Genomic DNA, 46,679 nt, shown 5'->3' on the forward strand with positions numbered 1-46,679 from the left:
TAGAAGCAACACAAACAGTCCGAAGTACCCGTAGTGGTCCAGGAACTGCATCCAATGTTCGATCTAAATCACCCCACCGATCTTGACACTCCTCATTCCGGCAACAGCGAATTGAACCATTCCCCTGCGAGGTAAATCACCAGCACCGACGTCACGGACCACATCATCATCCAGACAAACTTCCGCATCTATGTACCCCTCCTGAACATCGTATGACTAGTACGTAAGAAAAAGCATGCATCCCTGCATGCTTTTACTATGTCCAGAAGTAGGAAAATCCCTTACTCCGCCGCTACAGCAACGAAAGCCGGGCCGCTGATCAACTTGGACTCAACGCCATTTTCCTTCCACTCTTCGATCAGGACATCAACCGTCTCCTGAGCAAGCGGGAAGATCTGAATCACGATGAGCATATCGAGCATGGCTTTTTGCTCGTTTTTACGCGCACGTTGAAGAACGTCCGCGACGGTGTCCATCTCATCCGGTACCAGACCGCCCTCAGCGGCATGGATGTTGATGATGTTTTGACCGAACGCCACTTCGTAGACGTTGTCAGTCTCAGCCGGTGCTGGGAACTGGCGATCCTTGAAACGGGAGGTCAAGCCCATTTTCTGTACCGGGTTCAGTTTGGTGCGCTTCAGCAGGGCTTTGATATCGAAAGTTTCATTCATTTTAGGTTAGCTCCTTCCAATAAAACTACAGATCCTAGTATAACGGAAACCGCGCCAATCGTCACGAAGTCATCTGCGTCACAGGCAGCCAGATCGTGAAGGTCGTCCCCCGATCGACTTCGCTGGCGATCTCCATGTCACCGCCGTGCGCCTCAATGATCGACTTGGCATTGTGCAGGCCGAGTCCCGTGCCTTTGCTTTTGGTCGTGTAAAACGGCTCGAAGATATCCTGCAAGGAATCCTCAGGAATCCCTTGCCCGGTGTCGCGCACCTCGATGCGCACAAACTCCGGCTCCTCTGCGTCGCGTTGCACCGTCAATTCCACCCGTCCTCCCGCTGGCGTCGCGTCGATCGCGTTGCCCAACAGGTTCAGGATCACTTGGTGAACTTGGTCGCAATCCGCACGGATCGAGCCGACTTCCTGGTAGTGCTCGACCAGTCGCAAGTTCGCTTCCCGGAACACCCCTTGCATCAGGTTGCAGGTGCCTTGCAACAGCTCGACGATCTCGCAATTCTCGAAGTTCGGCGTCTGCGGGCGGGAGATGTTGAGGAAGTGGTTCACGAGGTCTTCGATGCGACGGATCTCGTTGAGGATCATTTTTCCTTTTTTCTCGGACTTTTCCGAGAACTCTTCCTGTCCGAGCATCAACTGCATCGCCAATTTGATCACCGCAACCGGGTTGCGTATCTCATGGGCGATCTGTGCAGAGAACATGCCCATCGTGGACAGGCGCTCCGAGTGGCGCATGTTGCGCTCCAATTGCACATAGCGCGTCATGTCCCGCCCGACGAGCAACAGCCGAGACTGGTGGTCCAGCGGATCGATTACCCAACGAGCATCCCAGAAGAGATGACACTCCACACCCGTGCGCGGGTTGGGGAGTTTTTCATGGAAGTCGGTCAGGTCACGCTGTTCGAGCAGCGCGACGAGAGGGGCGCTTTTTTCAGAAAAAATGTCTTGGAGCGTGCTGGCACCTCGTGCAGGAACGAGGTCTTCAGCGGAGCGATTGCGGTGCAGTATATGACCATCCCGATCCGTGATCAGGATCAGGTGGTTCGAAGTTTCCGTGAGTTTCTGCTGCAACAGCAGGGTGCGGTAGTGCTCAGACTTCAACACCATCGCCGTTTCGATGGCGTGGCCGATCGAGAGGACAGTGCCCAGCATGTAGGGACTGTGTTCCGTCTTGTACGCGGCGATGGCGAGCGCGCCGACGATCTGGCCGTTCTCGTCATGCAATGGCGCCGCCGCACAGGACATGCCATGCAGACCCTGCAGGAAGTGATCCTCCCCGACCATCTGCAACGGGCGATTCTCCTCCAACGCAGTGCCGATCGCATTGGCGCCAAAAACGCGTTCGCTCCAACACATGCCGAGCGTGGTATGTTGCTTCAACAATTCGTCTGGCAAGCGTTCCCCGCGCGTGGCGAGCAGGATGCCATCGGCGTCACAGATCGCGACGATGCACTCGCTCTCCACCGTGCGGTAGAGGTGATCGACATAGTGGAGCGCTGATTCTAGCAGGCGAGAGTTCGCCATGATGCGCGCTTGCAGTTCAGTGCCTGTGACAGGTGTGACCGACGGCAACACATGCGGGTCGATCCCATAGGAACGGGAGCGCGCCCACGCGTGATCAAACGAAGACGACTGGTGCGGATAGAGTTCATTCATCGCTTCTGGGTTCCCTTTCAGGTCGATTGATTATCATTTATTATAGCAGATTCGAAAAGGGTTGTTGGGACGAACGTCGAAATAAACAGGGACTTGAACAATCTGGAGGACTTTCATGAAAGTAACAAGACACCGCCCTGACTTCGTACTGTTCCTCGTCGTGATACTCCTTGCGCTGATCGGTTTGGTCGCAGTTTACAGCGCCAGTGCGATCTACGCATACAAAATGAAGGACACCCCGGACTACTACTTCCTTCGCCAATTGCTGTTTTTCGCCGTCGGGATGTTCGGGATGCTGTTCGCGATGAACACCAACTACCGCTTGTGGTACCGGTTGTCGCGTCCGATGCTGCTGGTCACCTACCTCCTGCTCGGCATGGTGTTGATCCCAGGCATTGGGGATACGGTCAACGGCGCGAACCGTTGGATCGGCCTCGGGCCGTTCTCGTTCCAACCGACAGAGATCGCCATGATCACGATCAATCTCTACCTCGCCTACCTGCTCACGAAAAAAGGCGATCGGGTCGACGACCCGAAAGCCTCCTTTTGGCCGTCCGTCATCCTCGTGGTCATCGGGTTCGTCCTGATCATCTGCGAGCCGGACATGGATACCGCGATCACATTCGCCGCGGGTCCGTTCCTGATCATGTTCGTCGCAGGCGTGCCGATGAAGCACTTGCGCAACACGTTCTTGCTGGCGGTGCTCGCCGCCGTACCGCTCGCCTTGATGGGCTATCGCGGCGACCGGATCAAAACCTACTTCAATCCGTTCGAGCACATGGACAAGGACGGGTATCAGATCGTGCAGTCGCTGTTTGCGATCTCGACAGGGGGTTGGACCGGTCGGGGCTTGGGACACTCGATTGAGAAGTTCTCGTACCTGCCGGAAGCGCACACCGACTTTATCTTTGCGATCTTCTCCGAGGAGTGGGGCTTGCTCGGCGGTCTGTTCCTGATCGCGCTCTACGGAGTCGTGATCTGGCGCGGGATCTACATCGCGCTGAACGTGCAGGACAAGTTCGCCCAACTGACGGCGATCGGCATCACGTCGGTCATCGCGATGGCGGTGTTTTTCAACATCGGTTCGGTGTCCGGTCTGCTGCCGGTCATCGGGGTTCCGCTACCGTTTATCTCCTACGGCGGCACGTCGCTGCTGCTCAAAATGTTCATGATGGGCATCCTGTTGAACATCTCCCGCTACACGGGCAAGCCGGGCGAAGTGAGCACGACTCAGCCGCCCGCAACCGCACCGCGCCTCAAGCACGGTGCGACGATCGACATGACGCGTTCGCGTTTTGACACATAATGAGGTGATGATCCAGATGACGAACATTCCACAAGACTTGCAACATGGTGTCTACATGATCGACCTGCTCGAATCGGGAGAGCGTGGCCGCACCGCCTCGTACATCGTGCGCGGGGATCAACAGACCGCGCTGATCGAGACCGGCTCCTCGCACTCCAGCCAGCGCATCCTCGACAGCATCACCGCACTTGGTCTGTCGCCAGCTGACATCGACTATGTGATTGTCACACACATCCATCTCGACCATTCGGGCGGCGTCGGCTACATCCTGCCACAGTTTCCGAATGCCAAAGTCGTTTGCCACCCGCGTGCGTCGCGTCATCTGATCGACCCGACGCGTCTGATCGCGGGGGCGAGCGCTGTCTACGGCGATGAGTTGGAGCGGATTTTCGGCACGATCCTGCCGGTGCCGGAGGATCGCGTGTTGGTGCGCGAGGATGGCGAGACGATCGACCTCGGCGGTCGTGTGCTGACGTTCTACGACACACCGGGCCATGCTCGTCACCACTTCTCGATTCAGGACAGCGGTTCGAACGGGATCTTCACAGGCGACACGGTGAGCATCCGCTATGTGCCAGAATTGACCGGTTGGGACTTCACCTGCCTGTTCCCGTCGACCTCGCCATCTGAGTTTGATCGCGACGCCGTGTTCCGCACGATCGAGCGTCTGGAGCAATTGCAGCCGGAGCGCATCTACCACACGCACTTCGGTGTGACGGAGCCCGCATCTACTGCATTTGAGCGCACGCGGCAAACGATTGCCGACTATGATGATTTCGCACGCGAGATGTTCCGTCCCGGTCTGCCGTGGGAGGATCTCGCTGAACGCATCCGTGCGTACATCCGTGCCGATCTAGCCGCGCACGGGCACCATGTGGTCGACTTGAGCGGCATCGAGCTGGACATCGAGTTGAACGCCAAGGGCTTGTTGTTTGTGCTCGAGAAGGAACATGCGCAGAAGCAGTAACATCGAAAAAGCACCGAGTGCCAAGGCACTCGGTGCTTTTTTCCATTCCCTTAGAACTTGAACTTCCCAACCAACATCGAGAGTTCCTCCGCCAGCATGGAAAGCGAGGACGCCGACATGGCGATCTCGTTCATGGAGGAGAGTTGCTCCTGAGCGACAGCGGAAACGTTCTGCGTACCGACCGCAGTCCCGGTCGCAACTTGGGAGATCGTCTCGAACTGATGCACCACTTGCGAAGTGCCAACCGACATCTGATCGGAGGCGCTCGATACCACCCGGATGCGCTCTGCTACTTGGTTCACCGCTTCGAGAATTTGCTCGAACGATTCCCCGGCTTTGTTCACCACGCTGATCCCTACGGTGACTTCCTCGTTCCCGCGATCCATCGACTGCATCGCTTGTAGCGTCTCGTCTTGGATGGCACGAATCAATTCACCGATCTCCAACGCCGACATGCTGGATTGCTCCGCCAACTTGCGAACTTCGTCAGCGACGACAGCAAAGCCACGGCCTTGCTCGCCCGCCCGTGCGGCTTCAATCGCCGCGTTGAGCGCCAACAGGTTGGTCTGCGCGGAGATCTTCGTGATCGCCCCCAGGATGTTGCCGATCTGCTCGGAACGCTCTCCGAGCTTCTGCACGACACCTGACAGACCGCCGATCGTCGTATGGATCGACGTCATCTGGTTGATCGCAGAGCGAATTGCTTCGTTCCCCTCGCGTGCGATCTGGGAAGTCTGCTGTGCCATATCCGACACGCTGCCCGCATTGCGAGCGATCTCTTGCGCACCGGAGGACATGCGCTCCATCTCGCCTGCACAAGAACCGACGCTCTCGACTTGGTGATCTGCCCCCGCGGAGATTTCACGGATCGTGCTGGAGATCTGCTCGGTCGCAAGCTTGGTCGACTCGGCACTCGTGTTCAATTCCTCCGAGGAGACGGAGACCATGTCCGCACTGACACTGATCTGTGAGATCAGATCGCGCAGTTTTTCCGTCATCTTGTTGTACCCGATGGCGAGGTCCCCGATCTCATCGTTGTTTTTCACGTTCAATCGGCGCGTCAGGTCGGCATCGCCCTCGGCGATCTCACGCAACTGCAGGTTGATCTCGCGAATCGGGGCGAGGATCGTTCGGATGAACACGTAGATCGCAAATACCGCCACGACCACCGCGCTGGCACCTCCGTAGAAGATCCAACCCTTCGCATCTGCGATCGCTTGCTGGCCATCTGTCCAGACGATTTTCCCGATCTTCATAAACTCTGCCATCAGCTTCTCGTCTGAGGTGCGCAGGACGGCCATGTCCGCATCCACCTTGGCGACCGCAGCCCGAGCTTCTGCCAACTTGCCGCTTTTGCCCAGTTGAATCTGTGTGTCCAATTGTACCTGTAGATCTTTGACTTTCGGTAGGACGTCTTTCTCGACGAGGTCTTTGATCACGTCGTGGTTCAGTTCGCCGCTCCGAACCGTTTCAATGTCCTTTTGCAATTTGGCTTGGGTCGCTTGATAGGACGAGAGCGAACTCTCTTGCCCATTCAACAGATAGCCGCGCACGCTGTTCTGCATCGAGACGAGATCGGTAACCAGCGCATCTGCCGCTTTGTTTTTCGGCTGTACCTGTTCAACGACTGTACCCTCCAACTGCTCCAAGGAGATAAAATGTTGGTAACATCTCCAACCGATCAAAAGCAGTAGGAACACGACGATTCCGTTCCAGATCACCATCCGTACACGCAAAGAATAGCGCATCTTCTTCATTTTCATAAGTCCGGGTACCCTCCCATTGCTCAGGCAAAATACATGTACCTACTTCGACAACGTAATGCGCAAACCTTTTTAGTTAAATAGAACATAATCAATCATATATTACTGATATTTCAAACTAATAAGATATAAAAAAGAACCATGTACCCTCAGGTACATGGTTCTTTCACACATGTTCTTAATAGCGGAATTTCCCGACCAACATCTGCAACTCGTCCGCCAGATCGGCCAAGGTCGACGCCGACGTGGCAATTTCTTCCATCGAGGCGAGTTGTTCCTGTGCAACAGCGGAAGCATTTTGCGTACCGGAAGCTGCACCTTCTGCCACATGGGAGATCGCTTCGAACTGGTTGACAACTTGCGACGTGCCTGCAGACATCTGCTGCGAGGCAGCCGACACTTCGCGAATCTGTGTCGCCACATCGGTGACCGCTACGAGGATCTGTTCGAACGAAGCACCGGCGGTGTTGACGACACTGATGCCGACAGTCACTTCCTTGGTGCCCTTTTCCATTGAGGCGATCGCTTGGCTGGTCTCGTCCTGGATGGCGCGGATCAGTTCCCCGATCTCCTGTGCGGACGAACTGGACTGCTCGGCGAGCTTGCGCACCTCATCTGCGACCACGGCAAAGCCACGGCCTTGCTCCCCTGCACGCGCCGCCTCGATCGCTGCGTTGAGCGCGAGCAAGTTGGTTTGGCCGGAGATCGCGGTGATCGCTTCGATGATCTCCCCGATTTGTACAGAGCGTTGGCCAAGTTTCTGCACCACGCTGGAGAGGTCTTCGATCGTAGCATGGATCGAGGTCATCTGGTTGATCGCCGAACGGATCGCTTGGTTCCCCGTCGTCGCGATCTCCGACGTGTGGTTCGCCATCTGCGAAACGTGGTTCGCGCTGGCTGCAATCTGTTGTGCCCCCGAGGACATCTGATCCATCTCCGCCGCACAATCGCCCACACTGCGCACTTGGTGGTCCGCCCCTTCGGCGATCTCCAAGATCGTGCTGGAGATCTGCTCCGTCGCTTGCTTGGTCATATCGGCGCTGGCGTTCAACTCGACAGCAGACGAAGCGACCTGCTCCGCGCTGACACTGATCTGACCGACCAGCGAGCGGAGGTTGTCGACCATGCGATTAAACGATCTCGCGAGGTCGCCGATCTCGTCGTTGTTTTTGACTTTGATATGCTTGGTCAAGTCGCCATCGCCCGCCGCGATCTCTTCCAATTGACGGTTGACGTTGCGAATCGGGTAGAGAATGGTACGGATGAACACGATGATGAAGATGACGGCCGTCAGAACCGCCAACGGGCCGACGCCCAAGATCCAGACGCGAGCTTGCTGGGTCTTGCTCTTGCTCTCATCCCAGGAATCGTTGGTCAGCTTGGCGATGTCCACGCTGATCTTGTCATAGATGGCGCGGAATTGATCCATCGCGGCCTTGCCATCGTTGATCTTGGCTCGAGCTTCCTCCAATTTGCCGCCTTTGACAAGTTGAATCTGCCCCTCAAAGTAGCTCTGCACGCTCGTGATCTGCGGCAGGGCTTGGTTTTCAACGAGGTCCTTCATGATCGGGTGTTCGTCCTCATGGAGGCGGATCGTCGCCAAGTCTTTGTCCAGTTGGGCTTGACCAGCTTTGTACGGGTCGAGGAATTCCTCACGACCTGTGATCACATACCCACGCACGCCGGTCTCCATGTTGACGAGGTCGGTCAACAGGTTATGTGCGGCGCTCCCGGTCGGGATCGCATCAGTCACAATCAGGTTCGTCTGATCTTCCAACTCCCCGAAGATCTGATAACAAGCCACACAGATGAAGATGAGGAAGAAAACAACAACACTGTTCGTGACACTGACACGAAGACGCAAGGGAATACGCATTTTCTTTTTCATGACGGTTAGAGATCCTCCCCATTGCTATTCAATCAAACCTTTTTCTTATAGTTAAGAAGTTCGACATGGAGGTTAATAACCCTTCTTACATTGAACGTAAAAAAAGTAGGCGGGGTCACACCCCTGCCTACTTTTTTCACATGCCGAGCGCAAATCTGTGTCGGATCGGATACTGCGGTCCGTTTTTGCCAGCGGAGACCGATTCGTAGAGGTGCAAGCCCCCCACGCGCCACGTCATTCCAGACGGTGGTGACGCGACAGACTCCGGTCGAAAGGCAACATCCGCGCTGTGCAAACGCCCGAGCGTGATGTGCGGTCGAAAGGCACCGTGGTTGTAGGAATCGACTTGGAAGGCGGTCGAGAGTGCCTGTACGACGTTGCGTTGCAGCTCTTGCAAGGCATTCATCGCACCTTGCACACCACACCAGACCACTTTCGCCCGCGGGAACCAGCCCACTTCACCCAGTTCCAACTCAAAAGCAGGCAATCCGCGCGTCGCCGCCTCCACCAACTCGATCAGTTGTGTCACCTGCGCCGCTTCGAGGTTGCCCATAAACTGCACGGTGAGGTGCAACTGATCAGGATTGTACCAACGCTTGACGTCGAGGTGCGGTTCGAGACGCTTTTGCAACGCGATCAATTCGGGACCGCACACGTCCGCTGGAACATCCACGCCGAGAAAATACCGTCCCGCCATGCCTGCATCCTCCCTTGTAGAACCCAGATTCTTACGCGAAAAACTGCTCCGCACGCTGCAGGTCGTTGTGGTCGTCTACTTCTACCCAACGCAGGTCGCCGACGTCGACGACGCCGAGCTTCCAGTTCTCGCGGATCAACTCTTGGAAGGCGCGCTCGTAGTACTCGTTCAACTCGCCTTGTTCCACCAACTGCGCGAGGTGGCGCACGATGGCCGGCACATCTGCGGAGTTCATCTTGCACAGGCCGATCGATTCGCCCAGACCGCGCTCGACGGTGATCTCTTTGCTGAGTTCGGTGACATGGCCTTGCTCATCGAGGATGAACTTCATCGCTTCCTCATCGAGTTTGGACTGCATGTCCACCGCCAAGTGGCTGGCTGGATGATTCGCCACGCGGCGCAAGATCTCGCTGTCCAGCAACAAGTCGCCGTCGGTCAGCACGAACCCGTCCTGTAGGAACTCCTGTGCACAGAGCAGCGTGTAGCCGTTGTTGGTCTCGTCGTAGCGTTCGTTGTGTACGAGACGCACGGGCGTCTGGTGCGTTTTTTGCCACTCCTCGACGAACGCGGCGATCTGCTCCTGCAAGTAGCCGGTGATCAGCACGACTTCGGTGAACGCGCCGACTTCCTCCGCCCCTTCCAAGAAGCGTTGCAGAATCGATTTGCCACCGATCTCAACCAGACACTTGGGTCGGTTGTCGGTCAGCGGGCGCAGGCGCGAACCCACGCCTGCTACTAGGATAACCAGTTTCATATTCTCACCACTCCTATTCGACAGTTGCGGCTGCTTCGACAACTGCATCCGCACTTTGCTTGAGCTGGAAACCGCGCTCCATCAAATCGAGGAACGCGCGGACATGCTCCTCACGCACATGACCGATGTTGGCGATCTGGAACGCACGGCCTAGCAACGGCCCTTTGCCGCGATAGATCACGTAGTTATGTTGCTTGACCCAATCGTGGAAGCCTTCGACGTCCACGTCTGCCGGGTAGAACACCGTCGTCAACACGCGCGACATCTGCTGCTCCTCGACCGGGAACGACATGCCGAGTTTTTTCAAGCGGTTGCGGATCAGGCTGGACAGGTGACCATAGTGTTGCATGCGCTTCTCCAGCGTGTCTTCCAACAGTTCGTCCAGCGCCGTCTCCAGCGCGTAGAACAGCGAAACTGCCGGGGTGTTCGGCGTCTGGTAGTGCAGGTCTTCGAATTCGTAATGTCTGTACAAATCGAGGTAGCGGGTGTGGGCAGGAACGTCCCGAAGCGCTTGAAAAGCGCTGCGCTTGCCACAGACGAACGCGAGGCCCGGCAGCGACGCCAGCGCTTTGTTCGCAGACGCGGTGCAGAACGTGATGTTCGCTTTTTCCACACTCAACGCTTCAGCCCCGATCGAGGACACGGCATCGACGAGGAAGTCCACGTGATACGGTTTGAGCAGTGCCCCGATCTCGTTGATCGGGTTGAGCATGCCGGTCGAAGTCTCGTGGTGTACCATCATCAGCGCGTCATAGTCGCCTGTGGCGATGGTTTGCTCGATTTTGGCGAGGTCCATCGGGTGCGTCCAACCGAATTCCAGCGCGGTGTGGTTCAGGTTGTGACAACGGGCGAGGTCGAGCAAGCGGTTGCCGAACTCGCCATTGGAGAGGATCAGCAACTTTTTGCCCGGCCCATAAGAGGAGAGCAGAGCTTCGTTGGCGGCAGTGCCGGAGCCGGTGATGATCACATTGGTGTATTCATGGTTCGCGCCATAGACGTTGTTCAGCTTGGCACGGCAACGGGTCAGGATCTCGATGAATTCCGTCTCGCGATGGCCGATGTCGGCGTGCAGGAGTGCGGATTTGACTTTTTTGGAGACCATGACCGGGCCTGGGCAGAGCAGGACTTGTTCGGAGACTTGTGGTGCAGCGACTTCCTCGCGCGTTTCCGTAAACAGGCGTACCGCTTGCAAGTAGTCGGTCACGAAGTCGATCTCAATCCACGAGTTCTCCGTCACGGCTTGCAACTCGAACGGATGCCCGACTGCGATCTCGTTGAACGCTTCCTCGTAGTAGCCGTCCTTGTGCGAGGCGAGGGCGGCAAAAAACGCCTCATTCGCCTCTGCAGAGATCACGGCGACACCGACGAATTCGCCCAGCGAGCGATCGGTGGCGATTTTTTTGCTGAGGTAGACGTGGCCATCGGCTGGATCTTGGGCGACTTTCATCTCCTCTGGTGAGGAGATCGATTTCGCTTCATAGAGCAGGGTGTTACCCGTCAGTGCGATGAACGATTCGAACACCGCGTCTACCGCCACAACGTCGCCGTCCAGCAGGAAAAACGAATCCCCGCGCACATGATCTGCTGCGAGCCATGCGGAGTAGGCGGTGCTGGTGGTTTTGTAGTGGTTGTTTTCTACGAAGTGTACGTTGCACGGCGGGTTGGACGCGGCGAGATGTTCGCGGATCGCGTGTCCTTCGTAGCCGATGACGACCGTGACGTCGGTGACGCCGAGGCTTGCCAATTGACGAATCTGGCGGGAGAGAATCGATTCTGAACCGATCGGCAGGAGCGCCTTCGGGAGCGTTTGTGTAATCGGGGCTAAACGTTCGCCGTCGCCGGCTGCCAGGATGACTGCTTTCATGCCCGACACCTCATTTCATCGAGTAATAAGATTTCCATGCTTTGAACGGTTTGTAGACAGCAAACAGAGCGGAGATCGCGACGATGCCAACCAGCGTCCAATAAGCGCCGACGATGGCCGCAGCGAGCACGACAAATGCGTACTGCTCGTCAATCGAGAAGTCGATCACGAACTTGCGACGACCTGCGGTCGGTCGACCGAGTGTCGGACCTGCCGATGCAGCCGCTTCTTGTTGGGCTTGATCCTGTTGCGGGATCGCACGGTTCATCTGGCCGTAATACTCCAACAGGAACAGGAAAAACAGAGCGCCGAGCGCCCAGAGATAGACGGTGGTGTCGTCATGCGTGCGAGCATAGCCCCATGCGAGGGTGGAGACGAATGCAAATTCCTTGATCCGGTCGCACATCTGATCCAACCACCCGCCAAACGGGCTCATCTTGCCGGTATAGCGTGCAAGTTGCCCATCGCACCAGTCGAGGACGTAGGAGACATAGAGGATCACAGCGCCGAGGATCAGCGAAAGGGTCGAGCCTTCATAGAAGAACCCGCAGGCAGTCAGGCCCAGCACCAACGAGATCAGTGTCATATGATTGGGGTGCAGCCCCATTTTTGCCGCCGCATCCGTGATCGGAATTGACAGCCACGTGTAACACTTTCCTAAGTAGTAGTTGCTGTACTTCGTCACCGACTCAATCTGTCGGTATCTCTCCCGTAAACTCATCGTGTACATCCTCTCCCCTTATGTGAAAAAACTAGCAGACTCTTTACAAAAAAAGACTTGTTTTTCGATAGATTCCACACACCAGCATACATCCAAATCGGAGGAAAGACAATAAAAAAAAGCACCCAATTGCCTCTAGCTTGGGTGCTCGTTATTTCCTACGCAATACTTAAAAACGACTCCAATCGACATGCTTGTTGAGAATCGACACGAAGGTCTCCAAACCCGCACGGTCGGCGTCGTCGAAACGTTCTGCTACGGGCGCGTCGATGTCGAGAACTCCGATCAGGCGGTCGCCATCGAGAATCGGGACGACGATTTCCGAACGCGAAGCGGCATCACAGGCGATGTGACCTGGGAAAGCGTGGACATCCGCGACAACGATCGTCTCGCGATTGCCAGCAGCCGTGCCACACACGCCTTTTCCCAGCGGGATGCGCACACAGGCTGGCTTCCCGATGTGTTCCATACACAAAACTAGATGTGTTTAATCAAGGTTGCAACAAACTGCTCGAGGTATTTGCGATCAACATCATCGAATCGGTCGGTTATCGGGCTGTCGATATCGAGGACCCCAATTAGACTGTCGCCAGCGATGATCGGCACTACGATCTCAGAGCGTGAAGCTGCGTCACATGCGATATGACCCGGGAAAGCGTGAACATCTGGCACGACGATGGTTTCACGGGTACTGGCGGCGGTGCCGCATACTCCTCTTCTCAATGGAATGCGAACGCAAGCCGGGAGCCCTTGGAATGGACCCAACACAAGTTCACCATCCCCATCCATTAGGTAGAATCCAACCCAGTTGATTTTTTCAAGAAATTGGTTCAGAAGCGCGGAGGCGTTCGAAAGATTCGCGATGAGATTCGTCTCGCCCTCGATCAAAGCATCCAGTTGCTTAATAACCAAATCGTAGTTTTCTTCTTTCGTGCCAGTGTAACCTTGTGCCGAGAACATAATAACCCTCTTTTCGTCTTGGTATGAAGAAAGTATACTCTATGAATCTGCTTCTTTCTATTTTTCGTGTTACAGTTATATCGCGGTAGGAATGCTATCGTTAAGAAGCATTCCTACCGCTCACTGCTCACAGTACTGAATCTAATTGGAAGTAGGATGAAAGAATGGATTTTGCCGATGGCACTCGTATCGTACATAACTTGCTCACTCTCCGTATACTCGCGATCAAAACAGAACAAGTCGTTGTAGAACTGGTGATTTACCAAAACCCACTCAATCAAGGCAAACTGATCTACGCAACATACTACCTATACCGTCCTGAGCCTTTCGAAGAATCCGAACGCATCGAAGAGTGTATTTATTACGATGGGAAGGTCTCCAACAGAAAGTTACTCCTAGCCCTGCAAGCCGAAGTGTGCGAGAAATTTCTGATGGGTCGTTCTGATGAATGGTTGTTTGACGCGATCTCCGATGCATACGAACAAGAACTACAGGCTTTACAGTAACAAAAAAGAGCCACTCCACTGCGGGGCGGCTCTTTTTCGTGCGAGCATGATACACTTGAATTGCGGCCAGCAACAATAAGCACCCCTTGCATAAGGAGGGAAAGCAATGCGGATGGCTTTTTGTCTAATGTACGGTTGTCCTAAAACGACCGTTACAGTGTATCGTCGATCAGCGGGTACCAGCGGAAATTGGATGGTTTTGTGCTTTCATAGTTTCCTGTGAACCCACCATCATAATTGGACCAAGAATAGTATCTTCTCGTTATTAGATCCATTTTAAGGTTCGGGTATCTGTACCACGAATCATAGTAACCGCCAGTTAATTTTTTCGATGGCATTTTTGCTACAACATCTCTACCTATTTTCTCCTGGAAGTCTTTTAACTCTTGCTTCACTTTAGTACGGTTTTCTTGGGTGATTTTATTGCTGTATTGTAAATCGTAGAAAAAAGTTGAATCATATTTTACCTGTACCCAATAATCATACGCTGAAGTAATGGAATTATTTTCGTAAACATTGTACGTAAACCAAGTGTCACCTATTGATGTCTGTAAGTTGGAGTAATTGTTTTTCAGATAGAATTGAAGGTCAGTTGCCGTTTCGAGTTTTTGTGTGGCTGATCCGCCGCTCGAATTCGATACTAGTGAATTAAGGCTAATCGATGCAGTTGTATCATTCCCAACGGTTAAGAAACGATCATCGAAAGGACCGTCAATTTTGTAGTCAAGATTCGTTATTTTTGAAAGATCGCTTTCAACCGCCACAACTATGTTTCCTTTTTTAATTACCTTACCCATGAATGTGCCACCAACCGAATCGGAATAGCTCAAAGACTTTCCCGCTTCTGCTTGTTCTTTAGTATTTAACACAAGAGTCCCTTGAGAAGGGAACCAATGCATTACTGCGTTTGATGTGTTCTCGACCTCAACTTCCATTACAACTGCATTAATTGGTGTTTGGTACTGAGTACTTTTGTAGGAATTATGTAGCGAAACACGGGAGATATGCATTTTCATGGAACCACTTATAACGTCTACATTAACTGCATAACTTTTGTTTGTATCTGTTGTACCCGACGAAGGTGAGTTCGAATTTTCCGATTGGGCGGGTTGTTTGATCTTATCGATTGTAACTGTATTTGTATTTGCTTCCCAACCGACATTAGCTCCGAATTGTTCGGCAACAAAACGCGCAGGTACGTATGTCCGTCCCTCATATTCCAATACCGTGTAACCAGATGGAACCGATTTTTGCACTCCATCGAACTTGAAGTGGATATAACCTGCATCATTGACCATCAGAGTCGCAGCTCCCGCAGTTGCAACACTAGCTAACACACTACCAACAACAAATCCACTAACCCATTTTTTCATTCTTCTCGTCTCCGTTCTAATGGAAGTAATATAGTTCACGAAGTAATGATTCAACTGTGATACTCAAATATCCTTTCTATATCAAATCCTTTAAAACGCAGGATTTTACCTATTACCCCCAATACGACCCCGATCTATGCCGGGGTCTTTTCTTTTGCCTTCCCTCGCTTCCGGCGCTCCTTCTTCTCAGCCTCCGACTCTTCTGCCTTCTCCAGCTCGTTGTGCAGCCATTCTGAGTCCTTCTGCGCATACTCCACCCGTCGGCGCTGGATCTCGCCAGAGACTTCCTTCCACGGGCGACCGAACTGCCGTGCGCATGCCTCGCGCCGCGCAGTTCGGTCCTGCACATGCGCCGGCGGCTGGCACATCTTGGCGATGAACGCGACCTCTGTCTTAGAAGGGAGCTTTTTCGTGACCACCGCCTCGTACTGGCCTAGCGATCGCCAAGCCTCCACCGGGTCGAGCGGCGCGATGATGGCGGCCAAGTCCTTGAACGCCTGCACATCCTTGCTTTTGTACATGGTGACCTGTATGCCTCCGCTCTGGAACGCATCCCACAGCTTCCCTAGCTGTGCGCGGCTATGGCCAAACATGACCAGCTTGCAACGGTACTTACGCAACTCGACCGCTGCGTCCTCACCGAGCTTGGTCGCCATCTCGCCCCTTATGAATCTGTGAGGTTCATCGAGCAGGACGACGAACGGTTTGCGCTTGCTCCGATCCGCGATGTCGACGCGGCTATACGCGGCCTCCAGCAGGACCTTCGCGAGCATGTAGGTCATGATCGCCTCTTGGCCGTCAGGCCCGAACGAAGACTTGTCACAGTAGATCGTCACGCAGTAGCCGTAGCCACCTTCCTCGTTGTCGGCGTACTTGCGGAAGTCGAGCGGTTCAACCGGCTGTTGATAGAACAGATTGGTGCGGAACCGATCGGAAGACAGGGCCCGGAGGCGGCTCATGATCCCATCGCGGGAGATGTCCTCCGAACCACGACGCGCTTTGTCTTGGAGCGCCTGCAGGTCAAGTGCAATGTCCAGTTGAGCGGCGACGTCAGGGCGCGACAGCAGCTCCTCACGGTAGGCCGGGCTGTTCAGCGCCAACTCAATGTCGAGCGGCGCCGAACCCGCCGCGCGCGACACGGATGCAAGGTAGCGCTCCATTCGATCGGTGAAAGCGTCCGTGGCGATGCCGGCGACGAACTGCCGCAAGAACATACGACCTGCCTCGCGGGACTTCTCCGCTTCGAGTTCGGCGTCAGCCGTCACTTCATTGAACTTCGGATCGAACGCCCAGCGTAGAGCCACAGGCCACGCTTTGTTGGTCAGGTCGATGTGTATGATCTTTTCTGGCGGGTAGTCGGTCGGGAGTGTATTTTGAAGCTCACGAACGGCCGCGCCGTCGGCAGTATCGAAGAAGAACACCGTCTGGCCGTTCGTGATCGCCGCGTGCGCCCGGTGCTTCGCCTCACTGGTCTTGCCCCCACCCTGCTCCCCGAAGACGAACTCTGGCAGGCAGTACGCGTCGTTGACCTGCTCCTGCGAGGTCGAACCGAACGCCTTGAGCGGAACCCTCGCCGTCCTGTTGGAACCACGCTCCACGACCGTGCCGATGTCGATACCTGGTACGTCCGCCAAGAACAACTCATCGGGCAGGCTGACCTCCGGTTTGGTCACGGCATCGATCGCGCTGTACTCCTCCTGCAGCGCCCGTTGCGGCAACTTCACAAAGTGTGCAATCTCCGCACCGGTTAGGATCTGACGTTTGCGGAATCGGAGCGGCACGGGAAGTCGCCGGCGTTGTAGGTCGCGCAGCCAGCGCGCCTTGAACCAGCGCCACACACGTTTCTCCACCAACACGTTGTCCTGATCCAACTGCTTGAGTGCACACCGCACCCCATTCGCGAGGAAACGTCTCCGGCGCTCGTCGTCGCTGGTCACGGTAATGCGGATCACCGTATCGAAACCATAGCCTGCGGTCTTCATCTCGCTGGACTGGTGCAGCGCCCGCTCCTTCCCCCACCAGCGCGGTTTTTTGGCTTGGGCAAACTCCTCGCGGGCACGTTCGGCAACGCGACCCCACGAGTTCTCCGCCGCCTGCATGCCGATCTGGAGGACAACGCGATCACCAGACGACATACCCCGCGTCAACTCCGCGATCTGCGCAAGTGGAGTTTCTTGCATGCGTCGATCGGTCTTCAGCGAGAGAAATGCGGGTCGCGCCAGCCGGAGCTCATAGAACGTCGACCGCCCCGGCTCGATCCCGGACGCTGGGCACTCCGCATCGGCCAGCGTGACATTCCTCCAGACGGAGCGCGCATGTTGTTGGACCTGCTCATACAGTGACGAATTGGTCGTTATGTAGGTGCGGAAGCTCTGCGGCTCCAGCACCGTTTCAAAGAAGATGCGGTCCGGGTCTTCGGCGCGCCCACTTGACCACCGTTGCCAAAGCTCGCGGTAGGAGTCCGCGATAACCCGCGTGAAGTGCTCGATGTTCTCGTTCTTGACGCTCGCGTGGGGGATCAACTGAAACGTGCGGTACGCGGGCACAACGGCGGGCTTCTCCTGTACCGGCGACTTCATTTCCTCGAGTATCACATCAGCGCCAGCGTCGGGCATTGCGGACGTTGCGGCGACCTCCTCCAAGGTGACCGCCGACTCTTTTACCGGAGCAGATACAGGGCGGCGAGCGGGCGGCACAAGAAACGCCACACTCACCCCGCTGCCGGTCTGCCTCGTGACCATGAGACGGTTTTTCACGCCATCACCATCTTCCATAGGAGTTTGACGAACTGGACACCCTTCACAACGCCGCTGTCCGGCACCCGCACGGCGAACTGGACTCCGTAGATTGCGCCGAGCATGAACCCGAAGGTAAGCCCGATCAAGAGTCGCATCAGGACACCCCCGTTGTGCGCGCTACTTCGAGCAGGTGCAGGAGCTGGCCGTTCAACCAGGTGAAGACGGTAGCGATGAGGAGTGCTCCGGCTTCAGCGCAAAAGATGCCACCATAGACAAGTCCGCTGATGAACCCCAGCTTCTTCCCCCATTCCTTCTTGATTGCGAACAGAAGGACTACCGCGATGAAATCGTATTCCACCGACGCGATCACCGCGTCCTCGAACGGGTGGGCCTGCGATGCCCCTGCTACTCCTGCACCAACGGCGAATGCCGGAGCGGCGGTGAGTAATGCGGCGGCGGCCAAGGTGCACGCAACAGCTACTCGCTTCGAGGTGTTGCGCGTAGCGGTCGGTGTATCGATCATCCGGCCCGACGCGCGCACCTTCTGGTTCTTCGGAGACGGCACCGCCGCCTGAACAACCACTTCGTTCACCAGACACCCATTGATTTTCACGATCATTGCAGATTCCCCCTCAAATTGGTATATTCCCGCCCTCCAACCGCATACGCTTGCAGCAGAGCGCTTGCGCGGCGCTCGCGAGCTCCATAGGCAAACTCTGACCGTCGGGAAACCGGCGGTTTTTTTATTGTTCTGCTTGGCGCTGTGCTGCACTGTGCTGTGTGGCGTTGAGTTGTGCTTTCAGGCGTTCACGGCGTTGCCGCTCTGCGTTGGCGAGTTGCTTTTTTACGAAACCTGCGAAATTCGGGATCTGCTTGAGATACTCGTGCGCGAGATAGTCCTCCTCTTTCCCCAGATTGAATTCGACCGGCTTACGCACGACTTGACGCACACCATCTCTCATACCCACTCGCCATCCTTCTCGATCCGGTCGATTTCGCGCTCGACGGCTGCCATCAACTCAAACACCTTGTTCCAGTGCTCGTTGAGGCCCTCCAAGTCGGCTTTCAGTTGCTCTACACGCTCCATCTCGACACCCCCATATTGTGCTGTGCGGCACTGTACTGCGTTGTGTGGTGTGGCACTGTGCCGTGCTGTTGGTAGAGCATACGACGTACCGCTTGTCCAATATGTCGGAGTTCAGAAAAGTATCAAGATCGACATTTTGGACAACACTGAGGACATCAACCGAAAGCGACGGGAGGTCCTTATATGGCTTGGTTTGGTCTTGGCAAAAACAGAAGTGCATTGGGGCGCTTTTTAGATACGAGTGGAATCACGCAGCAGGAAGTCTCGAAAAAAAGCGGCGTTCCGCACAGCACGATCAGCGAATGGTGTGATGGCAGTAAGCGTACTCGTCCCATCCGTCGAACAGCCTTAAAGGTCTTGCGGGCGATAAAGGAGTTGACGGGAGAAGCCAAGGAGTATGAGGATTTTTGGGCATGAAAAAAGGACACCGCCGGGCTTATCCCCCTGCGGTGTACTTTGGGTATCCAGACTTTCGCCTCAGCTCGCGTACTACGCTAACAGGTGCTACCTATGCCTGCAAACCAGACTTCTTCCTTCGCTGCATTCTCGTCCAGCAAGTTGAATATGGTTTGGACAAGGAGTGATTTCGATGACGATAGAAGTCATGCTCATGGCGTTCAACAAACTTGATAAATACGAACAGATCCCATTTGGCCCAATGTCGCCCACTGATACGAAGGCCCTTATTGAGTTGGTTCAAACCTGTGGCCTACAGTTGGGAGGTTCGGTATACGCATATCGTAGCGCCACCATTGACCTGAGAACCAAGCGACTTGCTATTGTTCTGTTCGATGACGATGACGATGACGATGACGAGGAGTGAGCACTGTGATCAAAGTAGTGGTGATTGATGGAGAAAGTGAATTCGAAGATATCTCATACGGAGAGATGTCCCCTGCCGATGCAAAAGCCTTTGTGGACCTCATTCGGGAATACGGGTATATGCTGAAAAAGGAGTTTGATCGGAAATTTGAAAATGCCTTTTTCAACATTGGTGATTCCCTGTTGGAGATCTATGTATGCCCTCCAGATGATGTTGTCAATGGAGGACTATGAGCAACCGCCCACCACAGGCCGTTGCTTCCAGTTATTATAATGCATACGTATGTACTCAGTTAAGAAAAACTACTTTAAAACGTTCATGTTTAGTGTAATTTATGCTTTTCCGATCTAGGTACGGGTATTCTAATTGTTTATGAGTTAGCAACTATGATAATATAAAATTACAGAACAGAAGGGTTGACAGCATTCCGTGCTTTATGTTAACTAGACAGTTCTGTTTTAGTGTTCATGTTTTTGGAAATAATGTAGCGAGGGGTAATCCTAATGAATCTGAACTTGCTTTCAATGTTACTTTGTGACGAGGTTGAGCCCACAAAAGACCGAACCAATATTTATGGCATTTTCCGGTCATTGACTTTCCAATCACTACCAAATACTTACACGTTCACTTTAGCAGTAGAGCTTGATGTTGTGGCGGATGGTAGTGACCAATTCCTGCTTAAAGTACTAGTGAAGTCGCCTAACGATGAAATTTTAAAAAAAGGGGAAGGGCCTGTGATTTTGCCTCCTGTTCCCGAAAAACTCCCAAAAGACAATAAGATGGTTGTAACAGTTGGATTGGCATACTCATTAAAAAACATCCAATTGTCTGAAGAAGGGATGTACAGTGTGGAACTGTTTGATGAGGATGACGAACTTGTCGGATCCTCCAGTTTCTTGGTGGGGTTGGTGACTGACGATGACAACGATTGATGCTGTAATTGGCGAAGAAGAACTCAATGCCTTTGAGCCTTTCGCAACAAATCGATCTTCGTTTTCTCAAACAAATAATCAATTGGTTTTTTTCAGAACCTTGTGGGCAGTTGTTTTGATGATGACTACGCAAGTAGGTCCTGTAGATGCGGACAAGGCTGCGTTTCAAGGGCCGCAAATTTCAGACTGCACGGAGTGTATTGAGGATGCACCAGTCATAAGTTATGCAACCGCTAGAATTGGTGATAAAAAACAAGCGGTTCGACTTGCGTACCCACCTGCATATCATGATACAAGAACATCCACCTCTGAGGAAAATGTGAAGATGAACCTTGGTTCGCAGACAAAAACTTTCGAGTACTTTGTAAAAGCTACGACTCAGGAAACGCAAGTCGATGATGAAAGTGAGGTGATCGAAGTGGATCCACGACGCGCTACTGCAAATAGCCAATTGAAAAATGCCTATAATGGTGCTGTGACTACATTTGGCATTTTGGCATTTTTAGGAGTAGTCGGGGTGGTTGTTGTCCCTTCAATATATCGCCTTATACCTGGTGTTTTTGCGTTAATGTCAGTAGGAATGGGCACGGTCTTCTTTGTGGACTACGTGTTGCGAGGTAAAAAAACTTGACAACTACACCTACCCCTGAGAATACCTCACAAGTCCCTTCGTTGCCTATGGATGCATCGATAGGATTCACCGACCCATTAACTGCACTTGCTGAAAACATGCCTTGGAGGAAGCTCACTATTCCAATCATTGGAGTTGTTGCATTGGATATGGTGGTGGTGGTCTTCTTAGCTTTTATGTACTATGTTGCAGTGGGCAACAACAGAAATGCCGAATCAATCGTTGCTTTTTATTCAGGCATAGGGCTAGTTGCTCTCCATTTGGTATTCATTGCTTGGTACCTGATCATCTCTGTGCGCCATTGGAGAGTATTCCTTGTAGAAGCCGGTCGGGATGCACCATCCACCTCAGCTAACAACGCACCAGTCCCAAATATTACTTGAATCATAAATACCCCAGCCTAGTGGCTGGGGTATTTTACTTATCTGGTGAGAATCCCTCCGCGATCACCTTCAACGCCTTTAGGCCGTCGTGCTCGCGGATCGCCTCACCTGCAGTCTTGATGGTGGCAAGCACACGGTCGAGCTCCGCAACGGTGACCTCGTGACCGGTGGTGTTGGTCAGAACCTGTGCCAGGTATCCGCGTTGCCACGGCTGCAAGTCGTCGATCTCCAAGCCGATGAACGTGATCGCATGCACGGCAGCCTCGCGCACGCGGGCGAACCGCTCAACAAGCGCGATGTCCGGCGCAGAGGCAGCAGCTACCTCCTGCACGGCAGCTTGCACATCCGGGCTGTTGTACCGGGCGGAGAGTGCGGAGAACAGGTGCCGTAGCCCGGAGTGCCCGCCGACGGCGAGAGTGGCGTATGTGCCGCCTGTGAGCACGGCTTGCAAGTAGTCGCCGGCACCGTGGAGTTGCGGTAGCTTGGTCAGCACCGCAAAGCCCGTGCCGACGACCGCCAGCACCACGGGGATGAAGCGGTTATCGAGGTTGGTACTCTTCTTGAGGAACGCGCCGAACAGCGCGAGCGCCGCTACGATCAGCGCGGTCACCGGGTCGGCGGTGAGTTGTTGGAGGTCGAGTTCGGTCATGAGGATCATCCTTTCGAGTTCCGCCACCGGTCATGCGCGCCGGCGGCGGGTCAGTAGATTGATTGACAGACAGACGCTACAGCGCACGGAGGGCATCCGCGGCGATGTGGTGGCACTCCTGCGAATCCGGGGATGCGGTCCACCACACGGCTTGCGTGAAGGCTTCCATGCGGTCTGCCGCTTCTACGGTAGGCTTGCCAAGGTCGGTTGTGATCGGGATGCCGGCGGCGCGTCGGACGGCGTTGGCGGCGAAGTTGGCCGCGACCACCATAGCAGGCGTTGCTCGCTTCGCGAGCTGGCCGTAGAGTGCGATCACATCCTCCGCCGCTTGCTTGTCGCAGGTCGGCGCATGCGCAGGTGTTGCGGTAGGGAACGGCACACCGTAAAAGGCGCAGAACTGACGGGCAATCATCGGCGCGAAGTCGTCGATTCGTGCTTGAATCTTGCGTAGGTCGTCGGTATCGATGAAGCCGACCTCGAGGAGCATTGCATCCATATTCGTGCCTGCGATCACGCGCCAGCCAGCGCCGTTCTTGCCGCCATCCCGCACGGCTTGTCCATGTACACCGCAAACGAGCGAAACGTCACCGATGATGCCCTTAGCAAGCGCCGCAATGGGGCCGCCGTCGCCGTTCACGTAGATCTCAGCACCGTGCCCGCCGCCTGCGTTGACATGGATCGAGAGGAACACATCCGCACGCGCAGCGTTGGCGATCCGGCAGCGCTCGTTCAGATCGGCGTTGACGTTCGTGGCACCGCCCGGAGACGCATCGCTCTCGCGGGTCATGACGACTCCGAATCCTGCGCGCCGCAAGATGTCGCGGAGTTGGAGCCCGATGTGCAAGGTGATGTCTTTCTCGCGGACCCCGCCGTAGACGGCACCCGGATCGTACCCGCCGTGACCCGGATCGATGCAAATAATATCGGTCATGTGTTTCATCCTCTCTTATTTAAAAATCTTCGTAATAAAACGACCCACCCAACTAATACTAGGCGGTTTTTTTTAAAGTCTCTTTGATGTCGTGCAGGTCGACGGCCATCTCGTCGTATTTCTCGCTCAGGCGATCGATCACGTCGATCAGGCGACCCTCCCGTTGTTTGTTCTCACGGAGGTTCCACATGAACAGAACAACAAACAACAGCGCCCACGGCCCTTGACCTTGGAAAATGGCGATCAAGTTTTCTTCCACCACCCTATAACCCCTCCCCTACATCGGTTTTTTATCGATCACAAACATGTCCACGCTGTCCTTGCGGATCAGGATCACCTCGTCCCCAACGACAAGTGTCCCTGAGCGTGAGCAAACGGGAACGTTTGGCGTCGCCGTACTCGCGCCGTTGATGTAGACGTTCACCCTTTGAGTCGTCGCGGGGCCTGCGGAGACAGCAGACACCTTGCCGTATGCAATGAGCTGGCCGACTGCTTTTTGTGCCTCTCGACTAGCGATCCGGCGGATGATCCGATTCATTCGTTTCCAGAACATCCGAATTTGAACTTTCATCTCTACGTCACCTTCCTCACGCGGGTCGCTTCACCGGTCATCAGACCACCACCATCCGGTCGAAGTCCGATACTAAAGCGCACCAGCTCGAATTTATCACTCGTTCCGGTATCTGAGTCGATGATCGTGATGACGTCACCGGGCTCGTGTAGGTAGTTCGGCCAACATTCGAACTCGTGCTTCTCTGGGAGTTTAGAATGCTCCCCCAGTTCGTAATCAGCACGATACTGCGCGTGCGGAACATCGACGATCAACGGTTCAGGGGAGCCGTTGTTGTAGTGGAATATGCGTTCCCCTATGTTGACGGTCGAGATCGGGTTATTCGGGTCGTTGTTGACAGCCACCGCGCTGACTGTGGCCGTTTGTGAACTTCCCCCGACCACGACAACTTTGTTGTACAGATTGGCAGAGTCGAACGACTTGCGAGCACCAGCGTACAGCGTGAATTGCGAAGTGTCGTATGTCCAGCAACTTGCCACGGTGGACACATCTTGCAGGAGTGGACGGAAGCGAAGGAACCCGTTGAAGTCGTAAAACAAGTCATATACGGCAGCGGCGGCCAAATCTTTCATGGCCTTCCCTCGCGCATCTGTCATTTGGTACGGGAGATCATATGGAACCAAAGTTGCGCAGTTTTCAAACGCGAAGTTCGTCTCGCCCCCTGTCTGCGCCTGGTCCATGATGGCTTGGAAGATCGGCACGTTTTTCAGGATCGTCGTCGTGTCGGTGAATTTCCCGCGATTCGATCCGTCGAACAACTTCCACTTGTCTCCACCCGCGAAATACGCTTCTTGCGACTTCGAATCTACAACCGCTTCCTCCAACAAGAAAACCCCTCTAGGCACATAACTTATCGCGCCGGTCGGGGTCTCCAATCCAATCCACAACTTGATTCGTTTATCAATCCAGATCTCACCGCCAACTGACCACGTGAAATCCCCGTTGTTGATGAGTGTCAGGGAGAACTCACTGCGGACATCGCGTTTGCTGTCCGCCGAAAAATTCAACTCTTTTACCGATCCGTCCAGTCGCTTCAAAAAACGCTCCTGCTTGTCCAACAAGTCAACACGCGCATGCACCCTCGCGATCGGCGCGATCATGGCGTCGATGAAACTTTGAGAACCAGCGATCATACAGGCGCCACCTCCTTCCAATCGACTGAAACGTCTCCATATTCTCCTCGTCCATGAATGTGCGGCTCTGCTCCCGTGAGATCTACACGGAAGACGAACCCGCACTGAAACTTCAACAGGTACGTCCGAACAGAGTTACACATCGCATCGAGGCGTTGGTACAGACTCAAAAGTTCGGACGGCGACCCGCTGTCCGTCAACATCATTGCGCTGAGCGTACCGGATTTACCGCGAGCGTGTTGCTTGTGGCCACGCTCGTATTGACTGAACGTTTGTGAATAGTTCGTTTTTGGTGGCGCGGACATCTTCGCCCCTTCCTGATTGTAGAGGAAGTTTATCGAGTTAGCGGGCACAAGCTCGTCTATAATCCATTGACCTGCGAACGCGTGCGTGACCTGCGCCTTTCCGTAGTCGGACATTGAGTTTGATGGGGAAACGCTACGCACTCCATATTCGTAAACCCCCGCCGAACAGGTGTAGTCAACGTATGGTGAGGTCGCCCCTTGGGCGATTCGCTTCCATTCGCTATCTGAGGCTCCAACCGGGCGGCGATAGACATCAAAACCGGAGATTGGGATGTTACCAGCTTGCCATACTGTCGGGGCGTTACCCGCTTCGAGCTGTAGTTGGTCGATCCAGATTGATTGACCTGCGGCCAGCGTGTTCAGGACGAAGAGGACGTAGCACGAAACCGCACCGGGTAGCGCGGCCGCTGAAAGACTCACACGCGTCCACGACGAACCGATTGCCTGCGATGCAACCGACGATGTCCCAACAAACGCTCCTGCTGCGTTGTACCAGTAAATGCGCGGCGCCACATTATGGCTGGCCACCGATGTTTTCAGGTAGGCGCTAAATGTGTATGTTGCGCCGGCGACGACAGGGATACGGGCGGAAGTCAGGGTCTGCACAGTAGCTGACATCGATGTTGCGGCGAACATCTTCAACGACCCTCCAGACGAAACGGAATTTGCGCCGTCTATCGTCAACTGCAGTCCACTGCTGAAATCCGTTGTAGCAACAGGCTTCGCTTGCGCGATGCTCAGGAGGTTTTTGTACGCCGCGGCCCAAGTAAGCTGAACACTGGCGTTTGAGTAGTTGTTCAGAGCGGACACTGTCGGTGTCATAGGCGGTGTATAGGTGACGGAAAAAGGAATTTTTCCCGTTGAAGCTACGATTCCGTCCTGGGAGGTTGCCGTAAACTCGATCATATAGGCTGTGTTGTTTTGAAGACCTGTAAATGTTTTCGTGTTATTGGTTGCTGCAGAGTTAGGGATGTCCTGGCTGTCCTGCAGTAAAGTTGCACCGGTAGAGTCGTAGATCTTATAGCGATAGGACAATTCCGCAGACCCGCCTGCCTGTGAATATGTCCCACTGAACGTGTAGGTGTCGCCCGTTACGGTGCTGGCTGGGATCGCCACCAGCGCAACCTGAGGCGCGGCGGAACATTTAAAACTCAGGATTTGCGACCACGGCGAGACGACACCTTGCGAGTCGTATGTTCGGACTCGCGCTTGATAGGTCTTGCCATTCGTGAATTTGTTCGCGGGAATGGAGATCGTGACTGTCAAATTGGCCGGTACGCCAGTCTTCGCCAAGGTCCAGACTGCGACAGCCGGGTTTGAAGCGTCGTAGAACTCCGCCTCGACGGCACTAGGGTAGTCACCCGGCGTGTCGTTGTGAAGTGCAGTCAGCGTTGCGGCCTGCGTTGCATCGTAGTTCGCTCGTGTCAAATTGGACGGGGCCAACGGCGCGGTGTTCGGCAGGATCTGGTCGCTTTTGATCGTGTTGTTGTCAACATACACGAAGCGGCATACATCGTCGTTGTTCAGGTTGTGCCGCGACCAGATCACAAATGGCCTCGTCGCGCTGTTTGTGGTATTGGCCGTGATGTCCGATGGTGCTCCCCACCCTGTCCCGTCGTTGGAGGCCGTGCGGATTTGGTCGTAGGTTCCCGACGAGCGACCGGACCACAAGGCGCGCCGCTTGCCGCTCGATTCAACGAACGGCGCAGGCGATAGCTGGTTGTAGGTGTTCCCTGTGGTGATCTTGGTCGGCGCGGAAAACGTTGAGTAGTCCGTCGACCGCGTATGCCGGATGTTGAACGCTGCGGTGTCTACAGCATCTTTTCCGTACCAGTAGACGTCGATCGCGTCTGACGAGGAATCTACCGTAGCGACGGGGTTGAACTGAGCGTAGGTCCCGCCATTGAAAACGGGATACGTTGTCCATGTGGTACCATTCCAAACGATCGCATCGATTTTGTACGTCGTGGACGTAGCTGTGTTCATCAGCACCACCGGATTCCCGTTGCCGCGAAGCACCGCCGACACATTCGTATGATTGATTCCGTTGGTGGTTTCGTTCGTGAGCGATTGTAGCGCCGCCCATGTGATTCCCCCGTCTGTCGAGGATGTGTACCGCAAGTTGTATTGACTGTACCCGCCCCACTGTGCAGACCAAAACGCCCATAGCTTGCCGTTTTGGTCCGTCACGAGACTGCAGGTACTGAATACATAAGCCTCAGCTGAGGACGGAGGGGTGAGTTGCGACAGTGATCCATTGTTGAGTACGGTCGTTGCATCGAACGAGAACATCCGAACCGCTGTATCCGAAGCCTGGTCGAGAGAGCCACACGTTAGCAAGTACACTTTCGTGCCGTATGATGCGATCGAGGCAACGCTGACCTGCATGGTCGAGTAGCAAAGCTGTGTCCACGTCGTGCCGCCGTCCTTGCTTACGAAGAAGTACGGGTTCCAACTAGAGTTCCGTACCAATACAACCTGCCAACCGTTGCTCAGGCGAACCTCCTGACGAGCGCCGCTCATGAAGTCTAGCGCCGGGGCCGGGAGGACGGTCGGGTCGATGATAACCGGGTACATGCGCGCCTGATCGGCAAGCCATGAATACTCGACCGCCGTGGCGATCTGCAAGCGCCCCGCGTTGAGAGGGGAGCAAACATACTTGCCCCCCACCTTCGCCCCGCGCTGGTCCCATGTATCGATGGACGGTAGGGTGAAGACTGGCGTTCCGTTTCTATCTACGAGTTCCAGAACGGAAGCCGTGAATTCCCCCACTACGAAGCGGCCGTCGGCGCGCAACCGGAGCTTCGGGTCGAACTCTACGATGTCAGTCGTGGCCAACAACGGTGCTTCTAAAAAATCATCCGGCGGGCGGAGGTCGGACTTGATGCTCATGTAGTGCTTGAGCCGCCCTGCTTCCAATTGCCAGTAGCTTTCCACGAGGGGGTATACTTGTCCCGCCTGCACGTTCAGACCACGCGAGACGACCGGGGAGGAGGCGCTGTCAGCGTCGTACAACACATCTTCCAATCCGTTCGCCAAGTCGATGTATTTAGTGTCGCGGGCGGTGATGGTAAGTTCGTAACCGCCAGAGCGGTACGAAACCTTGCCACCGACGAACGATGCCTGCGTTTCGCCGTTGTCGCTGGTGAGGATGCCATCGATCTCCTCAAGGGGTACAGGGTCCAACGGTGTGCTTTCTACGACGACTGCCATACGCGCCGCCTCCTCTCTTATCGTTGGTCGAAGAACAGATCACCGACAGCGTCGCTGATGCGCGTGATCGTCAACGTGGTGCCATCTGCCAGCGAAGCTACAATCGGCCACGCTGGTTTAAAGGCCACACCGCCGCGCCGCCAGTATTCTTGACCGTTCATGAGGTACAAGGCGACGGAAGGTTCTGACGAGCTGCTGATTGTGAATTGCTTCATGAGGTCCGGCGCGACCGCCGAAACGTTCACATCAGATGGATCACCGGAGCCACCGGTCAGCTTGCCGTTGTCGATCATCGTTGCTTGCCATTTGGTTGCGTTGATCATGAAAAAATCCCCCTTATTTATCGTCTTCTAGTTGCCCTACAGAGTTGATGAGTTCCCAGACATCGTTTCCTTGTTGTTTCCACATCCGGTCGAAGTCTTGGGCATCCATCCCTTTGGTCACGTTGAGAGGCATATTGAACTGTGGTTGCACGATTCGCGCACCACCAGCACCTGCGGCGTACACATCCTGCGGCATCGCCTGCGGGCTGGATGCCTCTCGGAAGGAGCTCACCGCCGCCGACATGATGCTGTCGATAGACGTTTGCCTCGACATTGCCGATTGCATGTAGGCTTCATACGTTTCGTTCCCTGAAACAGAAAGAACCCTCTCTCCCGCTTCAAGGGTGAAGGTTGGCTCTGCACCTGGTAGTCCCGGCACACGATCGATTCCCGTATGAAGCTTCGGGAACGACCACTTACCGGTCTTGTCGTCGTAAACCCCGCCTGCACCGCTACCAAGTTTGGTGTTTTCGTCGTGCAAACGATCACGTTCAGCTTGGGACGTGGCTTGCCCCCAAGCGGCACTGTTCGCCGCCATCTGTGCTTGGATAGCGGTGAAATCTACAGATGATCCGCCGCCACCGATGAACGATCCGGTGGACGATGCAGGAATGAGGCCACCTGCAGCCATGATCTCGCCCTGCTTTTTGGTGTACTCGTCTTGGATGAGCTTCAGGTACGTTTTCACGTTTGCCAACGTGGTGTCCAGCCCATTTTTCTGAACCGCAGCGCGGGTGTCGGAGTTAATGCGTTCACTGGATAGTAGGTCCTTCCAGTACGCTTCGTGAGCCGCCTTCTTCTTGTCCTGAGAATCGCGCAGCTCCTTCATTTCTTTGTCGTATTGCTCGCGCTGCTTGCGATTCTCCTCGTCGCGTTGCATATCTCCGATGCGTGTCTTTTGATCGGCGATCTGCTTGTCCAACTCCGTCAAGCGCGCGGTGTCAGCGGTGCGCTTCTTCACGAGATTACCCGATGCGTCCACGTCGATGATCTCGAATCGAACATCCGCCGCGACCTTGTTGCGCTGATCCTCCAGATCGGCTAGTCGCTGACGCTCGCGTTCGAGGTCGATGAGGTATTTCGTCGCCGTAGCCTCTTTTTCAAGACCGTCGAGTTTGGATTGTTGCGCTTCCAATTCGGATTTGAACTGCTCCTCCAGGGCGGCCATATCTTTGTCGCGATCCATCTCCCGTGCCTTGCGAAGCGCTGATTCGATTTGGTTTTCCAGTTCGATCGTTGCCTCACGCAGTTGCTCAGTAACCTTGATCTGATCCTCGGGGTTGTACTGGGCCTTTTTGGCGTTGACTCGTGCCCATGCGTCATACACGCCCTTGGCGATTTCGATGTCCGTCAGCCCTGCATCACGAGAAGTCTTTTGGTACTGCGCGATCCAGTTCTCAGACTCAGCGAAGTCCGCGCTTTTTGCTTCTTTGCTTGCGCGGCGATACTCTTCCTCTGCTTTCTTGCGATCTTCTGCGAGTAGGCCCTGTCGATTAGCGACCCGTGCCCACGCCTCTTCTTCCATACGAGCGATTTCCAAGGTGGAAGCGCCAGATTCGATCATCGATTGCTTCTTGTCTTTGATCCACCCCTCGGAGTACCCGAAGGATTGGTGCTCGATCTCGTTGATCAAACTGAACAAATCAGAGGAGTTCTTTGCCAGCCAGTCGGAGTACGAACCACGAATTCCCTTCAAACGATCAACGTAACCCTCCTCGTTGATCTCTCCTGTCGTGAGGAGTTGCTTTGAGTAAGCCATGTCACGCTCGAATGACGCCCGACGAGCGGCGTCCGCCTCGCGAGCGAGTTCTTCGGCGCTTTTTCCTTTCTTCTCGTTGGTATCCGGCGTGAAAACGTCAGATCCACTCGACGGCGGGGTAGGAGCGCTGTAAGGGGTGCCGTTTTTGATCCGGTTGTAAGCATCTTCGATGGCGGCGATGTTAACTTTTGAGGTCGCTACAACACTCTCGGCTTTTTCAAGATACGCCTGTTGGCGTTTGGCGACGTTTGTAGGAATCTCGATATCGTTCCCGGTATTCCCGTCGTGATTTAGTGCTTGCTGAGCTTTTGCAAGCTCTCTAATCGCCTCAATCTGTACGGTGTACGACTTAACTCGTTCCTCTGCCTCTACTTTCAAAGAATTAAGAGTGGCATTTGTCGTGTCCTCAGTAGTTTTTTTCTCATCTTTGAGGGCGCGAATTTTATCACCGATTAGGTCGGTGTTTTGAATAATGATTTTTCCGTTTTCTAGTTGCAGGGTGTTCAGGCCCGGTATCTGAGATTTGAGGGCAGTGACCGCGTCATTGAGTTTCGCTTTCTGTTCTGCGTTCAGATTTTCCTCGGCAGAGAGAGACTTATACGCTTGCTGTGCATCCTCGATTTTATTGATCGAATCTTGTAATGTTACGAGTTTGTCAACATCGGTTTTGATCGATTCCAACCCCGCAGATGTATTAGAGAAATACGCAGCGCGAAGTTCTTCGAGTTTCTGTTTCCAGTTGTCGCCGGACAGACCCAACTCCGTAAGCGAGGCATTATTTTTTGCGAGTTGTTTATCCAAATCACCCATCTGACTACGAAGGGCGCTAGCTTCCTTGCTTTGCTCGCGATGGGCTTTGATCAACTCCATATGCTTTTGCAAGAGTTCATCTTTTTTCTTTGTCAGTTCATCATGTTTCTTTCCAAGTTCCTCGATCTGCTTTGCTTCATCACGGGACTCCTTGTATGTGCCGGGATCTTTGGTAACAGCTACTTCGGCAATCTTTTTGTTCAATTCATCCTGTGCATCGGAAAACTTTTTGGCTGCCTGAGCGTTGCGTTCGAACGACATGTACACGGCAGTTGATATGCCAACAAGTACGGTCAGTGCGGCAATCAATGGATTCGTATTCAAGATCGCCATTGCACCACCTGCGGCTTTTACTGACGCTCCAAGCCTCCCGAACCCAACCGTCAGCAAGCTCACGGCCGCCGCTGTCCCGATCATCGCCGTACCCGTCGCCGTAACCGTGCCGATCGTACCTTTGGTGGAGGCATCCAGTTTGTTAAAGGCATCGACTGCCTCTGTTGCGATGCTGACGACTCCACTCATAGCCGGCGAGATCCCTTCGGAGAACCCGATGGCGGCAACCTCGGTGCTGGCGGACAGCTTCTTGAGCTGGCCGTTCACAGAGTCGAGCTTGCCTTCTGCAACCCCCATCGAGGATGCCTTTGACATGTCAGCGGTCATCTTGTTCCAGTCGTCTCCCGTTTGCTTCATGAGGGCGGACATGAATCGGATACCATCTGAACCTGCGATCTGCGACATGATAGCCGCCTGCGACTGTTCGTTGAAGCGACTCAGTTTAGCACGGAGCATGTCGCTCATCTCGACGAAAGACTTCGCCTTGCCTGACGCATCAAAGAAGGACAACCCCAATTTCTTCATGAGGTCGCCAGACTCTTTCGTGGGATTCGCGATCGCCAAGAAGAACGTTTTCATGCTGGTTGCCCCGTCGGAACCTTTGAGGCCATTCTGCGCCATAAGCGCAAACTGCGTGTTGACATCCCGGAAGTTGAAGCCAAGAATTTTCGCAACGTTACCAAGTTGTGAATTGGCCTCTGCCATCTCTTTCACGGAGGTTGAGGATGCGTTTGCCGCACCCACTGCGACGTTACTGATGTCCTTCAGCGTCAGCATTTCGTCCTTGTAGTTCGCGAATGAACTGGCCGCGTATTCGGCGGCATCACCCACCTCAATCTCACCTGATACAGTGAGTGCCATCGCATCTTTTAGCTCGCCTTTGTACAATCGTGCGAGTTCAACGCCAGCCTTGCTGAATTCTTCTAGAGTCTCGACACCCTTCGTCGGGGATTGCCCCAAGTTAGGAGCCATCGACATTGCCGCGTTAGCGGATTTCTGGATTTCGGCAGCGGATGCCCCGGAGATCGCCGCAAGCGATGCCACCTTCTCCTCGAAATCGTTCGCTTTTTTCTCAGCGAGTCCGATCGCAATCGAGATTGCGGCGAATACGCCTGTTGCGGTCGTGCCAAGGTCCTGCAGAGCGTCGCTGATCGCTTGTAAGCGATTTTGCTCTGCTTCAGCCGCGTCCTCCGCCGCCCGCCGTGCCTCCTCTTCGGTAGCACGGCGTTCCTGCGCCGACTGTTGGGTTACGTCAGCGAGTCCTTCAACCGCTTCTTTGACTTTTTCGATGGAGGAGACGCGCTCCTCGGCGTTTTGGTTGTACGACTCGACGCTTGCTTTGTCCGCCTCTGCTTGACGATTGATCGCGTCGACCATCATCTCCATCTCAGAAGACATCCGACGGGTCGCCTGCACGCTTACCTCGGCGTTTTGTTGCATCGTTTCAGCTTGTTGCCTCGACGCCAATTCAACCTCTTTGACGGCGGTGACTTGTTCTTGAATCGCGTTACCAGTTGAGCGCGCCGCACTCTGCGCGGACGCCGCCGCGGCCACGAAAGAAGCAGCCTGTCTGTCACTCGCTGACTCAAATTCCTTCACGGCCGTTGCTTGCTCCCGAATCGCCTCTCCTGTCGCCCTAGCCGCGCTTTGTGAGCGGTTTGCATCAGACTGATAGGAGGTGGCTTGTTTGGTGCTGGCGGACTCCACAGAGTGCAAGACACCAGCGGTCTTCCCGATCGCTTCCGCGAAAGCATCAGCCCTCTTCATGGACTTCTCAATCGCTTCCTCGAATTTTCTGGCGTCGCCGACTATTTCAATTCCGACGCCACCAACGTTGGTCATTTCATCCAAAGTCCCCCACCTCCCTTATTTTTTGAATGATGCACGGAGCAGAGCGAGTCTTTCGCGCTCGAACACGCCTTTTTTCTTCGGTGGCACAACGTGTTTATTGGCTCGTCGGTGCAGTCCCTCGACATACTCCTTTCGCGCCCGTTCATCTGTCCAGTGGGAGTGGGTGCGGATGTTGAACGCCTCCAACGCTTGCAAGGCTTCCTTTCGCCCCCAGCGTTCAAGGATGACGGGCACCTCTCGCCAGAGGTAGTCTTGCATGAGTTCCGGCTTTGAGATCCCGTGCCACGCGAACTCGGCGACGATTTCGTTTAGCCAGTCGGTGCGGAAGGTGACTTTGCTTCCTGAAGATCTTGTGCCATGCCCATCATCATCCGTACCACCTCCCCGATGAACGTCTTGACCTCCCCCAAGGCGTATTCATACTCGTTCACCTCAATGAGAGCCCGGACGTAGCGGAACATTTGTGCCGGCGTGACGTTGCGGATGATGTACTCCACTTCGAGGCCAGTGAGTTCTTGGAGCAGATAGAGAAAATCTTTTTTGGCGTATTGGAGGACAACTTGCACGGTCTCTTCCAGACTCAGTCCCTGCTTCTGCGCCTCGCCAACGACAGCGATCAATGCTTTCATGCGCGGGACGGTTTCCATGTAGAAGCCGAAGGCGAGGGATTGCACGACGACATCGCGGTCACCCATCCGCACGGTGATCACCTTCCCGGTTGAAGCGGAGGCGATACTGCGGTATTTGGTCTTTCTCATGAGAGTGGTGGCGAACGCTAGGCGAATCATGCGCCAGAGCGACAGCAACCAGTAGAGCGGGTTCAGTTTTTTCATGGCTACCTCCAAAAAGAAAGAGCCACGCATACGCGCAACTCCTTCGGTGGGATGTGTTTGATTGGTTTAGACGATTGTGCCGTCTCCGAAGATCACGGTCGTGTCGTCGTTGAGGATGTCTGGGATTGCGGTGATCATCAGCGGCGTTGCGTGGATCTTGCCAACTTGGTAGGCTCGCTTGATGTCGGCCTCGATGATCGCTTTCGGGAATGTGACCCAATCCTCTTCGGTACCTCCAAGAGGCTCAATTCGTACGGGCCTTGCTCGCTTGAAGAGGTTTTTCCCGACCTTGGACTTGAGCAACAATGCCTTTTTCGTTGGATCGGTCGTGTCGGTGACCGTCTCCGTCGAGGAGTAAGCCATGTCCAAAATGACGATCTTACTGGACGCAATCGACGCCTCGATAGTCGCAACGATACCGTTGGACACCTTCGCAACCACCGTCTTGCCGTACTGGCTAACCGTGACGTCGATGGTCTCTTCCTTGCAGTTGAATTTGATGTCATCGTCGGTCAGATTGATGACGAGTTCCGTTGGCAAGTCTGGATCGATACGGACGATGCACGGGCCCATTTGAATATCTTCGAGGCTAGCTGCGTTTGTGCTGCTCATTCGGTGTTAGCTCCCTTCGGAATGAAGAGAGGCCGCTACTCATTTCGAGTAACGACCTCTTCTGCGTTTTGTTTGGTATGGGTTACCTTCTCGGTGAATGGTTCCAGTTCTTTTGCGCGCTCCGGGGTGACCGCTACCACCTCACCTGGTTTGAACCGAACGGCGAAGGATTCGCGCTCGCTGTCGCCGACGAAGCGTAGTTGCACCAGATTGTTACGTCGTTCCAATTTTCTCACCTCACAGGTTGAGCGCTGACTTCGCATTTGTAGTTCACAACGAAGATCGGTCGCCTATTTTCGTCATACCCCAACGGACACGGAGTTTGAACAGCCTTTATCCAGTACAGGACATGCCCATCGAGTTCAACCTTGGTTGATTGACGTTCACGCAGGGCTTCGTATACCCCCCAGATCAACTCCCGCGCCCTCGGGCTCTCGCGAGCCCTGACGAGCAGCTGGAAAGCGCGCACTTCGGTATTGGTCGACTGCTTCGGGTCGCCCGGTTCCTCGATCAGCACGACACACTCCTCGTCATCTGGCATCATGTCGTAGTAGTACGCCGTTGCTGGCCCGACCGACTCCACATACTCTGTGATATGCAAGATGTCTAGGGACAACCTCATCACCCCTCTTTCAATGCACGGGCGACTCTCGCGTCTACTCGTGCTTTGATCTTGTCCTTGTTGGAATTGAGCGGTCGTTCCAGGTATTTGCGTCCCTTGATCCCCTTTTGTTTCACCCTCCGCCCCAGCAGAACGAATTTGCCATCCTTCGAGAGCATCGGAAACTTCTTCGACCCATAGGGGTTCACCGGACGGTCGCCCCAGTTCTTGAAAGGGACAGCTAGGATCTTCTTGTTTTTCGCCGTGATGACAAATGGCTTACCCTCGGGTCCGTAGATGCCAGTGCCCTCATGAACAGCGAACGCATAACGCGCAGCGGGGCCGCCGTAGCCGGCGTGAACCGTGACCTTGGCCCCTTCGATCACCGGTTGTTGAACGTGGCCAGTCGCTCGGAGGTTGCCAAAGTCGACAGGGACTTCCTTTTTGCTCTCAGTCATGACCAACTCAGTGCCTTGATAAAGGCCGATCGCAACCTCGTTGATCACTTTATGCTGCACTTCGAGGACGCGCTCGGAAAGCTTGTCCAGTCCAGCGATCTTGATGTCGACCCGCATTAGAAGTACACCGTCCAGTGGTGGACGCTTCCGTCGAGGTCAAACTGAGGTTTTACGCTGAGGATCGGTGGTTTTGATCCATTAGGGAGCGTGACACGGCTTTTGATGCCAACCACAACCTTTCCGTCGAGATAGATATGGCCGCTGCTCACAACTTCGTTGTTCTGATCGTCACGAACAGCCTTGATTTCCAACATCACGAGGGCTTTACAAAGTTCAGGTGGACCGTATTCGACTGTTCCGTGCTTTGTTGTCCCGGTGGAGTTCTCGATCAACACGGTCTGTGTGAGTAGTTTCAAGATGGATTTGTCCATGTGCCCTCACCTACCTCGACATCATTCCACGCGAGAACGTCCCGCTTGTGCCTGATGTCCCGCTGTATGGCGCTGCCAGAGCCGTCCCGCCAGTGGTTGGCGGGATGATACTCTGTCCTCGCGCCTGCAGTGAGTCGGCAAGGTCTCTGAACGCCTTCGCTCGTTGCGAAAGTGTGACTTTGAGTTCACCAACCTCTTTGTCTGATTCCCGCGAGAACTTCGCGACAACGGCCCGGGCGCACGAAGCGGCCGCGAGTAGGACGTTTTGTTCCTGAGTCAACGAGTACTCGATCTCCTCGTCTTGCAAGAGCTGGTCATCCGTGTCGGTGTCTCCTATGTGGAACCGGACTTCATCGCGTTTGCTCGTCCTCGGGTCGCCGCTGTAGGTCCACATTTATTTCACCGCATTCGCGAAGAAGTAGCCCAGATCCGGACAAACAACCTTTTGGTCAAAGGCCATCTCGCCCTCGATCCGCTCGGTGCCCTTACCCAAATGATCCATCTGGAGACGCACAATCCGGTTGCCGTAGGCGCCAGCACCTTCAAGTCCAGTCCACGGGAAGATGTATCCTGCGGACGGTACTTGCAAGCCCGGATCTTTCGGCGCGTAAGAAAGTAACGCATGTTTGCCCATGACGAACTTCATCGCCGCGTTGCTTCCTTTTTTGGCGGTATTCAGAACCGCTTTTGTGACCAAGAACTTCTCGACCTCAAACAACCCGGCCAGCATGTCCGCTGTGATGGTTGCTTTCTGCGTATACCTGATGCGATCAAGAATCTTCGGATGATTCTTGAGTTGGTTGAACACATGCGCGCTGATCGTCAGGATGTTCGGTTCGTAGCCGGTTTGTTCGAGCGTCAAGATCCGGGCATTGTCGATATCCGTGATCGGATCAGAGTCCGGGTCATCCCATTGCAGGAAATGCGTTGCGTCGGTTGTGGTCCCAGATGCTACTCCGGAAGTTTGTTGGCCCCAGATACCGGGTTTGAAGTATTTTTCAGCCCACAGCACTTCACGCTTGATCATCAGCTTGCTGGTGACGATTTGTGTAGCATCTCGATCTGGCTTGAGCGGGTCATTCGAGTTTTTACGGTCGCGCTCGGTGATATCTTTGTGCAATGCGTACACCTTCGCGTAGTAAGTCGGCGTGTTGTCTACCTCGTAGTCCATGCCAGCCGATTCCGTTGCGTTCGCCCGTTCTTTCGCTTCATCGCGGAACAGGTCTTCCTTCGAGTATACAAAGTATCGATCCGCCTCGCGTTCAACCGGAACCTCTGGGAAAACTTTATCAGCCACGAAGTTATTTTCATCTTGCATGTACGCCACGCTGATATTGGTCAGCATTTGGTCAACATGAGCATTGCTGTTAGACGGCATTCAAGCCACCTCCTGAGAGTTTTTTAGACGATACCGACCGGAGTCAGCAAGACAGCTACGATTTCTCCAGCTCCCGCTGCGCTTTCAAGTGCGATGCCGAAGCCTCGATTACCAGACACGGCGCGAACGGCGCGACTTTGAGCGTCGATTGTGATCGGGTCGCCAGCACTGAACACGCCACCTGCCATAGTCGGGGCCACGCCTCCGACTTGCACGGATGCGGTACCGCCTGCGCGGACATCCATGTCGAGGATTCCGATCACAAAATCCAACGGATCATCCGGTTTGACGACTTTCCCGTCAGCACCCACACTCACGGCGCGGTAACGGTGTAGAGTCAGGTTTTGGTCATTGGGGATCGAAATGCGTACTGGTACTTCTTGTGCCATCGGAATGACCTCCTATTGATTTTTACGGTACTCAGTGTAGAGTTCCGGGTTGTTTTGCAACGCTTTGGAGAACGCTTGCTCTTTCGTGAGAGTGGGTTCGCTCTTGCGGAGTTCCTCAGCGGCCAACTCCACGCGTTTCATGACGTCGTTCGAACCGCCGCCAGCACCTTTGCCGATCTCTTTGAACAGGTCGGAGTCTGCCATGGCCGCATCCACAGATTTGAGCAATTCGTCGAGAATTTTGTACTCGTCCGGGGCTTTCTCAGCCAGCGCCTTGAGCACCGGTCCGAAATCTTCCGCTTTGACGGGGAGTGCACGATACCCGGCGGCTTTGTTGATGAAAGTTTCGGTCAAGCGGGCGTCGCGCTCGGCTTTGGCGATGTCGTTTGCTTCTTGGGCTTGCTTCGCGAATTCTTCGGCTTGTTTCTTGGCATCCGCAGCCTGTTTCTCGATGGTTTCAAGATGCTCTCGCAACTCAGGAGACAGCGCGGATTTGTCGATTTGGATCGGGATGTCTTTCGGCATTTTTTCATCTTCCTTTCGTTTATGAAGGTCTTCTCGCGGTTCGTTACCCGCGAACATTTTTTCCAGCTCGGCCTTGGTCAGGCCTGATCCTTGCAACGCATCGAAGAACTGTTGCAGGACGACAATCGATGCGCTTTGTTTGTCGGAGACGGTATCGTCATCGAGGATGCTGTCGAGCGATTCACGTAGCGCGCTTGTCAGTTGCCAGAGGACTTCGTCGCGGTTCCGATCGTCGAGCACTTCGTTCAGGTCTTTTGCGCTAGATTCGTCGCTCGAATCGAACAGACTCTTCAAAAAAGCCTTCGCTTTCTCGCTGATCTTTTGTTGTGGCGGCTTGGGCTCTCCCACAGGGGCACCTCCTCTCTTGAAAAAAATAACCCGCGATTGTTGATTCGCGGGCCGATCCACGAGGGAACCCTCATGAATCCTGAGATTTTGCAATTTTGTAGGGCGAGACATGAGTCATTTCACCTCCTCTCAGCTAAACAGGGACCCGAATCGCCTTTCCGCCGATGGAAAATGCCCCGTACTCCCCGCTTTTCACCTTCGCCCATACGTCGGGGTCGTCGATCTTGAAACCAACCCACCAACCAATGGGCATGATGCCCTCCGGGATGCCCCATGCTCGCTGTTTCTCGGCAGTGAACACCGTCGACTCGACCAACCGCCCGATACCTTCGAAGCGTTCATGCATCTCACCAGCAATCCGGGCATGCAACACGAAGTCATACGCTGCCGCTTCGAGTTCGTGTTCCTCTATGATGTCCCCATGCAAGTCGATCACTTGCACTCCCTCTGCAGTCACCGAAACAGAAAGCCAACCGAACACCATCTGCTTTTCGGTGTCTGTCTTGGTGATGCTAAGAGGTGCCGTCCAATCGTCTTCCGGTGCAAGATCGGACTTTCCAACATCGAAGGTCACAAAACCATTCTGCGCTCTGGCGGCACCATCACCGGTCAACGGAAAGGTATGCACTTCATCATCACCAACTCGCACCTGAATGCTGTCGAACACAATGGGGACCGAATCCCCGTGAGTCACAAGGGCGTCCACATCCTGCTCTACGTAAGCAAGCGTGATGTGCGGTGTGTACCCATGCGCGCGACTTGGCGGCGCTCCTGCGGTCTCCAGCGCGTCCACAACTGCATGCCGGAAGTCAGGGAGCAACGGAGCATCGAACGAGGAGTACACAACATCCACGCCGCCCGATGTTTCGCTGGCATAAAATCGCCCGACCCCACTTGCCTCTCCTGCGACAGGAGGCAACGCCTGCGCGATGTTCTTCATGGCTTCGATTGCTCGTTTTGTTGCCTCGCCTGTCGCGTTTGGGGAGTATGTGAGCGTGAGGTGCATGTCCTCGGGAGCCTCGCCACCGGGGATTGCCAGTTGCTTCGCTGTCTCGGGCGACAACCAGAAGCCCACCCACAACCCGCTATGCCCCTTTGTCAAATCCAACTCTTCCACCTCCACAAGGCCCATTGCACAACGACAACGCGGGTGCAATGTCGGGCACTTCAATCCGTTAGCAAACTCACCATCGATCGGCGCGCGCTTCCCGTTCATTGCCATGCACGTCGGGCACGTTCTATCACCCGGTGTCGCGATCCACTCTTTCATGAACAAGTTGTCGTCCAGATACCCATCTTCCCGCGCTTGCTCCCAGAGTAAATTCTGGCCGTTGTTGCTCGCGTTGATCGTCTCGGTACGGGCAATGTTCTCTGCGCGCTGTTCAAGGAGGTCGCGGGACAGAGCTTCCACTTTCGCATCGGCCTGCTCAGAGGTTGCACCACTGTTCAGGAGATCCGTCCGGGCCTCTACAACTCGTTTCGCGTCTGCCTCAGTCAGTCCGATGTGGTCGACGATCAGTTTCGCGCTCTCTCGCGGGTGCCCACCCTTCTCAAATGCGTGTTCGATGATCTGGCGGGTCGCCTGTTTCGTCTCTTCGGTCACCTGCACGATCAATTCGCCACATTTCTCAGATGCCCAGCGTTGTGCCAAAGGGTTGGTCTGTTTGAACGCGACTTCTACGCCGATCTTCTTCGATGTGACCGGCACCTCTGCGCGTGCGGCCTGCTCCGCTACCTTCTGCAACACAGGCTGAACGGTGCGCTCAAGCTCCTTCGTCAGGGTCTTCCAGTTGATCGACGCCTCCACCGCTTTCACATCGCCAGTAGAAAACGCAGCCTCCACCTTTTCGAGAACGGTGTCAGACTGCGTCTTTTTGACTGCATCTATGAAGGCTTTGATTAGCTCAGGGGAATGAAGGTCTGCGATCTCTTGGAGTGCCAGCCAATCGGGTGGTTGGGTGTCGTCCGACTTCCAGATCCCGTCGATCAGCTTACTCCATAGTGTCTTCAGGGTCTGCATGTTCGGGGTCGTCGGTTTCTTCCGGCTCGCCATTGGTAGGTTTCACCTCCCCTCGGTTCTCGGTCGGCTTCAACGGCAGATTCGCCGCACCACGCAGGTGATTTTCAAGCTCCTCGTCTTTCCCGATTTCAAACCCGGCTGCATTCATCGACTTGATGAACTCACCAAGCTCCTGCAGGTCTGGAGACTCGACGTCACCATGCACCAACTCCGGTAGAGCAGTGAGACCAGGGAAACTGTTCAACGCAAACAGTCGAGGGATTGCGTGAGCGTTGAACACCTCTGCGATCTCGTCGAGGAAAGCCCCGATCGCCACGCTGAACATCTTCGTTTTGTTGTCGCCAAGAGAGTGGGTGCCGGTCTTTTGGTGCCCTAGCATGATGAAGTCGGCGAGGACCGTCATCGCCATGCGCTGCTCGTACCGTTGGATTACCTCCGTGGTATCAAATTGCCGCCTGCCGCCCGATGTGAGGAGATGGAGTTTATAGCCCGTTTTCGCTGTTTTTCCATCTAAGTCCGTCGTCTCTTCGGCGGGGAATATGATTCCTTCCTCACTATCACGCCTGATCGACGTAACCACAGCGGAGATTGAACTCAGTAACGCTTTTTGTTCATCAGTTGCACTGGGCGATAGGATTTCCGGAGGCACTAAGGCAACAGGTAGTCCCGCGAGGTCGCGTTCGATGCCAATCCCCTCGATCTCTTCGATGTTCTTCTTGAAGTACCAAGGTCGGTATGCGTTACGCAAAACACTGCGGCCTTCCGGGTTGTTCTTGGTCGCTTCCGTGCGGAACAAGAGTGCCTTTTGAATCGGGATCGTCCGTAATTGGTAGTCGGGAGGTCCAGACTGTTCCATCGCTTGGATGCCGCCCTCTTCGTCGAACACCCAGCGTAACAGCGTTTCTTGCGAACGAATCGGAATCTTGCGCCACCCGATCCTCCCATCGTTGTGCTTGCTGCGCTTCGTCGGGTCCTTGCTGTCTCCAAGGCGACGTTTGTAAACGATCTCGTGGTAGCTCCAACCGAACGGGAGAAAGGATAGGATCTCGGTCAGCGTGTCGTGCCAAGTCATGCTCATGTCGTAGAGGCATGATTCCAAGAATTCAGCCGCTTCTTTGTCGGCCGGACTGTCTCCGCCGAGCTCGACCCGCCACGCCGCCTGCCTGATCAGCATCTTGATTGCGAAAAGAATCGAGCCGATCACGGGGTCGTTGTCTCGCATCTCTCGGTACACCTTGATGCCTTTGGTTCCGCGGAGGTCTGACAACCACTCCTCAGAGACTTGCCCCCCGAATCGCGTCAGGCCGGTGGAACCGTGTTCCAGATAGATATTTTGATTTGCCATATTGCTACCTCCATCGGTTCGTTCCGGCTCCAAGGGTCATCGGTTTGAAGTTTGTTTCCGGTTTCTTTGCGTTGCGCATATCTTCCTCAAACGCATACCGCGTCGAGTCGATCGTGTGGTTGTCCTTATCGTCGAGCTCCGCGCGTGGGTTGCCGTCGGTATCTGTTTTGAAGTCGATGTTTTCGAACTCACGTGCGATGTTCGGCGTTCGACGGGGGTCGATGATGATCTCCTCGATCTCCTCACCCAACCACTTCTCGCCGTACTCCACCGATCCCGGACCCTTCTTCGCACCGCGGATCTTCACGCCGTGCTCGCGCATCTCGTCGACCGACTTTGGTTCCGCACTGTCCGCCGTGGTCATCGTCGTGTGATAGCCCTTCGCTTTCAAGCGTTCAGCCAGCACACGGTTCGGGATCTTGACGCCATACACTTCATCCATCGCATAGATTCGCCGGCGGGTTTTATCGTAGTGCCAGCGGACGAACGCGACCGGGTCCACACCGTAGCCCCAGTCATTCCCTTGACGGATGTTATCAAAGGTGCGGAACTCATCGTCGGTGATCGTTCGGAACGTCAGATTGTCAAACGGTACAACTCCGCTGCCGATCGCTTCCCCTCCGTACTCCCACGCATGCTTTTGTGGATTTTTGCGCTTGACCTCTTCTGCTTCTTGCACGAATGCCTTAGAGATGTGCGGGTTCTGGAGGTAGGTCGAGTGGTGAACGTAAGTGTTGGCCGGCACCAGATGCGACTCGTACTTCTTGTTGACCCAGCTCTGCTTTCGCTTTGGCGGGTTGTACGAGTAGTAGAAGGCATAGTGCAGGCCATCTGGTAGTTCGGCGCGCAGGACGGAGTTCTCGATCATGGAGACCTCGTCCTCCGTCTTGAACTCCGCAAGCTCCTCGATCCATAGAAAGGCAACCGGATACTTCGACATCTTGATCGACTTGATCTTCGCCGGATCGTCAGCACCACGGAAGATGATCTTGTTCCCGCGAGGCTTGTAGATCAGCTGCATCGGCGACTTCTGGACTTTCCAATAGTCGGAGACGTTCAGGATCTCGATAGCTTCCTTCAACTGCTCGAAAACAGACTCACCAAGCGTGTTGGCGACCTTCCGGACGCACAGTGTGGTCACCGGGTAGCGCATCATGTCCACGATCAGCTTGAATGCGATGTGCGTCGACTTCGCTGAGCCCCGCCCGCCTTTGAGGACGTGCCGGAGATACTTCTTCGAATTGGACGTCCTCCAGAACGACTGGAAGTGCGGGGTCACGATCTCAGAGAGTCTAATCTGCACCGCTATCCCCTCCGATGTCGTCCACGATCTGCACGCCGATATTTACGTTGACGTCGCCGCCATCCTTCCACATTCCGATGTGCTGGCCGATGAGCTTCAATGTCTGCAAACGGTCAGGCATCTCCATCTTCAAGCCGTCCTTGCCTTTCGACAGGCCGCCGGTGATCGTGCCGTCGAAATCCTCGTTGAACACCACATCCTGCACCTCGAACTCCTCCACATTGCCCCCCGGTTGCAACACTTTCACCTTGCGGGTGATGAGCTGTTGGAAGTCCCGCGTGTTGTAGTCAGCCATCTTGATGAGGCGTTCCAGTACCCAGTCGGCGTCGACCTTCTTGCGTTGAGCACGAGCAGTTTGAGCTGCGTCGATAGCGGAGCGGATGTGAACATTGGTGTACAGGCGGTGTCCCTGCTCTTTGGCAGTCTTGGCGCTGTAGCCAGCCCGTATAGCCGCCTGCGTGGCGTTTGGGACTATCAGGTACTCCTCGACGAATCGGCGCTGTCTTGGCGTGAGATCGGGGTTTGTTGGCTCCTCTGCACCGTCGACGACTTCTGCTTCCGGCGGGCTCACTCCACGCTCCTCAGGGTGCACCTTCGAATTAGAAGAGGGTGCACCCTTTGTATGTACGGGTGCACCCTCGTTCTTCGTCCATTTGTCGCCTCGCTGGGCATCTCGCTTCATCCACGACTTGAGGGTATCAACCGACATCCCGTGTTTCTCTGCCAGCGCCTTGGGTCTAATGTCGGTTGTCTCGTACTCCTTACGGATCTCCTCGCGGTTCATGTGTCATCACCTCACCTCCATGGAAATGAAAAAGCACCCTTGAGGGTGCTTAACTTAACAATGTTTCGATTTCATTGAGAATCATGCCGTTATTTTCGATGTCGTTGTTCAAGCGGAACTCTTCGCGATTGAGCGTGTTTTGGGCTTTTACCCAATCTTTTTCAGTCGATTGTACGACGTTTTGCTTAAGTGGTGTTTCCGGTAACCCCTTCGCTACCTCCCAACGAAATTTCAGTCGCTCCACTTCTCTCTGAAGTGATGACAACTCCGCCTTCGCGCGATTAAGATTGATTAACAAATCATCTTTCCAATTATTCAGGTCTTCTCTCTGTGCCGCAGTCAGCATCTTAACTCACCTCCATCATCAACATTCGACGCCTAGCAGGAAATGCCTACATGTCGGACGAAGTTAGGGTGCGGAAAGGAGGGGTCATATGCAACATTTCGATAGCGAAACAATTCACGCCAACCTGAATCAAGAAGTTGCTGTGTTTAAACGCAATGGTTCGAATGTGACGGGCGTACTTACGAAGTATGACGAAGACAACAACGTCATCCACATTAGCTCAGGTGATTCGGTGTCTGTGATTCACTTGTCGGAAATCGACAAACTTGAGAATAACGAGGACGACGGCTACGTCTTCATCATGTAACCAAACCACCCAACCGGGTGGTTTTTCTATTTCCCCACCGACCACCCGTCCCGCACACAACTCGCATACGGGCAGGAGTACCGCCCTCCGTTGTCTCGGAGCCAGATGCACCCTTTGCATGCTGTCGGCGCTTTCGGTTGCTCAGGCGGTCTCTCACGACGATATCCCAGTTTACTCATCTATGTCAGCCTCCCTATCAGGTAGAGTACGAGTAGCCAGAAAAATACTGTTGGGTAATACGCCCTGACCATTCGCTCTGTACGTTGCTTACGGCGAGCGTCCCGGAAGACACGTGCTCGTCCAACCATCCGGCGACGGTAGGTATCTTGGATCGGTGTCGGGATCATCGCTTCTTCACCCCGCTACACAAAGACGCCACACCGCGACAGCACCATATGAACAGAGCGAAGGGCATTAACCACAGCAGGTGGTACCACGGGATATCGTCCCATTTCACCACGGGTCATCCCTCCTTTCTATTCCTCTCCCTCATCCTCCGGGTCGTAGCAACGGCGGTAGTGATCCTCTGCCTCACGGATGACGACCTTCGGGTCGGTGAGGACCTTGCTGATCATGCCGCCAGTGATGTGGTCGTAGACCTTGCCGACGTTCTGGATCAGGAAGTGCAGATCGCACAGTTCCTTCTTCACCTGATCCATGTCGACGTTGCCTTCTGCATCGGTGACGAGTGGCTTCCAGAACTCGATCCAAACCTGTTCGACATCCGCGATCGGGGTTTGGATCGGGGTCCTCGTCTCGATACGGATGCAGTTGGCGAGCTGATCGCGCAGTTTCTTGATCCGCGCTTCATAGAACTGAACCAAATGTTCATTGCTACCTGCCTTAGCTTCCGGCAGGTAGCGTTCTTGGATGTCGAGCAACTCTGCCTTGTGTTGATAGATGCCCTGTTGAGTCAAATACACTTGCGCCATAAGGGGTTCCCTCCTCTTGTTTGGTCAAAAGAAAAGAGAGCGAGGATTTATCTCCGCTCTCTCAAAATGGTGTATTCGATTCCGAAACTCGTATAGACGTAGTTCGTTACTCTCTTTACATGCTTGGTATTTGGACGGACCACGTAGATCCCGCGATCAAACTGCGCCATGACCGCATGTAGTATTTCCGGCACAACGCGGTAATCGTTTGGTTTGGGCTCGAATTTGAGAATCCACTCACCGCCGCAATCTACTACGAATTGATCGTTCTCCATATGTGTTTCACCTCGACTACAAGCATAAACGCCAGCTTACACATTGGTCAACGGATCAGCAACGCCCACCAGCGGGCCGTAGCGCGGGTGGTGGGCGTAGTCATCGGTCGACGTTAGGCGGTGTGCTCTACCGGGATATCGGTGCGCTCGGTCGCTTTGTCAACGCACTTGAAGTAGTTGC

General features: G+C 54.6%; 52 protein-coding genes (1 of these 52 cut by a window edge). 10 read left to right on the forward strand and 42 right to left on the reverse strand.

Annotation, left to right across the window (positions count from 1 at the left end):
• From C7459_RS17735 to C7459_RS17745, 3 genes are all read right to left on the reverse strand, one after another.
• Window positions 1–51, reverse strand: partial view of a DedA family protein gene (locus tag C7459_RS17735; protein ID WP_109690626.1) — the start only. 573 nt of this gene lie to the left of the window's left edge; the window shows 51 of its 624 coding nt (coding positions 1–51); the start codon lies at window positions 49–51; its stop codon lies beyond the left edge, outside the window.
• A 230-nt stretch (window positions 52–281) separates the two neighbouring features.
• Window positions 282–671, reverse strand: coding sequence for a hypothetical protein (locus C7459_RS17740; protein ID WP_109690627.1), 390 nt, complete (start codon window positions 669–671; stop codon window positions 282–284).
• Between the two features lie 61 nt (window positions 672–732).
• The gene (locus tag C7459_RS17745; protein WP_109690628.1) at window positions 733–2,340 is read right to left on the reverse strand and encodes an ATP-binding protein; all 1,608 of its coding nucleotides are present in this window, start codon (window positions 2,338–2,340) and stop codon (window positions 733–735) included.
• Between the two features lie 115 nt (window positions 2,341–2,455).
• On the opposite strand from C7459_RS17745, the gene ftsW reads away from it, so the two are divergent.
• The gene (ftsW, locus tag C7459_RS17750; RefSeq protein WP_109690629.1) at window positions 2,456–3,646 is read left to right on the forward strand and encodes a putative lipid II flippase FtsW; all 1,191 of its coding nucleotides are present in this window, start codon (window positions 2,456–2,458) and stop codon (window positions 3,644–3,646) included.
• A gap of 16 nt (window positions 3,647–3,662) precedes the next feature.
• Complete coding sequence (locus C7459_RS17755) at window positions 3,663–4,613, forward strand: MBL fold metallo-hydrolase (RefSeq protein WP_245884620.1); 951 nt, start codon at window positions 3,663–3,665, stop codon at window positions 4,611–4,613.
• 50 nt (window positions 4,614–4,663) lie between these two features.
• Here C7459_RS17755 and C7459_RS17760 read toward each other — a convergent pair whose 3' ends face one another.
• From C7459_RS17760 to C7459_RS17795, 8 genes are all read right to left on the reverse strand, one after another.
• A complete protein-coding gene (locus tag C7459_RS17760; protein WP_109690631.1) occupies window positions 4,664–6,376 on the reverse strand; it encodes a methyl-accepting chemotaxis protein in 1,713 nt (570 codons plus the stop codon).
• 178 nt (window positions 6,377–6,554) lie between these two features.
• The gene (locus C7459_RS17765; RefSeq protein WP_109690632.1) at window positions 6,555–8,264 is read right to left on the reverse strand and encodes a methyl-accepting chemotaxis protein; all 1,710 of its coding nucleotides are present in this window, start codon (window positions 8,262–8,264) and stop codon (window positions 6,555–6,557) included.
• 136 nt (window positions 8,265–8,400) lie between these two features.
• Window positions 8,401–8,961 carry an RNA 2',3'-cyclic phosphodiesterase gene (gene thpR, locus C7459_RS17770; RefSeq protein WP_109690633.1) on the reverse strand — a complete coding sequence of 187 codons (561 nt, stop codon included), beginning with the start codon at window positions 8,959–8,961 and terminating at the stop codon, window positions 8,401–8,403.
• A gap of 31 nt (window positions 8,962–8,992) precedes the next feature.
• Window positions 8,993–9,715, reverse strand: coding sequence for a phosphocholine cytidylyltransferase family protein (locus C7459_RS17775; RefSeq protein WP_170119534.1), 723 nt, complete (start codon window positions 9,713–9,715; stop codon window positions 8,993–8,995).
• 13 nt (window positions 9,716–9,728) lie between these two features.
• The gene (locus tag C7459_RS17780; RefSeq protein ID WP_109690635.1) at window positions 9,729–11,579 is read right to left on the reverse strand and encodes an aminotransferase class V-fold PLP-dependent enzyme; all 1,851 of its coding nucleotides are present in this window, start codon (window positions 11,577–11,579) and stop codon (window positions 9,729–9,731) included.
• 10 nt (window positions 11,580–11,589) lie between these two features.
• Window positions 11,590–12,300, reverse strand: a complete 711-nt coding sequence (locus C7459_RS17785) for a CDP-alcohol phosphatidyltransferase family protein (protein WP_170119535.1) — start codon at window positions 12,298–12,300, stop codon at window positions 11,590–11,592.
• Between the two features lie 169 nt (window positions 12,301–12,469).
• Window positions 12,470–12,742: a GAF domain-containing protein gene (locus C7459_RS17790; RefSeq protein ID WP_425450734.1), complete on the reverse strand. Its 273-nt coding sequence runs from the start codon at window positions 12,740–12,742 to the stop codon at window positions 12,470–12,472.
• Window positions 12,743–12,777: 35 nt separating this feature from the next.
• Window positions 12,778–13,260 carry a GAF domain-containing protein gene (locus tag C7459_RS17795; RefSeq protein WP_109690638.1) on the reverse strand — a complete coding sequence of 161 codons (483 nt, stop codon included), beginning with the start codon at window positions 13,258–13,260 and terminating at the stop codon, window positions 12,778–12,780.
• Between the two features lie 164 nt (window positions 13,261–13,424).
• On the opposite strand from C7459_RS17795, the gene C7459_RS17800 reads away from it, so the two are divergent.
• Window positions 13,425–13,766, forward strand: a complete 342-nt coding sequence (locus tag C7459_RS17800) for a hypothetical protein (protein WP_109690639.1) — start codon at window positions 13,425–13,427, stop codon at window positions 13,764–13,766.
• A gap of 152 nt (window positions 13,767–13,918) precedes the next feature.
• Here the strand turns inward: C7459_RS17800 and C7459_RS17805 are convergent, their stop codons facing one another.
• From C7459_RS17805 to C7459_RS24045, 6 genes are all read right to left on the reverse strand, one after another.
• Complete coding sequence (locus tag C7459_RS17805; protein WP_109690640.1) at window positions 13,919–15,139, reverse strand: stalk domain-containing protein; 1,221 nt, start codon at window positions 15,137–15,139, stop codon at window positions 13,919–13,921.
• Window positions 15,140–15,273: 134 nt separating this feature from the next.
• The gene (locus C7459_RS17810) at window positions 15,274–17,895 is read right to left on the reverse strand and encodes a type IV secretory system conjugative DNA transfer family protein (protein WP_146201034.1); all 2,622 of its coding nucleotides are present in this window, start codon (window positions 17,893–17,895) and stop codon (window positions 15,274–15,276) included.
• Entirely contained in the window at window positions 17,892–18,032 is a 141-nt protein-coding gene (locus tag C7459_RS23460) for a hypothetical protein (RefSeq protein ID WP_170119536.1), read from the reverse strand. Before C7459_RS23460 ends, C7459_RS17810 begins: the two co-directional genes overlap by 4 nt.
• Window positions 18,032–18,496 (reverse strand): hypothetical protein, encoded by a 465-nt coding sequence (locus C7459_RS17815; protein WP_109690642.1) that lies wholly within the window; start codon window positions 18,494–18,496, stop codon window positions 18,032–18,034. The genes C7459_RS23460 and C7459_RS17815 overlap by 1 nt, the downstream gene beginning before the upstream one ends.
• Before the next feature lie 124 nt (window positions 18,497–18,620).
• The gene (locus C7459_RS17820) at window positions 18,621–18,839 is read right to left on the reverse strand and encodes a hypothetical protein (protein WP_109690643.1); all 219 of its coding nucleotides are present in this window, start codon (window positions 18,837–18,839) and stop codon (window positions 18,621–18,623) included.
• Window positions 18,836–18,964: a hypothetical protein gene (locus C7459_RS24045; protein WP_281272787.1), complete on the reverse strand. Its 129-nt coding sequence runs from the start codon at window positions 18,962–18,964 to the stop codon at window positions 18,836–18,838. The genes C7459_RS17820 and C7459_RS24045 overlap by 4 nt, the downstream gene beginning before the upstream one ends.
• A 183-nt stretch (window positions 18,965–19,147) precedes the next feature.
• Between C7459_RS24045 and C7459_RS17825 the strand changes: the two genes are divergently transcribed.
• The 6 genes from C7459_RS17825 to C7459_RS23030 all read left to right on the forward strand — a co-directional run bounded on the left by C7459_RS17825 (window position 19,148) and on the right by C7459_RS23030 (window position 21,733).
• Window positions 19,148–19,381: a helix-turn-helix domain-containing protein gene (locus C7459_RS17825; protein WP_109690644.1), complete on the forward strand. Its 234-nt coding sequence runs from the start codon at window positions 19,148–19,150 to the stop codon at window positions 19,379–19,381.
• A gap of 172 nt (window positions 19,382–19,553) precedes the next feature.
• A complete protein-coding gene (locus C7459_RS17830; RefSeq protein ID WP_109690645.1) occupies window positions 19,554–19,787 on the forward strand; it encodes a hypothetical protein in 234 nt (77 codons plus the stop codon).
• A gap of 5 nt (window positions 19,788–19,792) precedes the next feature.
• Window positions 19,793–20,020, forward strand: a complete 228-nt coding sequence (locus C7459_RS17835) for a hypothetical protein (protein ID WP_109690646.1) — start codon at window positions 19,793–19,795, stop codon at window positions 20,018–20,020.
• Between the two features lie 270 nt (window positions 20,021–20,290).
• Window positions 20,291–20,719, forward strand: coding sequence for a DUF6941 family protein (locus C7459_RS17840; RefSeq protein ID WP_109690647.1), 429 nt, complete (start codon window positions 20,291–20,293; stop codon window positions 20,717–20,719).
• A complete protein-coding gene (locus C7459_RS17845; protein WP_109690648.1) occupies window positions 20,706–21,350 on the forward strand; it encodes a hypothetical protein in 645 nt (214 codons plus the stop codon). The genes C7459_RS17840 and C7459_RS17845 overlap by 14 nt, the downstream gene beginning before the upstream one ends.
• A complete protein-coding gene (locus C7459_RS23030) occupies window positions 21,347–21,733 on the forward strand; it encodes a hypothetical protein (RefSeq protein WP_146201035.1) in 387 nt (128 codons plus the stop codon). The genes C7459_RS17845 and C7459_RS23030 overlap by 4 nt, the downstream gene beginning before the upstream one ends.
• A gap of 34 nt (window positions 21,734–21,767) precedes the next feature.
• Here the strand turns inward: C7459_RS23030 and C7459_RS17850 are convergent, their stop codons facing one another.
• The 24 genes from C7459_RS17850 to C7459_RS17965 form a co-directional block, all read right to left on the reverse strand.
• Window positions 21,768–22,391: a phage holin family protein gene (locus C7459_RS17850; protein ID WP_109690649.1), complete on the reverse strand. Its 624-nt coding sequence runs from the start codon at window positions 22,389–22,391 to the stop codon at window positions 21,768–21,770.
• Window positions 22,392–22,458: 67 nt separating this feature from the next.
• Entirely contained in the window at window positions 22,459–23,313 is an 855-nt protein-coding gene (locus C7459_RS17855) for an N-acetylmuramoyl-L-alanine amidase family protein (RefSeq protein ID WP_170119537.1), read from the reverse strand.
• Window positions 23,314–23,371: 58 nt separating this feature from the next.
• Complete coding sequence (locus C7459_RS17860) at window positions 23,372–23,575, reverse strand: BhlA/UviB family holin-like peptide (RefSeq protein ID WP_109690651.1); 204 nt, start codon at window positions 23,573–23,575, stop codon at window positions 23,372–23,374.
• Window positions 23,576–23,590: 15 nt separating this feature from the next.
• Entirely contained in the window at window positions 23,591–23,884 is a 294-nt protein-coding gene (locus C7459_RS17865; protein ID WP_109690652.1) for a hypothetical protein, read from the reverse strand.
• A gap of 2 nt (window positions 23,885–23,886) precedes the next feature.
• Window positions 23,887–25,017, reverse strand: coding sequence for a hypothetical protein (locus C7459_RS17870; RefSeq protein WP_109690653.1), 1,131 nt, complete (start codon window positions 25,015–25,017; stop codon window positions 23,887–23,889).
• The gene (locus C7459_RS17875) at window positions 25,014–28,535 is read right to left on the reverse strand and encodes a sialidase family protein (protein WP_109690654.1); all 3,522 of its coding nucleotides are present in this window, start codon (window positions 28,533–28,535) and stop codon (window positions 25,014–25,016) included. Before C7459_RS17875 ends, C7459_RS17870 begins: the two co-directional genes overlap by 4 nt.
• Window positions 28,536–28,552: 17 nt before the next feature.
• Window positions 28,553–28,858 (reverse strand): hypothetical protein, encoded by a 306-nt coding sequence (locus tag C7459_RS17880; RefSeq protein WP_109690655.1) that lies wholly within the window; start codon window positions 28,856–28,858, stop codon window positions 28,553–28,555.
• Window positions 28,859–28,871: 13 nt separating this feature from the next.
• Window positions 28,872–33,602: a phage tail tape measure protein gene (locus C7459_RS17885; RefSeq protein WP_245884622.1), complete on the reverse strand. Its 4,731-nt coding sequence runs from the start codon at window positions 33,600–33,602 to the stop codon at window positions 28,872–28,874.
• Between the two features lie 24 nt (window positions 33,603–33,626).
• Window positions 33,627–33,869, reverse strand: coding sequence for a hypothetical protein (locus tag C7459_RS17890; protein WP_109690657.1), 243 nt, complete (start codon window positions 33,867–33,869; stop codon window positions 33,627–33,629).
• A gap of 50 nt (window positions 33,870–33,919) precedes the next feature.
• Window positions 33,920–34,444 (reverse strand): hypothetical protein, encoded by a 525-nt coding sequence (locus tag C7459_RS17895; RefSeq protein WP_146201036.1) that lies wholly within the window; start codon window positions 34,442–34,444, stop codon window positions 33,920–33,922.
• Window positions 34,445–34,510: 66 nt separating this feature from the next.
• The gene (locus tag C7459_RS17900) at window positions 34,511–35,056 is read right to left on the reverse strand and encodes a hypothetical protein (protein WP_109690659.1); all 546 of its coding nucleotides are present in this window, start codon (window positions 35,054–35,056) and stop codon (window positions 34,511–34,513) included.
• Window positions 35,057–35,091: 35 nt separating this feature from the next.
• On the reverse strand, window positions 35,092–35,283 hold the full coding sequence (locus tag C7459_RS17905; RefSeq protein ID WP_109690660.1) for a hypothetical protein: 192 nt from the start codon (window positions 35,281–35,283) through the stop codon (window positions 35,092–35,094).
• Between the two features lie 5 nt (window positions 35,284–35,288).
• Window positions 35,289–35,672, reverse strand: a complete 384-nt coding sequence (locus C7459_RS17910) for a minor capsid protein (protein WP_146201037.1) — start codon at window positions 35,670–35,672, stop codon at window positions 35,289–35,291.
• A 5-nt stretch (window positions 35,673–35,677) separates the two neighbouring features.
• Complete coding sequence (locus tag C7459_RS17915) at window positions 35,678–36,232, reverse strand: hypothetical protein (RefSeq protein WP_109690662.1); 555 nt, start codon at window positions 36,230–36,232, stop codon at window positions 35,678–35,680.
• A complete protein-coding gene (locus C7459_RS17920; RefSeq protein ID WP_109690663.1) occupies window positions 36,232–36,546 on the reverse strand; it encodes a hypothetical protein in 315 nt (104 codons plus the stop codon). Before C7459_RS17920 ends, C7459_RS17915 begins: the two co-directional genes overlap by 1 nt.
• Before the next feature lie 10 nt (window positions 36,547–36,556).
• A complete protein-coding gene (locus C7459_RS17925) occupies window positions 36,557–36,826 on the reverse strand; it encodes a hypothetical protein (protein WP_146201038.1) in 270 nt (89 codons plus the stop codon).
• 114 nt (window positions 36,827–36,940) lie between these two features.
• Window positions 36,941–37,924, reverse strand: coding sequence for a major capsid protein (locus C7459_RS17930; RefSeq protein WP_109690665.1), 984 nt, complete (start codon window positions 37,922–37,924; stop codon window positions 36,941–36,943).
• A 23-nt stretch (window positions 37,925–37,947) separates the two neighbouring features.
• The gene (locus tag C7459_RS17935) at window positions 37,948–38,313 is read right to left on the reverse strand and encodes a DUF2190 family protein (RefSeq protein WP_109690666.1); all 366 of its coding nucleotides are present in this window, start codon (window positions 38,311–38,313) and stop codon (window positions 37,948–37,950) included.
• Window positions 38,314–38,325: 12 nt separating this feature from the next.
• Window positions 38,326–39,186: a hypothetical protein gene (locus C7459_RS17940; protein WP_109690667.1), complete on the reverse strand. Its 861-nt coding sequence runs from the start codon at window positions 39,184–39,186 to the stop codon at window positions 38,326–38,328.
• A gap of 133 nt (window positions 39,187–39,319) precedes the next feature.
• Window positions 39,320–41,239 (reverse strand): XkdF-like putative serine protease domain-containing protein, encoded by a 1,920-nt coding sequence (locus tag C7459_RS17945; RefSeq protein ID WP_109690668.1) that lies wholly within the window; start codon window positions 41,237–41,239, stop codon window positions 39,320–39,322.
• Entirely contained in the window at window positions 41,178–42,551 is a 1,374-nt protein-coding gene (locus C7459_RS17950; protein ID WP_109690669.1) for a phage portal protein family protein, read from the reverse strand. Before C7459_RS17950 ends, C7459_RS17945 begins: the two co-directional genes overlap by 62 nt.
• A gap of 4 nt (window positions 42,552–42,555) precedes the next feature.
• Window positions 42,556–43,860 (reverse strand): PBSX family phage terminase large subunit, encoded by a 1,305-nt coding sequence (locus C7459_RS17955; RefSeq protein ID WP_109690670.1) that lies wholly within the window; start codon window positions 43,858–43,860, stop codon window positions 42,556–42,558.
• Window positions 43,844–44,638 carry a terminase small subunit gene (locus C7459_RS17960; RefSeq protein ID WP_109690671.1) on the reverse strand — a complete coding sequence of 265 codons (795 nt, stop codon included), beginning with the start codon at window positions 44,636–44,638 and terminating at the stop codon, window positions 43,844–43,846. The genes C7459_RS17955 and C7459_RS17960 overlap by 17 nt, the downstream gene beginning before the upstream one ends.
• A gap of 49 nt (window positions 44,639–44,687) precedes the next feature.
• A complete protein-coding gene (locus C7459_RS17965) occupies window positions 44,688–44,984 on the reverse strand; it encodes a hypothetical protein (protein WP_109690672.1) in 297 nt (98 codons plus the stop codon).
• Window positions 44,985–45,072: 88 nt separating this feature from the next.
• Here C7459_RS17965 and C7459_RS17970 point away from each other — a divergent pair, with 88 nt between their 5' ends.
• Window positions 45,073–45,291, forward strand: coding sequence for a hypothetical protein (locus tag C7459_RS17970; RefSeq protein ID WP_109690673.1), 219 nt, complete (start codon window positions 45,073–45,075; stop codon window positions 45,289–45,291).
• A 476-nt stretch (window positions 45,292–45,767) separates the two neighbouring features.
• Here C7459_RS17970 and C7459_RS17975 read toward each other — a convergent pair whose 3' ends face one another.
• Window positions 45,768–46,223 carry a hypothetical protein gene (locus tag C7459_RS17975; protein ID WP_109690674.1) on the reverse strand — a complete coding sequence of 152 codons (456 nt, stop codon included), beginning with the start codon at window positions 46,221–46,223 and terminating at the stop codon, window positions 45,768–45,770.
• Window positions 46,224–46,679: the final 456 nt, after the last annotated feature.

The sequence above is a fragment of the Tumebacillus permanentifrigoris genome (assembly GCF_003148565.1).
In the GTDB taxonomy this organism is placed as follows: domain Bacteria; phylum Bacillota; class Bacilli; order Tumebacillales; family Tumebacillaceae; genus Tumebacillus; species Tumebacillus permanentifrigoris.

Bases quoted from the DNA above. Each gene is read 5' to 3' on its own strand.
- C7459_RS17740 (WP_109690627.1), bottom strand. From the start codon at position 671: ATGAATGAAACTTTCGATATCAAAGCCCTGCTGAAGCGCACCAAACTG.
- C7459_RS17745 (WP_109690628.1), bottom strand. From the start codon at position 2,340: ATGAATGAACTCTATCCGCACCAGTCGTCTTCGTTTGATCACGCGTGG.
- ftsW (WP_109690629.1), top strand. From the start codon at position 2,456: ATGAAAGTAACAAGACACCGCCCTGACTTCGTACTGTTCCTCGTCGTG.
- C7459_RS17755 (WP_245884620.1), top strand. From the start codon at position 3,663: ATGACGAACATTCCACAAGACTTGCAACATGGTGTCTACATGATCGAC.
- C7459_RS17760 (WP_109690631.1), bottom strand. From the start codon at position 6,376: ATGAAAATGAAGAAGATGCGCTATTCTTTGCGTGTACGGATGGTGATC.
- C7459_RS17765 (WP_109690632.1), bottom strand. From the start codon at position 8,264: ATGAAAAAGAAAATGCGTATTCCCTTGCGTCTTCGTGTCAGTGTCACG.
- thpR (WP_109690633.1), bottom strand. From the start codon at position 8,961: ATGGCGGGACGGTATTTTCTCGGCGTGGATGTTCCAGCGGACGTGTGC.
- C7459_RS17775 (WP_170119534.1), bottom strand. From the start codon at position 9,715: ATGAAACTGGTTATCCTAGTAGCAGGCGTGGGTTCGCGCCTGCGCCCG.
- C7459_RS17780 (WP_109690635.1), bottom strand. From the start codon at position 11,579: ATGAAAGCAGTCATCCTGGCAGCCGGCGACGGCGAACGTTTAGCCCCG.
- C7459_RS17785 (WP_170119535.1), bottom strand. From the start codon at position 12,300: ATGAGTTTACGGGAGAGATACCGACAGATTGAGTCGGTGACGAAGTAC.
- C7459_RS17795 (WP_109690638.1), bottom strand. From the start codon at position 13,260: ATGTTCTCGGCACAAGGTTACACTGGCACGAAAGAAGAAAACTACGAT.
- C7459_RS17800 (WP_109690639.1), top strand. From the start codon at position 13,425: ATGGATTTTGCCGATGGCACTCGTATCGTACATAACTTGCTCACTCTC.
- C7459_RS17805 (WP_109690640.1), bottom strand. From the start codon at position 15,139: ATGAAAAAATGGGTTAGTGGATTTGTTGTTGGTAGTGTGTTAGCTAGT.
- C7459_RS23460 (WP_170119536.1), bottom strand. From the start codon at position 18,032: ATGCGACTCTTGATCGGGCTTACCTTCGGGTTCATGCTCGGCGCAATC.
- C7459_RS17815 (WP_109690642.1), bottom strand. From the start codon at position 18,496: ATGATCGTGAAAATCAATGGGTGTCTGGTGAACGAAGTGGTTGTTCAG.
- C7459_RS17820 (WP_109690643.1), bottom strand. From the start codon at position 18,839: ATGAGAGATGGTGTGCGTCAAGTCGTGCGTAAGCCGGTCGAATTCAAT.
- C7459_RS24045 (WP_281272787.1), bottom strand. From the start codon at position 18,964: ATGGAGCGTGTAGAGCAACTGAAAGCCGACTTGGAGGGCCTCAACGAG.
- C7459_RS17825 (WP_109690644.1), top strand. From the start codon at position 19,148: ATGGCTTGGTTTGGTCTTGGCAAAAACAGAAGTGCATTGGGGCGCTTT.
- C7459_RS17830 (WP_109690645.1), top strand. From the start codon at position 19,554: ATGACGATAGAAGTCATGCTCATGGCGTTCAACAAACTTGATAAATAC.
- C7459_RS17840 (WP_109690647.1), top strand. From the start codon at position 20,291: ATGAATCTGAACTTGCTTTCAATGTTACTTTGTGACGAGGTTGAGCCC.
- C7459_RS17845 (WP_109690648.1), top strand. From the start codon at position 20,706: ATGACAACGATTGATGCTGTAATTGGCGAAGAAGAACTCAATGCCTTT.
- C7459_RS17850 (WP_109690649.1), bottom strand. From the start codon at position 22,391: ATGATCCTCATGACCGAACTCGACCTCCAACAACTCACCGCCGACCCG.
- C7459_RS17855 (WP_170119537.1), bottom strand. From the start codon at position 23,313: ATGACCGATATTATTTGCATCGATCCGGGTCACGGCGGGTACGATCCG.
- C7459_RS17865 (WP_109690652.1), bottom strand. From the start codon at position 23,884: ATGAAAGTTCAAATTCGGATGTTCTGGAAACGAATGAATCGGATCATC.
- C7459_RS17870 (WP_109690653.1), bottom strand. From the start codon at position 25,017: ATGATCGCTGGTTCTCAAAGTTTCATCGACGCCATGATCGCGCCGATC.
- C7459_RS17875 (WP_109690654.1), bottom strand. From the start codon at position 28,535: ATGGCAGTCGTCGTAGAAAGCACACCGTTGGACCCTGTACCCCTTGAG.
- C7459_RS17880 (WP_109690655.1), bottom strand. From the start codon at position 28,858: ATGATCAACGCAACCAAATGGCAAGCAACGATGATCGACAACGGCAAG.
- C7459_RS17885 (WP_245884622.1), bottom strand. From the start codon at position 33,602: ATGACCAACGTTGGTGGCGTCGGAATTGAAATAGTCGGCGACGCCAGA.
- C7459_RS17890 (WP_109690657.1), bottom strand. From the start codon at position 33,869: ATGCAAGACTACCTCTGGCGAGAGGTGCCCGTCATCCTTGAACGCTGG.
- C7459_RS17895 (WP_146201036.1), bottom strand. From the start codon at position 34,444: ATGAAAAAACTGAACCCGCTCTACTGGTTGCTGTCGCTCTGGCGCATG.
- C7459_RS17900 (WP_109690659.1), bottom strand. From the start codon at position 35,056: ATGAGCAGCACAAACGCAGCTAGCCTCGAAGATATTCAAATGGGCCCG.
- C7459_RS17915 (WP_109690662.1), bottom strand. From the start codon at position 36,232: ATGCGGGTCGACATCAAGATCGCTGGACTGGACAAGCTTTCCGAGCGC.
- C7459_RS17920 (WP_109690663.1), bottom strand. From the start codon at position 36,546: ATGGACAAATCCATCTTGAAACTACTCACACAGACCGTGTTGATCGAG.
- C7459_RS17930 (WP_109690665.1), bottom strand. From the start codon at position 37,924: ATGCCGTCTAACAGCAATGCTCATGTTGACCAAATGCTGACCAATATC.
- C7459_RS17935 (WP_109690666.1), bottom strand. From the start codon at position 38,313: ATGGCACAAGAAGTACCAGTACGCATTTCGATCCCCAATGACCAAAAC.
- C7459_RS17945 (WP_109690668.1), bottom strand. From the start codon at position 41,239: ATGGCGAGCCGGAAGAAACCGACGACCCCGAACATGCAGACCCTGAAG.
- C7459_RS17950 (WP_109690669.1), bottom strand. From the start codon at position 42,551: ATGGCAAATCAAAATATCTATCTGGAACACGGTTCCACCGGCCTGACG.
- C7459_RS17960 (WP_109690671.1), bottom strand. From the start codon at position 44,638: ATGAACCGCGAGGAGATCCGTAAGGAGTACGAGACAACCGACATTAGA.
- C7459_RS17965 (WP_109690672.1), bottom strand. From the start codon at position 44,984: ATGCTGACTGCGGCACAGAGAGAAGACCTGAATAATTGGAAAGATGAT.
- C7459_RS17970 (WP_109690673.1), top strand. From the start codon at position 45,073: ATGCAACATTTCGATAGCGAAACAATTCACGCCAACCTGAATCAAGAA.
- C7459_RS17975 (WP_109690674.1), bottom strand. From the start codon at position 46,223: ATGGCGCAAGTGTATTTGACTCAACAGGGCATCTATCAACACAAGGCA.